The sequence below is a fragment of the Faecalimonas sp. LCP19S3_D12 genome (assembly GCF_052121495.1).
In the GTDB taxonomy this organism is placed as follows: Bacteria; Bacillota; Clostridia; order Lachnospirales; family Lachnospiraceae; genus Faecalimonas.
In genome coordinates this window covers 1-57671 of sequence record NZ_JBQKED010000018.1, presented here as the reverse complement: position 1 = coordinate 57671, position 57671 = coordinate 1, and the positions used below count along the sequence as shown (strand labels likewise).

52 protein-coding genes and 1 tRNA gene (1 of these 53 running past the window's edge) are annotated in these 57671 nt (G+C 38.9%); 44 read left to right on the top strand and 9 right to left on the bottom strand.

Going from position 1 to position 57671, the window contains the following annotated elements:
* The 17 genes from groL to ACTQXY_RS07270 form a co-directional block, all read left to right on the top strand.
* A protein-coding gene (gene groL / locus ACTQXY_RS07350) for a chaperonin GroEL (protein WP_412364227.1) crosses the window boundary here: on the top strand, positions 1 to 406 show its end. It extends 1217 nt beyond the left edge of the window; 406 of the gene's 1623 nt are visible here — the last part of the coding sequence; its start codon lies beyond the left edge, outside the window; it ends in the stop codon at positions 404 to 406.
* Positions 407 to 548: 142 nt separating this feature from the next.
* Complete coding sequence (locus tag ACTQXY_RS07345) at positions 549 to 1037, top strand: DUF6106 family protein (protein ID WP_441658954.1); 489 nt, start codon at positions 549 to 551, stop codon at positions 1035 to 1037.
* Between the two features lie 141 nt (positions 1038 to 1178).
* Positions 1179 to 2633 carry an IMP dehydrogenase gene (guaB, locus tag ACTQXY_RS07340; protein WP_004611383.1) on the top strand — a complete coding sequence of 485 codons (1455 nt, stop codon included), beginning with the start codon at positions 1179 to 1181 and terminating at the stop codon, positions 2631 to 2633.
* A 229-nt stretch (positions 2634 to 2862) separates the two neighbouring features.
* Positions 2863 to 9300 (top strand): glycoside hydrolase, encoded by a 6438-nt coding sequence (locus ACTQXY_RS07335; protein WP_441658953.1) that lies wholly within the window; start codon positions 2863 to 2865, stop codon positions 9298 to 9300.
* A 166-nt stretch (positions 9301 to 9466) separates the two neighbouring features.
* On the top strand, positions 9467 to 10765 hold the full coding sequence (locus ACTQXY_RS07330; protein ID WP_441658952.1) for an extracellular solute-binding protein: 1299 nt from the start codon (positions 9467 to 9469) through the stop codon (positions 10763 to 10765).
* Positions 10766 to 10825: 60 nt separating this feature from the next.
* Positions 10826 to 11716: a carbohydrate ABC transporter permease gene (locus tag ACTQXY_RS07325; RefSeq protein WP_004611377.1), complete on the top strand. Its 891-nt coding sequence runs from the start codon at positions 10826 to 10828 to the stop codon at positions 11714 to 11716.
* On the top strand, positions 11709 to 12548 hold the full coding sequence (locus ACTQXY_RS07320; protein ID WP_004611376.1) for a carbohydrate ABC transporter permease: 840 nt from the start codon (positions 11709 to 11711) through the stop codon (positions 12546 to 12548). The genes ACTQXY_RS07325 and ACTQXY_RS07320 overlap by 8 nt, the downstream gene beginning before the upstream one ends.
* 28 nt (positions 12549 to 12576) lie before the next feature.
* Complete coding sequence (locus tag ACTQXY_RS07315; RefSeq protein ID WP_441658951.1) at positions 12577 to 15594, top strand: beta-galactosidase, LacZ type; 3018 nt, start codon at positions 12577 to 12579, stop codon at positions 15592 to 15594.
* A gap of 77 nt (positions 15595 to 15671) precedes the next feature.
* Positions 15672 to 17201, top strand: coding sequence for a response regulator (locus tag ACTQXY_RS07310; RefSeq protein ID WP_441658950.1), 1530 nt, complete (start codon positions 15672 to 15674; stop codon positions 17199 to 17201).
* A 27-nt stretch (positions 17202 to 17228) separates the two neighbouring features.
* Entirely contained in the window at positions 17229 to 18965 is a 1737-nt protein-coding gene (locus tag ACTQXY_RS07305; protein WP_441658949.1) for a histidine kinase, read from the top strand.
* Positions 18949 to 21153 carry an alpha-galactosidase gene (locus ACTQXY_RS07300; protein WP_441658948.1) on the top strand — a complete coding sequence of 735 codons (2205 nt, stop codon included), beginning with the start codon at positions 18949 to 18951 and terminating at the stop codon, positions 21151 to 21153. Before ACTQXY_RS07305 ends, ACTQXY_RS07300 begins: the two co-directional genes overlap by 17 nt.
* Before the next feature lie 129 nt (positions 21154 to 21282).
* Entirely contained in the window at positions 21283 to 21927 is a 645-nt protein-coding gene (locus ACTQXY_RS07295) for a peptidoglycan recognition protein family protein (protein ID WP_044986654.1), read from the top strand.
* A 132-nt stretch (positions 21928 to 22059) separates the two neighbouring features.
* On the top strand, positions 22060 to 22956 hold the full coding sequence (locus tag ACTQXY_RS07290; protein WP_004611370.1) for a LysR family transcriptional regulator: 897 nt from the start codon (positions 22060 to 22062) through the stop codon (positions 22954 to 22956).
* Positions 22957 to 23002: 46 nt separating this feature from the next.
* On the top strand, positions 23003 to 23959 hold the full coding sequence (locus ACTQXY_RS07285; protein WP_441658947.1) for a PfkB family carbohydrate kinase: 957 nt from the start codon (positions 23003 to 23005) through the stop codon (positions 23957 to 23959).
* A gap of 21 nt (positions 23960 to 23980) precedes the next feature.
* Positions 23981 to 24490, top strand: a complete 510-nt coding sequence (locus ACTQXY_RS07280; RefSeq protein WP_022250610.1) for a YqeG family HAD IIIA-type phosphatase — start codon at positions 23981 to 23983, stop codon at positions 24488 to 24490.
* A gap of 192 nt (positions 24491 to 24682) precedes the next feature.
* A complete protein-coding gene (locus tag ACTQXY_RS07275; RefSeq protein WP_441658946.1) occupies positions 24683 to 26686 on the top strand; it encodes an oxidoreductase in 2004 nt (667 codons plus the stop codon).
* A gap of 135 nt (positions 26687 to 26821) precedes the next feature.
* Positions 26822 to 27181, top strand: coding sequence for a hypothetical protein (locus tag ACTQXY_RS07270; protein WP_441658945.1), 360 nt, complete (start codon positions 26822 to 26824; stop codon positions 27179 to 27181).
* Positions 27182 to 27205: 24 nt separating this feature from the next.
* Here ACTQXY_RS07270 and ACTQXY_RS07265 read toward each other — a convergent pair whose 3' ends face one another.
* The gene (locus ACTQXY_RS07265; RefSeq protein WP_441658944.1) at positions 27206 to 28090 is read right to left on the bottom strand and encodes a LysR substrate-binding domain-containing protein; all 885 of its coding nucleotides are present in this window, start codon (positions 28088 to 28090) and stop codon (positions 27206 to 27208) included.
* 183 nt (positions 28091 to 28273) lie between these two features.
* Here ACTQXY_RS07265 and ACTQXY_RS07260 point away from each other — a divergent pair, with 183 nt between their 5' ends.
* From ACTQXY_RS07260 to ACTQXY_RS07210, 11 genes are all read left to right on the top strand, one after another.
* Positions 28274 to 29149: a shikimate dehydrogenase gene (locus ACTQXY_RS07260; RefSeq protein ID WP_441658943.1), complete on the top strand. Its 876-nt coding sequence runs from the start codon at positions 28274 to 28276 to the stop codon at positions 29147 to 29149.
* Between the two features lie 29 nt (positions 29150 to 29178).
* Positions 29179 to 30366, top strand: coding sequence for an MFS transporter (locus ACTQXY_RS07255; protein ID WP_441658942.1), 1188 nt, complete (start codon positions 29179 to 29181; stop codon positions 30364 to 30366).
* A gap of 27 nt (positions 30367 to 30393) precedes the next feature.
* Positions 30394 to 31155: a type I 3-dehydroquinate dehydratase gene (aroD, locus tag ACTQXY_RS07250; RefSeq protein ID WP_441658941.1), complete on the top strand. Its 762-nt coding sequence runs from the start codon at positions 30394 to 30396 to the stop codon at positions 31153 to 31155.
* Between the two features lie 92 nt (positions 31156 to 31247).
* Complete coding sequence (locus ACTQXY_RS07245) at positions 31248 to 31760, top strand: TRAP transporter small permease (RefSeq protein ID WP_004611360.1); 513 nt, start codon at positions 31248 to 31250, stop codon at positions 31758 to 31760.
* Positions 31748 to 33037, top strand: a complete 1290-nt coding sequence (locus ACTQXY_RS07240; RefSeq protein ID WP_441658940.1) for a TRAP transporter large permease subunit — start codon at positions 31748 to 31750, stop codon at positions 33035 to 33037. Before ACTQXY_RS07245 ends, ACTQXY_RS07240 begins: the two co-directional genes overlap by 13 nt.
* 12 nt (positions 33038 to 33049) lie before the next feature.
* Positions 33050 to 34036: a TRAP transporter substrate-binding protein DctP gene (locus ACTQXY_RS07235; RefSeq protein ID WP_441658939.1), complete on the top strand. Its 987-nt coding sequence runs from the start codon at positions 33050 to 33052 to the stop codon at positions 34034 to 34036.
* A 144-nt stretch (positions 34037 to 34180) separates the two neighbouring features.
* Positions 34181 to 34738: an elongation factor P gene (gene efp / locus ACTQXY_RS07230; protein ID WP_004611355.1), complete on the top strand. Its 558-nt coding sequence runs from the start codon at positions 34181 to 34183 to the stop codon at positions 34736 to 34738.
* 243 nt (positions 34739 to 34981) lie between these two features.
* On the top strand, positions 34982 to 35863 hold the full coding sequence (locus ACTQXY_RS07225; RefSeq protein WP_441658938.1) for a DUF5688 family protein: 882 nt from the start codon (positions 34982 to 34984) through the stop codon (positions 35861 to 35863).
* Positions 35864 to 35949: 86 nt separating this feature from the next.
* Positions 35950 to 36021 (top strand) — tRNA-Arg (locus ACTQXY_RS07220).
* 42 nt (positions 36022 to 36063) lie between these two features.
* Positions 36064 to 36768 carry an AzlC family ABC transporter permease gene (locus ACTQXY_RS07215; protein ID WP_441658937.1) on the top strand — a complete coding sequence of 235 codons (705 nt, stop codon included), beginning with the start codon at positions 36064 to 36066 and terminating at the stop codon, positions 36766 to 36768.
* The gene (locus ACTQXY_RS07210) at positions 36759 to 37091 is read left to right on the top strand and encodes an AzlD domain-containing protein (protein WP_441658936.1); all 333 of its coding nucleotides are present in this window, start codon (positions 36759 to 36761) and stop codon (positions 37089 to 37091) included. Before ACTQXY_RS07215 ends, ACTQXY_RS07210 begins: the two co-directional genes overlap by 10 nt.
* A gap of 46 nt (positions 37092 to 37137) precedes the next feature.
* Here ACTQXY_RS07210 and ACTQXY_RS07205 read toward each other — a convergent pair whose 3' ends face one another.
* From ACTQXY_RS07205 to ACTQXY_RS07185, 5 genes are all read right to left on the bottom strand, one after another.
* Complete coding sequence (locus ACTQXY_RS07205) at positions 37138 to 37920, bottom strand: hypothetical protein (protein ID WP_441658935.1); 783 nt, start codon at positions 37918 to 37920, stop codon at positions 37138 to 37140.
* Positions 37914 to 38612, bottom strand: coding sequence for an ATP-binding cassette domain-containing protein (locus ACTQXY_RS07200; protein WP_441658934.1), 699 nt, complete (start codon positions 38610 to 38612; stop codon positions 37914 to 37916). Before ACTQXY_RS07200 ends, ACTQXY_RS07205 begins: the two co-directional genes overlap by 7 nt.
* Positions 38613 to 38981, bottom strand: a complete 369-nt coding sequence (locus ACTQXY_RS07195) for a GntR family transcriptional regulator (RefSeq protein ID WP_441658933.1) — start codon at positions 38979 to 38981, stop codon at positions 38613 to 38615.
* Positions 38982 to 39069: 88 nt separating this feature from the next.
* Positions 39070 to 39945 (bottom strand): deoxyribonuclease IV, encoded by an 876-nt coding sequence (locus ACTQXY_RS07190; RefSeq protein ID WP_441658932.1) that lies wholly within the window; start codon positions 39943 to 39945, stop codon positions 39070 to 39072.
* 42 nt (positions 39946 to 39987) lie between these two features.
* On the bottom strand, positions 39988 to 40623 hold the full coding sequence (locus ACTQXY_RS07185; RefSeq protein WP_441658931.1) for a flavin reductase: 636 nt from the start codon (positions 40621 to 40623) through the stop codon (positions 39988 to 39990).
* Between the two features lie 187 nt (positions 40624 to 40810).
* Between ACTQXY_RS07185 and argS the strand changes: the two genes are divergently transcribed.
* From argS to ACTQXY_RS07170, 3 genes are read left to right on the top strand one after another with little or no spacing between them, the layout of a single operon-like run.
* Positions 40811 to 42577, top strand: a complete 1767-nt coding sequence (argS, locus tag ACTQXY_RS07180) for an arginine--tRNA ligase (RefSeq protein WP_441658930.1) — start codon at positions 40811 to 40813, stop codon at positions 42575 to 42577.
* A gap of 3 nt (positions 42578 to 42580) precedes the next feature.
* Positions 42581 to 43765 carry an alanine--tRNA ligase-related protein gene (locus ACTQXY_RS07175; protein ID WP_441658929.1) on the top strand — a complete coding sequence of 395 codons (1185 nt, stop codon included), beginning with the start codon at positions 42581 to 42583 and terminating at the stop codon, positions 43763 to 43765.
* Positions 43726 to 44568 carry a CPBP family glutamic-type intramembrane protease gene (locus ACTQXY_RS07170; protein WP_441658928.1) on the top strand — a complete coding sequence of 281 codons (843 nt, stop codon included), beginning with the start codon at positions 43726 to 43728 and terminating at the stop codon, positions 44566 to 44568. The genes ACTQXY_RS07175 and ACTQXY_RS07170 overlap by 40 nt, the downstream gene beginning before the upstream one ends.
* Positions 44569 to 44639: 71 nt before the next feature.
* Here ACTQXY_RS07170 and ACTQXY_RS07165 read toward each other — a convergent pair whose 3' ends face one another.
* A complete protein-coding gene (locus ACTQXY_RS07165; protein WP_441658927.1) occupies positions 44640 to 45008 on the bottom strand; it encodes a VOC family protein in 369 nt (122 codons plus the stop codon).
* A gap of 185 nt (positions 45009 to 45193) precedes the next feature.
* Between ACTQXY_RS07165 and ACTQXY_RS07160 the strand changes: the two genes are divergently transcribed.
* From ACTQXY_RS07160 to ACTQXY_RS07130, 7 genes are all read left to right on the top strand, one after another.
* The gene (locus tag ACTQXY_RS07160; protein ID WP_441658926.1) at positions 45194 to 46234 is read left to right on the top strand and encodes an NlpC/P60 family protein; all 1041 of its coding nucleotides are present in this window, start codon (positions 45194 to 45196) and stop codon (positions 46232 to 46234) included.
* Between the two features lie 123 nt (positions 46235 to 46357).
* Entirely contained in the window at positions 46358 to 47536 is a 1179-nt protein-coding gene (locus ACTQXY_RS07155; RefSeq protein WP_441658925.1) for an NlpC/P60 family protein, read from the top strand.
* A gap of 157 nt (positions 47537 to 47693) precedes the next feature.
* Positions 47694 to 48440 carry a 30S ribosomal protein S2 gene (gene rpsB, locus ACTQXY_RS07150; RefSeq protein WP_022250631.1) on the top strand — a complete coding sequence of 249 codons (747 nt, stop codon included), beginning with the start codon at positions 47694 to 47696 and terminating at the stop codon, positions 48438 to 48440.
* Between the two features lie 84 nt (positions 48441 to 48524).
* A complete protein-coding gene (gene tsf, locus ACTQXY_RS07145; protein ID WP_441658924.1) occupies positions 48525 to 49445 on the top strand; it encodes a translation elongation factor Ts in 921 nt (306 codons plus the stop codon).
* 287 nt (positions 49446 to 49732) lie between these two features.
* Positions 49733 to 50209, top strand: a complete 477-nt coding sequence (locus ACTQXY_RS07140; RefSeq protein ID WP_441658923.1) for a hypothetical protein — start codon at positions 49733 to 49735, stop codon at positions 50207 to 50209.
* 528 nt (positions 50210 to 50737) lie between these two features.
* Positions 50738 to 51208 carry a GNAT family N-acetyltransferase gene (locus tag ACTQXY_RS07135; RefSeq protein WP_441658922.1) on the top strand — a complete coding sequence of 157 codons (471 nt, stop codon included), beginning with the start codon at positions 50738 to 50740 and terminating at the stop codon, positions 51206 to 51208.
* Between the two features lie 62 nt (positions 51209 to 51270).
* On the top strand, positions 51271 to 51645 hold the full coding sequence (locus tag ACTQXY_RS07130) for a DUF3795 domain-containing protein (protein ID WP_441658921.1): 375 nt from the start codon (positions 51271 to 51273) through the stop codon (positions 51643 to 51645).
* A gap of 149 nt (positions 51646 to 51794) precedes the next feature.
* Here the strand turns inward: ACTQXY_RS07130 and ACTQXY_RS07125 are convergent, their stop codons facing one another.
* Positions 51795 to 52478 (bottom strand): helix-turn-helix domain-containing protein, encoded by a 684-nt coding sequence (locus tag ACTQXY_RS07125; RefSeq protein ID WP_441658920.1) that lies wholly within the window; start codon positions 52476 to 52478, stop codon positions 51795 to 51797.
* Positions 52479 to 52724: 246 nt separating this feature from the next.
* Between ACTQXY_RS07125 and ACTQXY_RS07120 the strand changes: the two genes are divergently transcribed.
* The 6 genes from ACTQXY_RS07120 to ACTQXY_RS07095 all read left to right on the top strand — a co-directional run bounded on the left by ACTQXY_RS07120 (position 52725) and on the right by ACTQXY_RS07095 (position 56926).
* Positions 52725 to 53054, top strand: a complete 330-nt coding sequence (locus ACTQXY_RS07120; protein WP_441658919.1) for a hypothetical protein — start codon at positions 52725 to 52727, stop codon at positions 53052 to 53054.
* A gap of 92 nt (positions 53055 to 53146) precedes the next feature.
* Positions 53147 to 54220, top strand: coding sequence for a replication initiation factor domain-containing protein (locus ACTQXY_RS07115; protein WP_441658918.1), 1074 nt, complete (start codon positions 53147 to 53149; stop codon positions 54218 to 54220).
* A gap of 7 nt (positions 54221 to 54227) precedes the next feature.
* A complete protein-coding gene (locus ACTQXY_RS07110; protein ID WP_441658956.1) occupies positions 54228 to 54407 on the top strand; it encodes a helix-turn-helix domain-containing protein in 180 nt (59 codons plus the stop codon).
* 105 nt (positions 54408 to 54512) lie between these two features.
* Positions 54513 to 55751, top strand: coding sequence for a tyrosine-type recombinase/integrase (locus ACTQXY_RS07105; protein ID WP_441658917.1), 1239 nt, complete (start codon positions 54513 to 54515; stop codon positions 55749 to 55751).
* Between the two features lie 594 nt (positions 55752 to 56345).
* The gene (locus tag ACTQXY_RS07100; protein ID WP_441658916.1) at positions 56346 to 56588 is read left to right on the top strand and encodes a hypothetical protein; all 243 of its coding nucleotides are present in this window, start codon (positions 56346 to 56348) and stop codon (positions 56586 to 56588) included.
* A gap of 107 nt (positions 56589 to 56695) precedes the next feature.
* The gene (locus tag ACTQXY_RS07095; RefSeq protein ID WP_441658915.1) at positions 56696 to 56926 is read left to right on the top strand and encodes a PF20097 family protein; all 231 of its coding nucleotides are present in this window, start codon (positions 56696 to 56698) and stop codon (positions 56924 to 56926) included.
* A gap of 352 nt (positions 56927 to 57278) precedes the next feature.
* On the opposite strand, the gene ACTQXY_RS07090 is transcribed toward ACTQXY_RS07095, so the two are convergent.
* The coding region (locus tag ACTQXY_RS07090; RefSeq protein ID WP_441658914.1) for an integrase core domain-containing protein at positions 57279 to 57671 on the bottom strand (393 nt) is incomplete at its 5' end.

Sequence of the window (57671 nt, the reverse complement as noted above, 5' to 3'; positions counted from 1 at the left end):
AGAAGGTATTGTTGCAGGGGGCGGATCTGCTTATATCCATGCAGCAAAACAAGTTTCAAAACTTGCAGATGAACTGGAAGGTGATGAAAAAACAGGTGTGAAAATCATCCTGAAAGCTTTGGAAGCACCACTGTTCCACATTTCAGCAAACGCAGGTTTGGAAGGTTCTGTAATTATCAACAAAGTAAGAGAACAAGAACCTGGAATTGGATTTGATGCATATAACGAAGAGTATGTAGATATGGTGAAAGCAGGAATCCTTGATCCGGCGAAAGTGACAAGAAGTGCATTGCAGAATGCAACAAGTGTTGCGTCTACATTGTTGACAACAGAATCAGTGGTTGCAAATATCAAAGAAGATGCACCGGCTATGCCGGCAGGCGCACCAGGAATGGGTATGATGTAATCAACACTATAAAATCAGAAGGCGGAGCTGTGAGACAGTTCCGCCTTCTGATTTTATGATAATTTAATTATAAGAAAGCTTGTAGAGTATGTTGAAGTTGTGTTACAATAGCAATAATATGAATTTATAAGTGGAGGTTAGTATGAGTGATTATTATACAGAACAATTAGTAAAACAAAAAACAAAGGCATCATCTGTGATAGCAAAGATAGCATTGATAGCAGTTACAGTGCTGTCGTTTTTTCTTGTACTGCTGTTTCCGATGGCGATGATTCTTCCGGTTATAATGGTTGTTTTGGATATCGTCTTATTCAAGCGCTTTGATCTGGAATTTGAATATTTGTATGTCAACGGAGATCTTGATATTGACAAGATCATGGCAAAACAAAAAAGAAAACGAGTGTTTGAGACAAATGTAAGAGACATGGAAGTACTTGCGCCTACAGGCTCTATTGAACTGCAGCAGTATCAGAGAACAAAGACATATGATTTTAGTTCCGGAGTGGAAGGCGCGAGAACATATGAGATGGTGACAACCTCTCAGGGACAGACTGTGAAAATTATTTTTGAGCCAAATAAAACGATTTTGGAAGGTATGAAAATGCTTGCGCCAAGAAAAGTGTTTATTTAGTCTTGACAGAAACAAATCTTTTTTGTAATATAACACTACCTTATAAAAAACGTTTGTATAAGGGGATATTTATAAGTATTCCTTATTAGTGTATTATTATACAATAATCAGACCAAAAAGAGAAAGAGAGGATGAAAGATCATGGGAAAAATTATTGGAGAAGGTATTACATTTGATGATGTACTGTTAGTACCTGCATATTCAGAGGTAATTCCAAACCAAGTAGATTTATCAACTAATTTAACTAAAAAAATCAGATTAAACATTCCGATGATGAGCGCAGGCATGGATACTGTAACAGAACACCGTATGGCAATTGCGATGGCTCGTCAGGGAGGTATTGGTATTATCCATAAAAATATGTCGATTGAACAGCAGGCAGAAGAAGTCGACAAGGTAAAACGTTCAGAAAATGGTGTTATTACAGATCCATTTTCGCTATCACCAGAGCATACGCTGCAGGATGCAGATGATTTGATGGGGAAATTCCGTATTTCAGGTGTACCTATCACAGAAGGGAAAAAATTAGTTGGTATTATTACGAACCGTGATTTAAAGTTTGAAGAAGATTTTACAAAGAAAATCAAAGAATCAATGACTTCGGAAGGATTGATTACTGCACCGGAAGGCATCACTTTGGAAGAAGCAAAGAAAATCCTCGCAAAAGCAAGAAAAGAAAAATTACCGATCGTAGATAAAGATTTTAACTTAAAAGGTCTTATTACAATCAAAGATATTGAAAAGCAGATCAAATACCCATTGTCAGCAAAAGATGAACAAGGACGTCTGTTATGTGGTGCGGCAGTTGGAATTACAGCAAACTGCGTAGAACGTGTGGATGCGCTTGTAAAGGCTCATGTGGATGTTGTTGTTATGGACTCAGCACATGGACACTCTGCGAATGTAATCAGAACAGTGAAGATGGTAAAAGAAAAATATCCGGATCTTCAGGTGATTGCAGGTAATGTGGCAACAGGAGAGGCAGCAAGAGCTTTGATTGAAGCTGGAGTAGATGCGGTGAAGGTTGGTATCGGACCTGGATCCATCTGTACAACACGTGTTGTTGCAGGTATCGGTGTGCCACAGATTTCAGCAATCATGGACTGCTATGAGGCAGCAAAAGAAGCTGGAATTCCAATCATCGCAGATGGTGGTATCAAATATTCAGGTGATATGACAAAGGCGATAGCAGCAGGTGCCAATGTATGTATGATGGGAAGCATTTTTGCGGGATGTGATGAAAGCCCTGGAACATTCGAATTATTCCAAGGAAGAAAATATAAAGTGTACCGTGGTATGGGATCTATTGCAGCGATGGAGAACGGAAGTAAAGACCGCTATTTCCAGACAGATGCAAAGAAACTGGTTCCGGAAGGAGTAGAAGGTCGTGTCGCATACAAAGGAACAGTAGAAGATACTGTGTTCCAGCTTATGGGAGGTCTTCGCTCTGGTATGGGTTATTGTGGAACGCCTACGATTGAAGATTTGAAAGAAGAAGGAAGATTTGTAAAAATTTCTGCAGCTTCTTTGAAAGAAAGTCATCCACATGATATTCATATTACAAAAGAAGCACCAAACTATAGTGTAGATGAATAAAAGAATTATGTAAAAAATAGATTGCGTATTAGCGCAATCTATTTTTTATGTGTGCCGAGCATAGAAATTTGCTTCATTTTACAAAAAAAGTACAAAATCCTAAAAAAAGTTCATACCTGAAAAGAAGAAATAAAAAAGATGATAATATACCTCAAAAAAATCCTAATAGCAAATTTTGATTTTGTGATACGTTTATCGTATCAGAATAAAATTAGGAGGAAAAGAGGATATGAAAAGAAAAAAAAGGTATCAATTGATAGCCGGAGCAACAGTACTTTCAATGTGTGTATCACTTGTAAATCCAGTTGTCTATGCAGAAGAGTCTAAGCAGGACGCAAAGGTGAGCGCAGGGGATATCAAATTGAATCCAGAGGTTCATTATCAGACTTTAAAAGGGTGGGGAACTTCTCTTTGCTGGTGGGGCAACATTATCGGTTCATGGGGAGATGCTGATTACAATAATAATGGCACTCCTGACAGAGAGGAGATTGCGGAGTTAGCATTTTCACCGGAATATCTCAATCTGAATATTGTAAGATACAATGTAGGAGGCGGAGATAAAGAAGATACAAGTATCAAACGATGTGAAGGAATTGTTCCAGGATGGACAGAAGACATGACTGGTAAGAAAGATGGAACAGGAACATTTGATGCAGAGACATTTTATAATAAAAATACGGAAGAGATGAGCGATGCGGGACAAATTTGGATGATGGAACAGGCAAATGAGTACCGTAAAGATGAAAAGGATATCATCAATGAAGTATTTTCTAATTCTCCACCGTATTATATGACAAAGTCAGGTACATCTACCGGTGGGTGGAATGCAGAAAACAATCTGAAAGAGGAATGCTATGATGATTTTGCGACATATATGGCAAGAGCAACAAAGTGGATTGACAATAATCTAGAAGAAAAATATGGAACTGGCGTAACATATGTAGAACCAATGAATGAGCCGGATACAAGCTATTGGGCAGCCGGAAGTACGAAACAGGAAGGATGTACATTTGCACCGGGAAAAGCACAATCTGAGATGTTCCGGCAGATGCAGACTGCACTAGATGAAGAGGGACTAGATAATGTGCAGATTACAGGAACAGACGAAACAGCACTCTGGAATGCAAACAACTCTTTCTATAAGTTGGAAGACGACGTGAAAGAGAATATGACAACAATTGGCGCTCATACATATGGTGGAAATGACAGTGAGAGAAAGACTCTTTTACACACAGCAAAATCGTATGATAAAGATTTGTGGATGTCAGAGGTTACCAAAGGAGGAGGAGCTCATTGGGAAGGATCTCATGACAGCATGGATGCAGTAAATGCAAAATCGCAAAGTGAAGGCATTATGGCAGACTTAAAATATATGCAGCCGACAGCGTGGATTGCATGGCTTGTGGCGGACAGCGAATATGAATGTTTGCAGACAAATTCTAACTGGGGATTGCTGCATGCTGTATTTGAAAAAGACGGACAGCCGGTTCCGGATTATCACACAAACCTTGTAGATGAAAACGGAAATCGAAAAGACGGCGTTCCGGGCGAAGGATACTGGGCAGTGACTAAACAGTTCTATACAATGATGCAGTATAGTAAATATTTAAAAGCCGGATATACGATGATTGATATTGCAGATGGAAATATGTGTGCTGCAGTTTCGCCAGATGGAGACGAGATTGTCATTGTAGCTCAGAATTTTGGAAATGACAGAACAACAACAGTAGATTTATCCGATTTAAATGGACCGGCAACAGCAGAAGTTTATCAAACATCTGATGCAAAAAGCTGTGAAAAAGTTGAGACACAAGATGTAACAGACGGCGTATTAGATATCACACTTCCAAAAAATTCTGTGACAACTTATGTGATTCAGGCAGAAGACGGAAGTGCACTGTGCAGTATGGAAAACTATGCAAATATCGTGGGGGCAGATGTTGTAAAACCGGAAGAAGACTGGACATCTGATAGAAACAAGTTTACATATGAAGGTTCATGGGGAGAATCAGCAGATGAATTTGGCGGTGGAAAATATACAACAAGCGCAGGAACATCTGTCACATTTACTTTCGAAGGAGAGCAGGCTGCAATTTATGGAACAAAGGGTTCTGAAGCAGGAAAAGTATTAGTTTCTGTAGATGGCGGTGAGGCGAAAGAAGTAGATCTTTCCGGGAACGGAAAAGATGGAGATGCACTCATTTATTACACAGGAAAATTGGAAAATGCAAAGCACACAGTTATGATTTCAAAGGCAGAAGGACATGAAGAAAAGCTGCTGGAAATCAATCATGCAAAAGTGATTCACGGAGAATTTATCGAACAGGCAGAAGGTGTGGAATCATCGGGAACTGTATTTACAGTAAGCGGTGTGAAACCGATTCTTCCGGATAAGGTAAAGGTGGTATCCAATCAAGGAAATATAACAGAAAAAGCAGTTGTATGGGATGTGGAAGGACAGGACTTTACATCTGACGTGAAACTTACAGGTTCTGTGGAAGGAACAGATAAAAAAGGAACAGTAGATGTGAAAATTGTTCCAGAGCATATGGCATACTATATCGACTGTAACAGTCCGAAATCTCCGGCATACGCATCAGTAGATGCATATGCAGATTTGTTAAATGAAGTTCCGGATCAGGCATATGAAAAAGATGCTTGGGGCTATGTGGAAACTTATGGTGCACACGATACGGACGAATCAAATTTAAAAGACGCTTATGAGACAGGATGGTGGGCAAAAGAAGGACAGTCCATTCAGTATACAATTCCATTAGAAAAAGGTAGTTACAAAGTAGAATTTGGATTTAAAGAATGGTGGAAAGATTATAACTCAAGCCGTCCAATGAAAGTTTCTATGGTACAGGGAGAAACAAAAACAGAACTAGGTACAACAAATACATGGAATGGTGGTAACTGGTGGAATGATGCCGAATACGAAATTACTTGTGAAACGGCAGGAGACGTCACATTTGAAATTGCAAAAAATGGTGATTTGGATCCGGTACTTTCTTTTATTAAAATTCAGAAAGTATTAGATACGGAAGCTTTGAAAGGTGTTTTGGCACAAGCGGCACAGATAGACAGAAGTCAGTATTCTGTGGAAAAATTAAAAGTATTAGACCAGACAGTAGAGGAAGGACACCCACTTCTCTATAAAGCAGAGGCAACACAGAAACTGATTGAAGAAGCGACAGATAAAATTCAGACAGCTCTGGACGCACTTGAGGCTGATACTGGAATTGAACTTACTCAGCAAGAAATCGAGGCGAATGATTATGTACTTTATACTGTAAATTGCGGTACTCCTGATGTATCGGTTCTTCCAAATCCGGAAAGTGAGAGAATGGGACTTTTACAGTCTTCTTTTGATCAGCCATACGGTGAAGATAAAGAAAAGGAGACAACATGGGGCTTGAATCCTGAGAATGAATTTTCAAAGGCAGAGAAGTATCAGGCAAATGCAACAGATATCGGAGACAGCTTTATCTATATGTCAGAAAATGTGACATTTGATAAAGATAAGAGTACCCTCGGATATTCTTTCGAAGTACCTGATACAATGGAAGGAATGGAAGAAGACACTTATGAAGTTACAGTTGCATTTAAACTTCCGAATTGGGATAAACGTGTTGTCAATGTGATGCTTGAAGGATCTACAGTGGCAACTGATATTTCATTAGAGCAAAATAGTTGGGTAAGCAGAACATTTACAACAAAAGTAACAGATGGTGAATTGAATGTGCTTGTAAAAGCGCCGAGAAGAACATCGACAAAACAAGATCCGATTCTCAACTATATCAAGGTGCGTGCCGTGAAAGACACAGAACCGGTTATTCCGAATTATACATCATTTACAGGTATTGCCGGTGAGACAATGTACGATACAAACGGAAATCAAATTCAGGCACACGGAGGCCAGATTCAGAAACTTACGGTTGACGGTGTAACAAAATGGTATTGGATCGGAGAAGACAAGACGAATGATTATCGTCCATGCGGCGGAATCCATATGTACAGCTCTGAAGACTTATACAATTGGAAAGACGAAGGTGTTGTCTTAAAGACGATGGAATCCATGGAGCAATTTGAGTCAGATCCGTATTTTAAAGAACTATATGGAAATGAAACACAGGAACAAAAAGAAGAAGTATTCGTTGATCTTGATAAAAACAATTGTGTTATGGAACGTCCGAAGATGCTCTACAATGAGAAAACGGATAAATATGTAATTTGGTTCCATGCAGACGGAAGATATCCGGGAAGTGACGCTGATTATGGAAAAGCTAAAGCAGGTGTTGCAATCGGAGACAGCCCGACAGGACCGTTTAAACTGTTAGGAAGCTACAAATTAGATTACGACAAGAGTGAAAATCCAAATTACGGATATGACGGATGGGAAGGAAGAGGATCTGTCCGTGACATGAATCTCTTCAAAGATGATGATGGTCAGGCATATGTTATCTATTCATCAGAAGGAAATGAAACAACATATATATCTAAACTGAATGAAGAGTATACAGCACTTGCGGTATCTCCGGAGGAATCAGTGGAAGGTGTGGACTATACAAGGAACTTTGCAGGTTGGTCGAGAGAAGCGCCGGCGATGTTCAAATATCGTGACAAATATTATATTATTAATTCTGGCTGTACAGGATGGAGCCCGAATCCAGCGCAGTATTTTGTAGGAGACAGCCCGATGGGACCTTTTGAAGCCATGGGAGATCCTTGTACAGACTGGGGAAGCGGAACAACTTATGATACACAAAGTACTTGTGTTATTCCGGTAGATCCTGAAAATGGAAAATATATTTACATGGGTGACCGCTGGAATGCAGGAGACTTAAGTGAATCTAGATATGTATGGCTTCCGATTGAATTCCAGCCAGACAATAAGATAGCTCTTCGAAGATATGAAAATTGGACATTGGAAGAGTTAGAGGGCAAAGGACTCTTCGAAGTAAAAACAGAACTTCCAAAAACAGTATCCTCCATCGCAGAAATCGGAGAATTACTTCCATCTGAAGTGACAATCTCTTATGGAGCAGAGGATGAAAAAACACCGGTGACATGGAATGTCGGAGCATATGACGAGGACAAACTCGGAACTGTGACGGTGACGGGAACATTGACAGAGAAAGACAGAACATTTACACACGAGATTCATGTGGTAGATGAGAAGATAAAATATTTCTTTGACAGTGCGGCAGAAGAGTCAGTCTACTATGATTACGCAAAAGAAGTGCTTGGCAACAAGTTGCAAAATAACAAGCCGGATCAAAAATATACATCTGAAAACCATGCAGGTTATACAGGTATTACAAAGCAGGAAAACGGCGAGAACTTTGACTTAGGTATCCATGAAGGAAGAAACTATATTGAGACAGGATGGTGGGCAGCGGCTAACAAAAATATCGAATATGCATTTGATGTAAAACCGGGAGAATATACGGTGTCAGCCGGATTCCAGGAATGGTGGAATACGACACGTCAAATGAAGATGACAATTTCTATGGGAGACACAGTGCTTGAAGAACAGGCATTTACGTTGCAGAATGATAGTTCTGATTTGCAGATCAACCAGAAGTTTATAGTTGAGACAGAAGGCACTGTGAAAGTAACAGTTAGCAAGAAGGGAAATTCGGATCCGGTATTGAGTTGGATTGCACTGTTAGGTGAAGAGGCCGAGCCGGAACCATCAGTAGACAAAACAAATCTGGAATCACTCATCGCATATGCGGAGAGCCAAAAAGAGAGCGAGGCATATGAAGATGTTGTGGATGTTGTGAAGACACTGTTTGAGAAAACACTCGCAGATGCAAAAGCAGTGATGGCAGATGAAAAAGCAGAACAGGCGGCAGTGGATATGGCTTACGAGGCGCTTCTTGTAAATGTGCATCTGTTAGGATTTACAGGAAATACAGATGACTTAGGGTTAGCCTTAGAACTAGCAAAAACAACCAATACCGAAGGGAAAACACCGGAATCTGTACAGGTATTAAAAGATGCAATTGCTAAGGCAGAAGAACTCATTGAAGATGGAAACGTACTTCAGGAAGAGATTGACGCGGCAACAGAAGCCTTGTTGAAAGCAATAGGCGGACTGGAAGATATTGTTTTGGCTGATAAGACAAAATTAAAAGATTTACTGGAAGATTCACAGAAATATGTGGACAAAATCGATCAGTATACGAAAGTGACTGCGGATGCGTTTGCGGCGGCAAGAGACTCGGCGCAGGCAGTATACGATGATCCACAAGCAGCACAGGAGCAGGTGAATACAGCATATGATGTACTTCTTCAGGCGATTTTTGGTCTTAGAGAGATTCCGGATAAGAGCAAACTAGAAGAGTTGCTCAAGGAAGCTCAAGGAATTGATCTTGCCAAGTACACAGAAGAGACAGCAGCAACTTTCCGCACAGCATTAGCAAAAGCTGAGACTGTATTTGAAAACAAAAATGTATCTGATACAGATGTAAAAGAGGCAGAAAAGATGCTTCGTGCAGCATTTGATGGACTACAGAAAAAGAAAGTCGTAGAAAATCCAAATCCGAACGAGAAATCAGAGTCAGCAAGAACAGGGGATAGAATGCCGATAGCTGGATGGTTAGTTGCTATGGTGGCAGCAACAATTCTTTTTGTCAAAAGAAAAAGATCTAAAAACTAAAAATATTACAGAAAAAAGTGCAAGAATCGAAAAATAATTCTATTCAGTCTTTTGAAGAATAAAAAAAGTGAAAATACGAATGAAAATAATCCTATTAGTAAAATGTTCATATGTGATAAAGTCTTATTATCAAATCAGTTCAGGATATATGAAGGAGGAAGAAATTATGAAACTAAAAAAAGTAGTGGCTATAGCATTGGCAGGAGTAATGACTTTTAGCCTTGCAGCATGCGGAAGCTCAAATGAAGGAAAAAAAGAGAGCAAAAAAGATGATAAGAAATTGACAATATGGGCATGGGATGAAGCTTTTAATATTAAAGCGGCAAACGAGGCAAAAGAGATTTATACAAAAGATCATTCGGATGTAGAAGTAGAAGTTGTAACAATGGCTCAAGATGATATAGTAGCAAAATTGAATACAAGCTTGTCGTCAGGTTCGTATGAGGGTCTTCCGGATATTGTGTTGATCGAAGATTACAGAATTCAGGGATATTTAACAGCATATCAGGATGAATTCGCAGACTTAAGTGATATTGCAAGTCCAGATGATTTCGCTTCTTATAAAACTGGTGTGAATCAGGTAGATGGAAAAATGTATGGTATTCCATTTGATAGTGGTGTAGCAGCTGTATTCTATCGCACAGACTTAATTGAAGAAGCGGGATATACAGCAGAAGATATGCAGAATCTCACATGGGATAAATATATTGAAATCGGAAAAGCGGTGAAAGAAAAAACAGGAAAACATATGTTGACATTGGATCCAAGTGATATTGGACAGATCCGCATGATGCTTCAGAGTGCTGGCTCATGGTATACAGATGAAGACGGTAATGTTGATATCAAAGATAACGAAGCTTTGAAAGAGGCATTTGCAATCTATAAAGAAATAGTAGATTCAGGAATTTCAAAACAGGTAGCTGATTGGGATCAGTTCGTTGGTGCATTCAACAATGGAGAGGTTGCAACAGTTCCTACAGGATGCTGGATTTCACCATCTATTTTAAAGGCAGAAGACCAAGGTGGAAAATGGGGAGTGGCAGAATTTCCAAAAATGACAAACGTTGCAGAATCCGTAAATGCATCTTCTATCGGTGGTGGTGGATGGTATGTCCTGAAAAATGTAGGACATGAAGATCTTGCAAAAGACTTTTTGAAAGAGACATTCGCTTCTAATACAGAATTGATGAACCAGTTAGCGGTAGATATTAATCTTGTAAGTACACTAAAAGCAGCTCAAACAGTAGAAAACTATAGCAAAGGCGTAGAATTCTACGGAGGACAGGAAGTATTTGCTGATTTTGCAGAATGGCAGAATGAAGTTCCAACAGTTAACTACGGACAAAATACATATGCAATTGAAGACATGATGACAGAGGCATTACAACAGATTCTTGCAGGTACAGATGTAGATAAAGTATTATCTGATTATCAGAAACAAGTAGAGGCGGCAGTTGCGAAATAGGAACAGTCACGGGGCGAGAACGAGAAAGATCTCGTCCCTCATTTTTTGAGGAGGCAAATCATGAGAAGAAAAACAAATGGTTTGAACCCAAAGTTGAATCGTATAGGATGGTTATTTATCATTCCGAGCTTAGTTTTGATTGTGACATTTGTATTTTATCCTATGATACAGGCATTTATCACATCATTTCAGACAGGTGTCGGCAACAATTTAACTTTTGATGGGTTGACAAATTATAAGAGATTATTGACAGATACAACATTTAAAAAAGCATTGATAAATACAGTATTGTTCTTGGTTATCCAAGTGCCGATTATGATTTTATTGGCATTGGTCATTTCGTCCATGCTGAATGATAAGAAACTGAAATTCAGAGGAGTATTTCGTACAGCAATCTTTTTACCATGTGTGACATCATTAGTAGCATATTCTATTATTTTTAAAAGTTTATTTGCAACGGATGGTTTCATTAACTCTTTACTGATGAATCTGCATGTGATTTCAGAACCGATTTCATGGATTACACATCCGATTTGGGCGAAGATATTGATCATTATTGCGATTACATGGCGCTGGACAGGTTATAATATGGTGTTTTATCTGTCAGGATTACAGAGCATTGACGATTCGATTTATGAGGCAGCAAATATTGACGGTGCAAATGCATTCCAAAAATTCAGATATATGACATTGCCGTTGCTGAAACCAATTATTCTTTTTACGACAATAAATTCTACAATTGGTACGCTTCAGCTGTTCGATGAAACGATGAATATTACCCAGGGAGGACCGGCAAATGCGACAATCACGATTTCGCAGTATATTTACAATCTCTTGTTTAAATATTCACCAGATTTTGGATATGCAGCAGCAGTTTCCTATGTTGTCGTGGTATTGATAGTTGTCTTATCATTTATTCAGAAGAAGGTAGGTGAAGGAAAAGATGCGTAAAAAAGTGTTAAATGTATTTCGATATGTTTTTTTGTCGATTGTATCGTTTATTTCGGTGTTCCCGTTCTTTTGGATGATTGTGGCGGCAACAAACAAGTCGGTAGAAGTTACAAAAGGAACAATGATTCCGGGAACATATTTTTTCGAGAATCTGAAAACATTGTTGGCGTCAGATCTTCAGTATGTAAATGCATTTAAAAACTCAATTATAATTGCGATAGTTACAACAGCGCTTGCGATGGTTGTGTCATCAGCGGCGGGATATGCATTTGTTGTGTACAAAACAAAAGCTAGAGAAAGGGTATTCAATTTTATCTTTCTGTCTATGATGGTTCCGTTTGCAGCATTGATGGTTCCTCTGTTCCGGTTGTTCAGTAAATTCTCTAACATGGGACCGCTGAAAGTAATTGCGTTGAATACACCAATGGCTGTTATTATTATCGCAATTGCCACAGCCTTTTTGATTTTCTTTTTCAAACAAAATGCACAGACATTTCCAAAGGAACTGATTGAAGCAGCAAGAATAGATGGCTTGTCAGAAGTGAAAATTTTTATTAAAATCTTTATGCCAACGATGAAATCAACATATGCGGCAGCGATTGTTGTAACATTTATGACAAGCTGGAACAATTATTTATGGCCGTTGATTGCATTGCAGTCACCAGAAAAGAGAACTCTGCCACTTGTACTTTCGGCAATGGGGTCCTCTTATACACCGGATTATGGTATGATGATGACTGCGGTTGTCATTGCAACACTTCCGACAGCGTTGATTTTCTTTGTGATGCAGAAGCAGTTTGTTGCAGGTATGACAGGTTCGGTAAAAGGATAAATATAGAAGAAATAAAGGAGAAAGAGATATGTTGGTGAGTGAACCAAGACTTACATGGTTGGAAGACCCAGAAGTGTTTGCTGTAAATAGAAAAGAAGCACATTCAGATCATGTTTATTATGAAAATACAGAAGAGATGGTGTTAGGGGCTGACATGCCTCTTCGCCAGTCTTTGAATGGAACATGGTATTTTAGCTATGCGAAAAATCCGACTGTGAGAGTGAAAGATTTTTATAAGAAAGACTTTGATTGCAGAATGTTTGATTCGATTGAAGTACCGGGACATATTCAGACGCAAGGATATGACCGATGCCAATATATCAACACGATGTATCCATGGGATGGAACAGAGTATCTGCGTCCGCCGATGGTATCGAAAGAATATAACCCGGTGGGAAGTTATGTAAAATACTTTGTACTTGAAAAAAATTTACAGGATAAACCGGTATTTGTTTCCTTCCAAGGTGTAGAGACAGCTTTTTATGTATGGCTGAACGGAGTGTTTATTGGATACAGTGAGGACAGTTTTACACCTGCGGAGTTTGAGCTTACCCCGTATCTTCAGGACGGTGAAAATAAACTGGCCGTTGAAGTTTACAAACGGAGCAGCGCAAGCTGGCTGGAGGATCAGGATTTTTGGAGATTTTCCGGAATTTTCCGCGATGTGTATTTGTATGCAGTTCCAAAAACACATATTGAAGATTTATCTGTAAAAAGCACACTGGACAATTCTTACAAAAACGGGAAATTATATCTCAAATTAAAAATTTCGGGACATACAGATTGTGCAGTAAAAGCAGTGCTTCTAAATGCAGAAGAAAAGATTGTTTTTGAAAAAAATATAAAGGGAAACTCTATATGTGAAATTAGCGGAGAAGTTGAAAATGTACATGCATGGAGTGCAGAAGACCCATATTTGTATCAATTATATCTGTATGTGGAAAATCAGAAAGGAAATCTGATCGAAGCAGTTCCGGAATTGGTTGGATTCCGAACATTTGAGATGATTGACAAAGTAATGCATATCAATGGAAAACGAATTGTATTTAAAGGTGTGAACCGGCATGAATTTAATGTGCGAAGAGGTCGTTCTATTAAGAAAGAAGATATGCTTTGGGATATTGAGTTTATGAAACAGCACAATATCAATGCAGTTCGTACTTCGCATTATCCAAATGAGAGTCTTTGGTATCGTCTGTGCGACATTTACGGAATTTATCTCATCGATGAGACAAACTTGGAATCCCACGGTTCATGGCAGAAGATGGGTGAGTGTGAACCTTCTTGGAATGTTCCCGGAAGCAGACCGGAGTGGAAAGAGGCAGTTTTGGATCGGGCGAAATCGATGTTTGAAAGAGATAAAAATCATCCATCTGTTTTAATTTGGTCTTGTGGAAATGAATCTTATGCGGGTACTTGCATTGAGGCGATGTCAGACTATTTCCATGAAAAAGATGACACAAGATTAGTTCATTATGAGGGTGTATTCTGGAATCGTGAATTTGATCATATTAGCGATATGGAAAGTCGTATGTATGCAAAGCCTGCGGAGATAGAAGCGTTTCTAAGTAATGATCCGAAAAAACCATATATCAGTTGTGAATATATGCATGCAATGGGAAATTCTTGCGGTGGCATGAAATTATATACGGATTTAGAGTCAAAATATGAATTGTATCAAGGCGGATTTATTTGGGACTATATCGATCAGTCGATGCTTCGCAAGAATGAGCAAGGTGAGGAAGTATTTGCTTATGGTGGAGATTATGATGACAGAGCAACAGACTATGAATTCTGTACAAATGGAATCGTATATGCAGATCGAAAAATCTCTCCGAAAGCACAGGAAGTAAAGCAGCTCTATGCGAATGTGAAATTGACTCCGGACGAAAATGGAGTGCTTATAAAAAATGAGAATTTATTTATTTCCACAGAAGCTTATACACTTGTCTATCGTATGATGCTAGATGGTTATCCTATCTTTGAAAGTATGCGAAACGTAATTGTACAGGCGCAAGAAGAACAGTATGTGAAATTGGATTATCCAAATATAGAAGAGCCTGGAGAGTACACTTATGAAGTGACAATGGAATTGACGGAGGACACGATTTGGGCAGATGCAGGACATGAGATCTGTTTCGGACAATTTATCAAGAAGATTACGGAAGAGGAAGAACAAACGACAAAAAAGATGCAGGTGATTTATGGCGATGTCAATATTGGAGTGAAGGGTGAAGGCTTTCTGGCAATGTTCTCAAAAAGTGAGGGGGGTCTTGCATCACTTCAGTATGATGGAACAGAGTATATTACACGGGCGCCGAAGACGAGTTATTGGAGAGCATGTACCAACAATGACCGTGGGGCAAAACAGGGATTTGACTGCAGTATGTGGCTGACTGCCGGTTTGTATCAAAAAGTCATTGATGTGAAAGTGGAGGAATTGGAAGAACAGGTTCGGATTACGTTTGAGTATGAACTGCCGACGATTCCAAAAGCATACAGTACAATTTCCTATGTGATGTCAGGTGACGGTGTTGTGCATGTACACTTGTTGTACAAAGGGACAGAAGGTCTTCCTGAAATACCGGCATTCGGAATGGATTTCAAACTCAAAGAGAGATATCATAATTTTGAATATTATGGATATGGTCCGGAGGAAAATTATGTCGACCGAATGGAAGGTGCAAGACTTGGCATTTTTGAGGGTACAGCAGAAGAAAATTTGTCGAATTATCTGATTCCTCAGGAGTGTGGAAATCGTGTAGGAACAAGATGGCTGAAAGTGACAGATGAGTATGGCAGGGGTCTTCAATTTACATGTGAAGAGATTCCATTTGAGAGCAGCGTCCTTCCATATAGCGCGTACGAACTTGAGAATGCATTACATCAGGAAGAATTACCGAAAATACATTATACATGGGTTCGAATTCTTGCAAAACAGATGGGTGTTGGAGGAGATGACAGCTGGGGTGCACCGGTGCACGAACAGTATCGGATACCATCGGATAAAAATTTGGAAATTGCTTTCCATGTCAGTAAATTGTGATATAATAAGATATAGTTGGGTAAAAGGGCGAAGGGTCAAAGATTCTTCGTCCTTAGACTATAGATTGAGGTGTAAGGATGGCAGAATATTGTAAAGTGGTAATTATTGATGATGAATTTATTATGCGTCAGGGAATGAAGCACATGCTGGATTGGGAAAAGGAAGGATTCCAAATTGTCGGTGAAGCTTCCAACGGGCAGGAAGGCTTGGAAGTGATTGAAAAGACAAAACCGAATATTGTACTCACAGATATCGTGATGCCTGTGCTTGATGGAATTGAATTTTCAGAAATTTTAAATAAACGTTTTCCGGAAATGCAGCTTGTGATATTGAGTAGTTACGATAAATTTGAATATGTGAAGGCTACATTTCTAAATGGGGTAGTGGATTATATTTTAAAACCGACATTAAATCCGGAAATTTTGCTTTCAACTTTGAAAAAAGTGGCTGGAAAAATTCCGGGAATGGAACTTGAGCGAAAAGAAATTGATTCCGTTCAAAGCCAGATGGAACGGTTTTTATGTGGTTATCAAGAAAAGTTAGATGAAGCATTGTTTGTGGAGTATTTTCCGCATACACTGTATCGACTTTTGGGGATCAATTTGAAAAAAGTGTGTGGAAATCAAAAAGATAAGATAGCATCTGTGCAGGAAAGTATTTTCGATTTTTTTCAGAGTAAGAAAGAGTATGTGCATTGCCATGTTTTTTTAGAGGAAGAGGTATTCTGTTGTATCTTTAACTTTCGTGTCAAAGATGAAAAGCTTGTATTGGCGGATATTGAAAGCTGTGTCGATAAGATGGCGAAAATGTATGGAAATGTATTTTTTGTGGTGGGAAAAAGTTTTGCCGGTATGAAGAACATAAAGGACTGTTATCAGAAAGAAATCAAAGATATGGTAAACAGGCAGTTTTATTTTAAGGAAAAATCACTGCTTGTATTAGAGATGCCACAAGTTTTGGAAAAAGAACAACGGTTTCCCTTTGCGGATTATTCAGAACTGTTACTTCATAGTCGATTTGCAGATGCAATTGCGATGCTCAAAAAATATGTGTTTTATTTGAAAGAGCGACAGGTAGAGGAGTACCGCTTGAAAAATTTGACCAAGAATTTATTATACAATTATCTGATGGAAATCGAGCGGTATGAAGTGGAAAGCGAGCAATTGCGGCAACAATATTTTAACTGGATTGACAATACACACTATATCGAAGAATTTGTGCAGGTGTTTCAAGATATTATAGAAAAATTGGAAGCGTTGCGAGTTTATCAGCTAGAGGCAGAAGATGTTAAAATTTCGAAAATAAAAAAGTATATTAAAGAGCATTATCAGGAGCAACTGGAACTTTCGGAAATTGCAGAAAATTTTAACTTTAATTATCATTATCTGTCTTCGTATTTCAACAAACATACAAAAGAAGGATTCAGCGGATATTTGAATAAAATCAGAATTGAGAAGGCGTGTGAATTGTTGCGAAAGGGAGATATGAGTATATCACAAATCAGTGCTGCAATCGGATATTCGGACCATAGTTATTTTTGCCGAGTATTCAAAAAAATGATTGGAAATACACCGAGCTCTTATAAAAGACAGATGAAAAAGGAGTAACACATGAAGAGGAAAATTCACATAAATATGTTATTTGTAAAAATTTTATGCACCGTGATTGTGGGAATCACTTGTCTTTCGGTGGCTCTTAGTACATTGAATTTATTTATTTCCAAAAAGGTATTTGTAAATAATTTTTCAGAATCACAGCGAAAAATTTTCAAGCAGATTGACAAAGAATTTTATAAGTTTTTTTCGGATGTGATTGAGATTACCTCGAAAGCAAATATGAGCTGGGCGGTTCGGGAATATCTAACGACACAGAATCAGACAGATGAAGAAGAGATGAAAACGATATATTATATGCAGAAACATATGAAAGAGACAAAAGTAGATGAGCACAGTGAGCTTGGTGTAATGCTGATGGGAATGAACGGGAAAAATTATATTTTGAATAATGCCAGAAAAGATATCTCAGCGGAGGCAATTTTGCAAAGTGAAGTGGCGAAAAAGGCGATGAGCAATCCAGGAAAGCTGATTTGTGAGTATGAAGAAAAAGGATACACCGACGATCAAAAAAATGTGCCGGTTTTGGTGATGGCAAAGAGTCTGAATTACAGTGAGAAGGATGTTTGCGATGGAATTATATTTATATCGATCAAAGAATCTGAGTTTCAAAAAATGTACGATTATTTTACATCGGATACAAGTGATATTATTATCTTGAATCAGGATGAAAAGGTGATCTCTTCAAATGAGCGAGAATATTTAAACGGTGAAGGCAAAAAGGAATTGGAGATGATTTTGGATCAAGTCGACGGTGAAGGGAAGAGTCTGGGAAAGATGTATTTGACGCAGAAACTTCAAGGTACAAACTTTCGGATGGTCGGCGTTATAGATCCGGATTTTGCATTCATACAGCAGTATCATCTGAAAAGCAATATACTTCTCACGCTTGGCATTACGGTTTTGATAGGACTGTTTGTATTTATTTTTATTAAACAACAGACGAGACCATTATCAAAACTGGCAGATAAGATGAGGCTTGTGCAGGAAGGAAATATGCAGGAATATGTAGATGTGGAAGGAACAGAAGAAATTCAAGAACTTTCGAAAGCTTATAATACGATGCTGGAGCGAATCAATCAATATATAGAAGAACGCATGAAAATTCAGGAAGAAAAACGAAACGCGGAAATTCACGCATTGCAGATGCAGATTAATCCACATTATATGTATAATACATTGGCAAGTATAAAGTGGTTGACATGGCAGGGGGATGTGAAAAAATCGACCGCAGTCATCGATGCCTTTATTTCCTTGCTTCGCAATACGATAAGTAATACGGATGAATTTGTGACAGTAGAACAAGAAGTGGCAAACTTGAAAAATTATGTTTTGATTAATCAGACGAGATATGGAGATGCAGTCGGAGTCGAATTTTATGTAGTGGACAAATGTAAAGAATATCTCGTTCCAAAGTTGATTTTGCAGCCTTTCGTAGAGAATGCATTTTTTCATGCATTTCCAGAAGGAATGGAGGGGGAAATTTCCGTTTTTATAAAAGAAGAAAAGAAATATCTGAGATTTGACATTGAGGATAACGGTGTAGGAATGGATGCAGAGCAGTTATATACTTTGAATAATAAAAAAGATAAAAAAAGTGAACATTTTACAGGGATTGGAATTAACAATGTAGATGATCGTATTAAATTGATTTATGGTATGGATTACGGAATCAATATTGTTAGTGAAAAAGATAAAGGGACAACAATTACAATTTTGTTGCCGAGAAAGGAAAAAGAACATGGCAATTCAATTTGATAAAGAAAAAAATATATTTACATTAGAGAGTAAAAATACTGCATATCAAATTATGATAGGAGATTATGGAGTATTACAACATCTATACTATGGAAAGCGGGTCGGTAAGTGTGATATGTCTTATTTAGTGCGGATGTACGATAGAGGATTTTCTGGACAAATACCAGATGCGGGTAATCGCCGGGAATTTTCGATGGATACACTGCTTCAGGAGTATTCCACATATGGAACAGGTGACTATCGGACAGAGTCATTGCGTATCATAGATGGGAATGGAGGATATGGTGCTGACCTTCGTTATGAATCGCATAAGATTTACAAGGGAAAATATAGTATTTGCGGGCTTCCTGCAATGTATGCGAAAGAAGAGGAAGCGGATACATTAGAAATTAAGCTTAAAGATTTCACAACAAATGTTGCGGTCATATTGTATTATGGCGTGTTTCATGAGTTAGACATCATTACAAGAGCTGTCACTGTAATCAATGAGGGAACAGAGACTATTATATTGGAAAAGGTGGCATCAGCATGTTTGGAGTTTTACCACAAAGAGTTTGATATGGTACACTTTCATGGAAAACATGCGATGGAGCGGGAACTGGAACGTCTTCCAATAAGGCATGGAATGCAGTCCATTGGAAGTGTGCGTGGGACATCCAGCCATCAGCACAATCCGTTTGTGATTTTATGCAGTAAAAATGCAACAGAAACGACAGGGGATTGTTATGCGATGTCGTTTGTGTATAGCGGCAATTTCCTTGCTGAGGTAGAAGTGGATCAAATTGAACAGACACGTATGGTTATGGGAATTCATCCTACGCAGTTTTCTTATCAATTAAAACAGGGAGAGGTGTTCGATGCTCCGGAAGTGGTAATGAGTTATAGTGGAGAAGGGTTTTCAAAACTTTCTAATACATTTCACAAGGCATATAGGAATCATCTATGCAGAGGAAAATATAAACTTTCGAGACGCCCGATTTTAATCAATAACTGGGAGGCTACCTATTTCCAATTTGATGAAGAAAAGCTATTTCAAATTGCAAAGGAGGCAAAAGAACTTGGCGTAGAAATGTTCGTTATGGATGATGGATGGTTTGGAAAGAGGGAAGATGACACCTCTGGACTGGGAGACTGGTTTGTGAATGAAAAGAAGATAAAAGGCGGGCTTGGAAAGCTGGTAGAACGTATTAATCAGATGGGTATGAAGTTCGGAATTTGGTTCGAGCCGGAAGCTGTTTCGGAGGATAGTGAGCTATATCGGGCACATCCGGACTGGTGTCTTGCCATTTTAAACCGAAAACCAAACAGAAGCCGTTATGAATTGATCTTGGATATGGCGAGAGCGGATGTGAGAGAATATCTGTTTCAAGCTATGTGTGAGGTGTTAGATTCTGCAAATATAGAGTATGTGAAGTGGGATATGAACCGGAATCTGAGTGATGTGTGGTCTGCATATTTTCCGAAAGACAGACAGGGAGAAATTTACCACCGCTATGTACTCGGATTGTATGAATTGTTGGAAAAGCTGATTCAGCGATATCCGGATATTCTGTTTGAAGGGTGTTCCGGAGGAGGCGGGAGATTTGACGCCGGGATGCTCTATTATACACCTCAGATATGGTGTAGTGATAACACAGATGCAATTGAGCGGTTATCTATACAATACGGGACTTCTTTCGCTTATCCGATTAGCACAGTCGGATCTCATGTGTCGGTTTGTCCAAATCATCAGACAGGAAGAAACACACCGATGTATACAAGAGCAGTTGTCGCAATGGCTGGAAGTTTTGGGTATGAATTAGATGTGAACCAGTTGTGCGAAAAAGACAAAGAAGAGATTCGATATCAAATAGAAGCTTATAAAAAATACCAAAGCCTGATTCATGACGGAATATACGACCGTTTGTCAAATCCTTATGAAAACCATACGTATACAGCATGGCAATTTACAAGTGAAGATAAATCAGAGGTGCTTGTAAATTATGTGCTGACGAAAAAGCATGCGAATGAAAAAGTGTATTATTTGTATTTGCGAAATTTGGAGGAGGAAGCATTCTATCAAGACAAAGAAAATGGGAAAATTTATACCGGAGCCGCATTGATGTATGGTGGATTGCCAATGCCGAGAAATATTCAAGAGTATGAGGCCGTGCAGCTTTACTTTGAACGTTTGGAAAAAAGTAATTAAGAAAAAACTAAGCAAATTTTGAAATAATCCGTAGAAAAATATGTTAGAATCATATATCATATTTTGATATACGGGGGTTGTAGTATGACAGCAAATCACAGAAGAAAAAAAGGGAGAAGTAAGAACAGAATGAAACGGCGAATCCAACTCTATACACGAGTTGGCGCGGCCTGTCTGATTTTGCTTACGGTTGTGCTTGGGGGAATGAAAGTGTTTCATATTGGACCATTGGGTAATGGATATATGGAAATTACAGGTGCAGATATAGATGCTGCTAAGCCGGATATCGATGTGCAACTTTTAACGGTAAATGAATATTCCAGACCGGGGACAAAGACAGAGCGAATCAATGGAATTGTAATTCATTATACGGCGAATCCCGGATCGACTGCTATGCAGAATCGAAATTATTTTGAAGGCTTAAAAGACAGTCACATAACGAAGGCAAGCAGCCATTTTATTGTAGGATTAGATGGAGAGATTGTGCAGTGTATTCCGACGTGGGAGGAAGCATACGCATCCAATGACAGGAATCCTGACACGGTTTCTATTGAGACATGTCATCCGAATGAAGATGGAAAATATACACAGGCAACCTACAAATCTATGGTACAGCTGACAGCATGGTTATGTAAAAAATTTGATTTGACCGAAAAAGATGTAATTCGTCATTATGATATTACCGGCAAGATTTGTCCGAAATATTTTGTAGAAGATGAAGCGGCATGGGAAAAGTTTCGGGAAGATGTAAAAATTGTATTGGCTAAAATGTAAAAGAGTCTAACTCGGACTCTTTTTATCATGTGCGGTTAACTTACTTATTAGCAAAGATAATAGTTTTTATCTATAGATTATAGAGAGAAATTGTGATATACTTAACAAAACTTATTTGAAGGAGAGAGGCATATGAATTTAAATCAATTGCATTATTTTGTAACACTAGCCTATATGGAACATTATACGAAAGCGGCGAAGCAACTATCTATCACGCAACCAAGCCTCAGTCATGCAATTGGTATGTTGGAACAGGAACTGGGGACTTATTTATTTGAAAAACAAGGACGGAACGTAGTTCTTACAAAATATGGAAAAGTATTTTTGAAATATGCCGAGGAGTCTTTGCGGGTGTTGGATACCGGAATTAAAAAGACGAGATCGATGACAAGTGAGACAAGCGGTGAGATTGATATCGGATACATCTATACACAGGGGAGTGAATTTATACCGGAGCTGGTTAAAAATTTTTTGGACGAGAACAAAGAAAAAGATATCCAATTTCACTTTAATAATGGAGTGACAGAGGAGATTGTGAAAGGTATCAAATCAGAACGTTTTGACCTTGGATTCTGTTCTTATATGAAAAATGAGCCGGATATTGAATTTATCCCGGTTACAAAAGAAGAACTTGCAGCAATTGTGCCATATGGACACCCATTAGCAGATCGGGAGAGTGTAAAGTTTGAAGAGATTGCCAGTTATCCTCAGATTTTTTTCAATAAAACGAGTGGACTTCGTGCGGTGATCGACGGGCTTTTCAAAGACGCAGATATTACTCCGGATATCAAGTACACGGTGGACGAAGACAGCGCACTTGCCGGACTTGTGGCAAAGGGATTTGGTGTCGGGATTGTACCGAATATTCCGATTTTGAAGAGCCTGCAGGTGAAGATTATCCCGATTGAAAAGCTGGCGTATCGAAGATATATTTATATGGCGATCATGCGGAACAAATATTTATCGCCGATTGTAAAGCAATTTCTGCAATATGTTCAAAAAAACTATAAAATAGAAATTGAACAATAGAAGTGTGTCGGCTATAATAGATGGAGAAAATAAGGGAGGTTTTACAATGCAGAAAGAATTTGATGTAATCGCATTGGGAGAATTATTGATTGATTTTACGATGCACGGGGAGAGTGAACAGGGAAACAATCTTTTTGAGGCGTGTCCGGGTGGGGCGCCTTGTAATGTGCTCGCAATGCTGAACAAGTTGGGAAAGAAGACGGCTTTTTTGGGGAAAGTAGGACAAGACCAGTTTGGAACACTGTTGAAAGCTACGCTGGATGATGTTGGAATCGACACCTCCGCTTTATATATGGATCAAGAGGTGAATACCACATTGGCATTTGTGCATACATTTCCGGATGGGGACAGGGAGTTTTCGTTTTACCGGAATCCGGGAGCTGATATGATGCTGACTGCTGATGAAGTAGATGAAGAATTTGTAAAAAAGGCAAAGATATTCCATTTTGGAACATTGTCTATGACTCATGACGGAGTGAGAGAAGCCACAAAAAAAGCATTGAAAATTGCAAAAGACAATGGGCTGGTCATTACATTTGACCCGAATCTTCGACCACCTCTTTGGAGCTCATTAGAGCTTGCAAAAGAGCAGATGGAGTATGGATTCGCATATTGTGATGTTTTGAAGATTTCAGATAATGAGATTCAGTTTATCTCAGGAAAACAGGATTACGATGAGGGAATCCGGTATCTGCAGGAGAAATATCAGATCCCGCTCATTCTTCTGACTATGGGGAAAGATGGAAGTCGTGCTTACTACAAAGATATGAGAGTGGAAGTTGCCGGACGTGTTGTGAAGGCAATCGAGACGACAGGTGCAGGAGATACTTTCTGTGGAAGCTCGATCAACTATGTATTAGAACATGGACTTGAGAATCTGACAGAGGAAAATTTAAAAGAGATGCTTTCGTTTGCAAATGCGGCAGCAGCATTGATTACGACTAAAAAAGGCGCGATTCGCTCAATGCCGGAAAAAGAAGATGTGTTGGCATTTATGGAATAAAAAGAGAAATGGATGAAGATTATGTTTGAACGTTTTTTTCCGGATGACTATGTCGCATCGACCTATGTTATTCCGTTTGAAAAATTATATGAAGAAGGCTATCGGGGACTGATTTTCGATATTGATAACACATTGGTTCCGCATGGTGCACCGGCTGATGAGAGGGCAAAAGCGCTGTTTGCGAGACTGAAGGCGATTGGATTTTCCAGTTGTCTGATTTCCAATAATCAGGAACCCCGCGTAAAGATGTTCAATGAAGAGATTCAGACGAACTATATTTTTAATGCTCACAAACCATCTACAAAAAATTACAAAAAAGGGATGGAAATTATGGGCACAACACCAGAGAATACAATTTTTATCGGGGACCAGCTGTTTACTGATGTCTATGGCGCAAAACGGGCGGGAATCCGAAATATACTTGTGAAGCCGATTCACCCCAAAGAAGAGATTCAGATTGTTCTGAAACGATACTTGGAAAAAATTGTATTACATTTTTATCGAAAAGAGAAAGAGAAACGGAAAAAGTAACTGTTCTTTGAGCAGTTACTTTTTGAATCTATAGAGAAAATTTATCAAAAATGATAAAAATACCAATTTGTTTTATGAATAGAGAGTGCTTATAATGATAGTTAAGAAAAGACAGAAGCCAGAGCCCAAGGCAATGTCAACAACCTCGTTTCACATGGATCTGAAACAATCATTTAGAAAGAGTTAGAAAAAATGCAAAGCAAATATACACATATTTTTGAACCGCTTACAATTAAGCACATGACACTGAAAAACAGAATTGTTATGACACCAATGGGAACGAACTATGGAGAACAGAATGGAGAAATGAGTTTTCTTCATATTAACTATTATGAACAGAGAGCGAAAGGCGGAACAGGTCTTTTGATCGTAGAAAATGCAAGTGTAGATTCACCGGAAGGATCTAATGGAACAACACAGATTCGTATCGACCACGACAGCTATATTCCAAGATTATTCAAATTGAGCGAGACAGTACACAAACATGGTGCCTGTATTGCAATCCAGATCAATCATGCCGGAGCTTCTGCGCAGTCTGCAAGAACAAATATGCAGCCGGTTTCTGCGTCGAATATTCCGTCAAAAGCAGGTGGAGAGATTCCAAGACCGCTTGAAAAAGAAGAGATTTTACGCATTGTGAAAAAATACGGAGAAGCTGCAAAGAGAGCACAGATCGCAGGATTTGATGCAGTGGAGATTCATGCCGGACACTCTTACTTACTCAGCCAGTTCTTGTCACCGATAACAAATAAGAGAACGGATGAATTTGGAGGTTCCCCAGAGAATAGAGCACGTTTTGCAAAAATGGTTATTGAAGAAGTACGTGCACAGGTAGGTCCATTCTTCCCGATTTTTGTAAGAATCAGTGCGGATGAATTTTTAGAAGGTGGAAACACATTGGAAAATACTTTGGATTATCTTCAGTATTTTGAAAAAGAGGTAGACGTATTTGACGTTTCCTGTGGCTTGAATGGTTCTATCCAATATCAGATTGATGCTAACTATCTGGAAGACGGATGGCGTTCTTATATGGCGAAAGCAGTCAAAGAAAGATATGGAAAAATTTGTATCACAATGGGAAACATCAGAGACCCACAAGTTGCAGAAGATATTTTGGAAAGAGGAGATGCAGATCTCATCGGTATGGGACGTGGTCTGATTGCGGATCCGGAATGGGTAAACAAAGTAAGCTTTGGCGATGAAAAAGAAATCCGCAAATGTATCTCATGTAACATCGGATGTGCAGGAAACCGTATCGGAGTAAACCGCCCGATCCGTTGTACGATTAATCCGGCTGTGAATGAAGGAGAAGGATACAAAAAACTTCGCGTGAAGAAACCTTGCAATGTTGTTGTGATCGGTGGAGGTACTGCAGGTCTGGAAGCAGCATGTACAGCAGCGGAAGTTGGATGTACAACATTCTTGATCGAGAAAAAGGCAAATCTCGGAGGACTTGCAGCGGAGATTTCTAAGATTCCGGATAAAAAGAGACTGTCAGATTTCCCGAATTACCTGATTCACCGTGCAAGCAAGCTGAAAAACTTATTTGTCTTTAAAAATACAGAAGCAACAATTGAGTTGGTTGAAAGCCTGAATCCGAACATTATTGTCAATGCGACAGGATCGAATCCACTTCTTCCGCCGATCAAAGGATTACACGAAAACATTGACAAAGAAGGCGGAAAAGTATCTTCTATCACAAATATGATCAACCACATTACAGAGTATCCGGAAGACTTGACTGGAAAGAAAGTTGTAGTCATCGGTGGAGGAGCAGTTGGTCTTGATGTAGTGGAATTCTTCGCACCAAGACATGCGGATGTGAGTATCGTAGAAATGATGCCGGTTATCGGAAATGGAATTGACCCTGTTTCTAAAGTTGGAACATTTACGATGATGGATCAGTATGGAGTACAACAGCTTCCAAACACAGCTTTGCTAGAAGTGAAGAGCGATGCATTCCTTGTGAAAATGCCGGATGGAGAAGAGAAAGATCTTGCATTTGATTACGGATTTGTATGTCTTGGTATGAGAGCAAATGCTCCAATCTTAGATGCGTTGTATAATACATTTGGACACAGCGGAGATGTAGAGATTATGAACATCGGTGACAGTGTCCGTGCAAGAAGAATTATTGAGGGTACAACGGAAGGGCGTAATATCCTTGAAGTTTTGGAAAAAAGAGATTATTTATAGAATTTAACAATATAGGCTAGTAAATTGCAAGAAATATTGGACATAATTTAAAGAACAGATTAAAATAGATGTATGAGGTAGAAGTGAAATAGTATACCTTGTACATCTTTTTTTGTTTGGAAAGGGGCGTGAAAAATGAGAAAAAAATCTGTTGTATTAGGTGCCTGTATTTTTGCTGCGTTTTCATTAACAGGATGTAAAGATACGGAAACGCCGAAAGGGAATCCGACATTTAACGCAACTGTTTTGGAAATAGGTGAAAATACGATTTTAGTCGAACCTTTTGAAAATGAAGAGATATCAACAGGTGAAATTTCGGTTACAACGGATGTTGTATCAAAGATTGAAGTGCCCGAACTTGAAGAGGGAACAGAGGTATGTATCGTATATAATGGAGAAATTTTGGAGACTTATCCGGCCCGGATTAAAACCGTTTTTGCAATTTACCTGTTGGATAAAAATGGGGAAGCAATTATAGAAAAGGACAGTGATTAAAGGAAGAGCGCAAGTTAAAGAATATTAAGTCAGACCGGAATCTTTTTTGATAAATTTGACAAACCGGTTTGTGGCGGGAATCATATATTTGTCTTTCATGTGCGCCATGTAGACTGTGTGGATTAACGTTTCGCCGGAGATTGGAATTTTGGCAATCTTTGCATCGCGTATCGTGTCAACATCTGCAACTAGTGCAATCCCAAAATCTTCTGCCACAAGTGCTGCGATAGAATATTCGTCTGGGCAGTCGATGACAATATCCGGCTGGATCTGGTGCTTACGATATAATTTGTGAGTGTAAAGTCCAAGACCTGAATCACGGTCATATCCGATCACCGGATAATCCTGCAGTACTTGAAAAGGTACTTCTTTTTCATTTGCGAGCGGATGGTTTAACGAGGTGATGAGTAACATCTCCTGATGCAGGATTGGAGTAAACTGTACGGAAGGCTGATCTTCCACATATGCGCCAAAAACAACGTCATACATGTCGCTTTTCAGCCCACGGATCAGGTCGATTGTATGTGCCTGACTGAAACTGAATGTCACTTGTTTATTTTCCGGAAGATTCAAAAAAGTACGCACCGTGTGCGGAATATAGTGGTTAGCGAGAGGGGATACATAGGCGATGTCGATGTGTCCCCCTTCTTGTGTCAGATGGTACATTTTCTGTTCCGCAGTGCGAACCTCTTCTAAAATGCGGTCAACGTGTTCTAAAAACATCTTACCGTATTTGGTAAGTGTGATGTTTCGTCCGTTTTTTTCAAAAAGAGGAATACCGAGTTCATTTTCTAGCGTATCCATAGAACGGCTGAGACTTGGCTGGGAAATATTCAGTTCATTGGCGGCTAAGCGGAAATGTTCCAGCTGGGCAATTTTTTGAAAATATGTCAATTGATTTAATGTCATAGCATGTACTCCTTTCTCTGCCTTACAGTATATCACAATTGATAGAAAAAAACTATCAAAAAATAACAAAAGATGTATTGGAAGTATTGATTGAAATCGTATATAATCACAGTAAAGAGGTTGTTTAAAATTTAACAAATGGGCAAAAGAAAAAACAATTCAAATTCAAAGGAGAGAAAAATCATGGCAGAAAGAATTACAGGTCACACAGAACTAATCGGTTTAATGGCTTACCCAATCAGACATTCAAGTTCACCGGCAATGCAGAATGAAGCATTTGCAAAATTAGGATATGACTATGCATACCTTGCATTTGAGGTGGACAACGATACATTAGAAGATGCGATCAAAGGACTTCGTGCATTAAAAATGAGAGGTTCTAACGTATCTATGCCAAACAAAACAGTGGTACATAAATACTTAGACGAGTTGTCACCGGCAGCGAAAATGTGCGGTGCAGTCAATACAATCGTAAATGACAATGGACACCTGACAGGTCACATTACAGATGGTATCGGCTATATGGCAGCATTAAAAGACAACAACATTGATGTTATTGGCAAAAAAATGACAATTGTCGGAGCAGGTGGAGCTGCAACAGCAATTGAAATTCAGGCAGCGCTTGACGGTGTGGCAGAGATGTCTATCTTTAACATCAAAGATAAATTCTGGGCAAATGCAGAAGAGACAGTAAAGAAAATCAATGAAAATACAAACTGTAAAGCGACATTATATGATTTTGCAGATCTTGACAAATTAAAAGAAGAGATTGCAGACAGCTATTTATTTGCAAACGGAACAGGCATGGGTATGAAACCATTAGAAGGTCAGACATACATTCCGGACAAATCGTTCTTAAGACCAGACTTAATCGTAACAGATGTTGTATATGCTCCAAGAGAAACAGCGCTGTTGAAGATGGCAAAAGAAGTCGGATGTAAGACAATGAACGGTCTAGGAATGATGTTATTCCAGGGTTCAGCCGCATTTGAATTGTGGACAGGAGAACCAATGCCGATCGAATATATGAAAGAAATCTTAGATATCAAATACGACTAAAAGAAAAAAGGAGTGCAGAGGAAAAGACGATGAATAAGAAATATTTACCAAGTGCATTGATTTTGTACTTAAACTATTTTATCCATGGTATTGGATGTTCTATATTGAGTCAGCAGGTTGTAAAAGAGATGCTGGCGGATCAGTGGGGAATGAACGATGCGATGAAAGTAACTGCAATCGCAGCCGCATTGGGATTGGGACGTTTGATCTCACTTCCGTTTGCAGGACCATTATCGGATAAGCTTGGAAGAAGAATTTCGGTATTGATTGGTGTGGCATCTTATGTTATTTTCTTCGTAGGGATTGCTTTTTCACCAAACGTACAGGTTGCATATATTGCAGCAGTTCTCGGAGGTATCGCAAACTCCTTCTTAGATACAGCTACATATCCGGCAGTTGCAGAGATTATGTACAAGTATACAGGTATTGCGACAATGGGAATTAAGTTATTTATTTCCGTAGCACAGCTTTTAATGCCATTCTTCTTAGGACTTGTGGCAGGAACATCTATGTCATACCTGACACTTCCACTTGTAGCAGGTGTTATAATCGCAGTGCTCGGTGTGCTGGCAATTTTTGCACCGCTTCCGGCAGAGTCTGAGAGCGGAAAATCAGAGTCATTTATCAGTAACCTAAAAAATGCAAATTTCTCATTGGAAAGTGTAGCCTTGATTTTAATCGGTTTCACAAGTACAGCTACATTCCAATTATGGTTAAACTGTGCGCAGACATTCGGAAAAGAAATCGCAGGAATCTCGTCTGAATCGGTATCTGTAATGCAGACATACTACTCAGCAGGAACTTTGGTTGCGTTGTTTGTGACAAGTATTTTGATCACAAAATTCAAACAAGTACGTTTTCTTGTTATCTATCCGGCAATTGCGACAATCATGTTGGTGTTAGTATATTTGATCAAGACACCTGCAATCTGCTACATCGGTGCATTTGTAATCGGTTATGCAGCAGCAGGAGGAGTTCTTCAGATGGCAACAGCTACTGTAAATGAACTGTTCCCGAAGATCAAAGGAACAATCACAAGCCTTGTTATGATTGCATCAAGCTTATGTAATTATACAATTTTAAGTGCGGCTGCCAATATGTCAGCAACAGGCGTTCTTGTAATGAACATTGTCATTACTGTAATCGGTGTGCTTCTTGCACTGTTGGTAAATGCAAGATATGGAAAATTAGTAGAAAAAGTAAATACAGCAAAATAAATTTTAAAAATCTGTAGGAGGAAGTTTATGAATCCGGTAATCGTAAGAAATGTAAAGATCGGAGAAGGAGTACCAAAAATCTGTGTGCCGATCGTAGGAGTGACAAAGGAAGAAATTATCAATGAGGCAAAAACATTTGAAAATATTCCGGTAGATGTAGTAGAATGGCGTGTAGACTGGTTTGAACATGTTTTTGAATTTGAAAAAGTAGAAGAGGTTTTAAAAGAGCTGAGAGAAGCTTTGGGAGAGACACCATTGTTATTCACATTCCGTACTTCAAAAGAAGGTGGAGAGAAAGCAATCGAGGCAAAAGAATATGCAGAATTAAATAAGAAAGCTGCCGCGACAGGATATGTGGATTTAGTAGATGTGGAAGCATTTACAGGAGATGAGGTTGTAAAAGAGATCATCGAAGCGGCACACGAAGTGAATGTAAAAGTAGTTGCGTCTAACCATGATTTCGACAAGACACCTGAAAAAGATGAGATTGTCTCAAGACTTCGCAAAATGCAGGACTTAGGAGCAGACATTCCGAAGATTGCGGTAATGCCGAACAGCAAAAAAGATGTTCTTGTACTGTTATCTGCGACAGAAGAGATGGCATCTGAGTATGCGGACAGACCGATCATCACAATGTCAATGGCAGGAACAGGCGTGATCAGCAGACTTTGTGGAGAAGTATTTGGTTCTGCTTTGACATTCGGAGCAGCAAAAAAAGCATCTGCACCAGGACAGATGGAAGTAAATAATTTGGAAACTGTATTGCAATTGTTACACAAAAGCCTATAATAATAAGTGCAAACAGGCTTGACAGCGAGACTGCCAAGCCTGTTTTTAAATCCGTGTTGTGTTAAGAAATAAACGAATGAGAGGAGCAGGCTATGAAAAGAGTATTCACATGGTTAAATAACAGTCTGGAAGAATTCCTAATGGGAGCAGGTCTTATCATGATGACTGCCATTATGGGAATTCAGGTGGTTTTTCGATATGCATTTGGCATGTCTTTGTCATGGTCGGAAGAGATCACAAGATATATTTTTATTTGGGAAGGATTTTTGAGCATCAGCTATTGTACGAAAAAATGTATTTCTATAAAAGTGGAGCAGTTTGTGGCAATGTTTCCGAAACGAGGAAAGGCGTTGTTTAAGCTGGTGAATCATACGATTGAACTAGTATTTTTCTGCTATATGATACCGTATGCCTTTTTGTATCTGCGCTCTGCGATTGAGAGCGGACAGGTCAGTCCGGCGTGTGGAATTCCGATGTATTACATTCAGGCAGCGCCGTTTGTATGTTTTATTCTGGCAGCATTTAGAATTGTGCAGAGATGGTGGATCGAACTTCAGGTTGTAAGGGCGAAAGAAAAAGGAGGGGAAGAATCATGCCAATCGTAGTTGTATTTTTAATATTTGTAGTTTGCCTGGTGATTGCGATTCCGGTATCGATATCACTTGGGATTGTATCGGTATTGCCGGGAGCATTTGACCCTTCTTTTACGGCGAGCGCCCAGTTTGTCATTCGTTCTATGTTTGGTGGAATCGACAGTTTTCCACTTCTTGCAGTGCCGATGTTTGTGCTCTCCGGAATCGTTATGGCAAAGGGTGGAATCTCGAAAAAGCTGTTTGATGTTTTCGCGTATTTTCTTGGAAAAAGAACTGCGGGAATGCCGTGTGCAGTGATTATTACATGTTTGTTTTATGGTGCAATATCAGGTTCGGGTCCGGCTACTGTAGCGGCGGTTGGAAGTATGACAATACCGATTCTGATGGAACTTGGATATGACAAGAAATTTGTGACAGCAGTGGTTGCTGTGGCGGGAGGACTCGGTGTGATCATACCGCCAAGTATTCCGTTTATCATGTATGGAATGGCGGCGGGAGAATCCGTGAGTGATCTGTTTATCGCTGGAATTATTCCGGGACTTTTGATTGGCGGCCTGCTGATGATCTATGCAATCTATTACTGTAAGAAATATGGAGAAGACAAAGAAAAGATTGCAGAAGAGATTGGGAAATTACATGCGAAAGGCTTTTTCAAAGTGTTAAAAGAGAGCTTTTTTGCCCTGCTTAGTCCGGTTATTATTTTAGGGTGCATTTATTCGGGAATTGCGTCACCGACAGAGGCTGCGGTTATCTCGGTTTTCTATGCGTTAATTATCAGTCTTTTTATCTATCGCACGATTCAGGTGAAGGATATTTGGGGAATCATTGTAGAATCCACAAGAACTTATGCGTCGCTGTTATTTATACTTGCAGCGTCAATTGCATTTTCGCGGGTGCTTACACTGATGCAGGTGCCACAGGCAGTCAGCGAGTGGATTTTGACACACTTTAGTAATCCGATTGTCATTTTAATTGTGATTAATATCTTTTTACTGATTGTGGGAATGGTGATGGATACGACACCGGCGATCTTGATCTTAAGCCCGATTTTATTACCGATTGTAACAGAAATCGGAATGAATCCGATTCATTTTGGTGTGATGATGGTTGTAAACCTTGCAATTGGTTTTGTGACGCCTCCAATCGGAGTCAATTTGTTCGTGGCGAGTTCACTTACGGAGATACCGATTATGGAAATTGCAAAAAAAGCATTTCCGATGATTGTGTTCTTTTTGATCGCGTTACTGCTGATTACATTTGTACCAGGTATCAGTCTTGTGCTATTGTAGGAGGGAAATCTGATGAAGAAAAAAATATATATGGCGACAGCGGTGCTGGCTGCTGTGCTCTTGTCCGGGTGCGCCAAGGAGAGCGATGTGCAAAGATACGCTTGGCCGCTTGCGACATCCAGTCCGGAAGATACGGTGACACAGTTGTTCTCGGAAAAATTTGCAGAAGAGGTGGATCGGCTAAGTGACGGAAAGATGAAGATTCAAGTATATCCAAACAGTACGCTTGGCGGAGACCGTGAATTGTTAGAAAGCTGTAAAGACGGAGATATTCCGTTTGTCGTACAAAATACAGCGCCGCAGGTTACGTTTATGAAAGATGCCGCGGTGTTTGACATTCCATGTGTGTTTGACTCTATTGAAGAAGTCCGCAACAAAGTGGATGATGCGAAGTTCTATGGTCTGATGGAAGATGTTTACAAAGATGCGGGCTACAAGCTGTTGGGGTATGCGGATCAGGGGTTCCGTGTCATGTCCACGAACAAAAATGTTACTTCCCTGTCGGATTTTAAGGGACAAAAGATCAGAACAATGGAGAATCCGTATCATATGGCTTTCTGGAAGTCGCTCAAAGCGAATCCGACACCTATGACTTTCAGTGAGGTGTACATCGGGCTTCAGCAGGGAACGATCGATGCACAGGAAAACCCATATGAGGTTATTGTTTCCAGTCGATTATATGAACAGCAGGATTATGTAGTTGAGACAAATCATCTGCCGCATTTGATTTCTTTGATTGTCAGTGATGAATTTTTTGAAGGGCTTTCAAAGAAAGAGCAAAACGTGATCACAGAGGCTTCTGAGATTGCAAAAAAATACGCAAGAGAGCAGTCGGACACCCGTATTGCGGAAAAAATTAAGGTGATTGAGGAAAGTGGAACGAAGATTGTTCCTATGAGTGACGAACTAAGACAAGAGGTGCGGGATGCCTCAAAAGGAGTGACAGAAGAGATTCGTCACAGTGTGTCAAAAGATATTGTAGATGCGTATGTGGAATAATAATTGAGTGGATAGAAAAAAAAGGTTGAAAAATCGTACAAACTATTATAGAATGGATAGAAGTGAAGAAGAATATTTATGCTTAAAGGAGCATGTCCCGCAAGATGTAGTGATACATGTGGGAATAATTAAGGAGGATAACAGATGATTTCAGCAGGAGATTTTAAAAATGGTGTAACCCTTGAAATTGACGGGAATATTTATCAGATTTTAGAATTCCAACATGTAAAACCAGGTAAAGGTGCAGCGTTCGTTAGAACGAAATTAAAAAATATTATCAGTGGTGGAGCTGTAGAAAAAACATTCAGACCTACAGAAAAATTCCCGAAAGCTCATATTGAAAGAAAAGATATGCAGTACTTATATTCTGATGGAGAATTGTATCACTTCATGGATGTTGAGACATATGATCAGATCGCATTGAATGAAGATGCAATTGGTGATTCGCTCAAATTTGTAAAAGAGAATGAGATGGTGAAGATTTGTTCTCACAATGGCAATGTATTTGCTGTAGAGCCACCATTGTTTGTAGAACTTGCGATCACGGAGACAGAGCCAGGATTTAAAGGAGATACAGCACAGGGTGCGACAAAACCAGCTACTGTGGAGACAGGAGCAGTTGTATACGTACCGTTGTTTGTAGAACAAGGCGATGTTCTGAAGATTGATACACGTACAGGAGAGTACTTATCAAGAGTATAATGGAGCCTGTTCAGATATCTGATAACGGAGAGGATGAGTTTATTTATAGGATAGCTCATCCTTTTTTTGTTACAGAGGAAATGTTACCGTATGGATAAAAATTTCAAAAAATCATTGTATTTTTCGGAAGCTTCGGTTATAATCAAAAAACCATAATATATTTCAAATCTATTTTCTTTGACAGATTCATGTCAATTTTTCAAGCAGGACAAAAAGAAAGCGGCTCACAGGAAAGGAGTTTATATGAATTATCAACAATTTGTGAGTGCAGTAGAGGTAAAAGTTAAGCAGAAGGTGAAAGAAGGGATATCGGTATGTATTCAGACGACAATGAAGAATAATGGAAAAAATAGAGTCGGAATCATGGTCAGCGAAAAAGGGATCAATGTATCACCGACGATTTATCTGGAAGAATATTTTCAGCAATATCAGAAACATCAGTCACTTGATCGGATTGTAAAAAGCATTTTAAAATTGTATCAGGAAGTGCGCATAGAACATGCGTGGGAGACTTCAGTGTTGCAGAGTTTTTCAAAAATGCAGCAAAAAATTGTGTACAAGTTGATTCATGCAGAGGAGAATGCAGAACTTCTCGAACAGATCCCACATATGTGCGTGTTGGATTTAGCAATTGTATTCTATGTGCTGTTGGATGTCAGTAAGTCAGGGACAGCGACCATATTGATTACAGATGATATTTTGAAAGTGTGGGGAGTGGAAAAAGAAAGAATCTACAACATTGCACATCAGAATACGAAAAGGCTTCTGCCACCGGAATTTCAAACAATGCGTTCCGTGGTGGCTGAATTGCTTGGCGAAGAGACAAATGACCAAGAGGGAGAAGATTTTATGTATGTGCTTACCAATGAAATACGAAGTTTTGGTGCTGCGTGCATTTTGTATGATAAAGTGCTTGAGGATATTGGAAATCAGCTGGGAGAAAATTATTATGTACTCCCAAGCAGTGTGCATGAAGTGATTATCGTGCCGGAGAGTAAGAGCCCGAACCGCATCGATCTGGAGGATATGATTGAAGAGATCAACGATACGCAGGTGGAAGAGGAGGAAATCCTCTCTTACAGAGCATATTATTTCAGCAGAAAAGAAAACCGACTAATTTTGTGATTTTGTAAATCCCGACAGAATTTCTTTACTTTTGGAGAAAAGTGTGATATTATTTAAAAGTCGTTTACGGTGTAAACGACTCTTATACACCTATAGCTCAGGGGATAGAGCACCGCCCTCCGGAGGCGGGTGCGGCGGTTCGAATCCGCCTAGGTGTGTATATTTGAGAATGATATAAAGTGTAGGATAGAGGAAGAGAAATGTCACAATATAGGCAAGCATTTAAGAAAGCATTTCCTTATACGATTCCGGTGTTGACGGGATATTTGTTTATAGGAATTGCGTTTGGTGTGATGTATGCAGAAAAGGGATATTCTTTCGTATGGGCGATATTAATGAGTCTGCTTGTATATGCAGGTTCTGGACAATACCTGGCAGTGAATTTTTTCGTGCCGGGTATTTCCTTTTTACAAGTCATTTTTTTGACATTTATGGTGAATGTCAGACATGTGTTTTATGGAATTTCTCTTTTGGAAAAATTTAATAAAATGGGCAAATCAAGATGGTATATGATTTTCAGCTTGACGGATGAGACATACTCATTGCTTTGTACGACAAAAGTGCCTCAGGGAGTAGCGGAAGAAAAGTTTCTTTTGGCGATCGCACTTTTGAATCAATGTTATTGGGTGATTGGTTCTGCAATCGGTGGTTTGGTGGGAAGTCTTCTTCCAATCAATTCAGAGGGAATTGATTTTGCAATGACGGCATTGTTTGTTGTGATCTTTATTGAACAATGGATGGAGAAAAACAACCGGATACCGGCGGTGATCGGTGTTGTGGGAGCGTTTGTTTGTCTGCAGATTTTTGGTGCGGACAGTTTTGTATTGCCGTCGATGCTTTTGATTGTTCTTATATTGTTTGTCGGGAAAAAGAGATTGGATAAGGGGGAAGAAAGATGCCGGTAAGTGTGGGAATTTCGATTTTGATTATTTTGGCGGTTGCACTGACTACATTTGCAACGAGAGTTACTCCTTTTTTGGTCTTTCCAAAAGGAAAAGAGATTCCAGAGACGATACAGTATCTTGGAAAAGTATTGACACCGGCAGTGATCGGGATGCTTGTTGTATATTGTTTAAAAAGTACACCGGTGCGGGAGGCACCGCATGGGATTCCGGAGTTGATTGCTGTGGCCACGGTTGCGGTGCTGCATGTGTGGAAACGAAACAATCTGCTCAGTATCGGGGCTGGAACGGTGCTGTATATGTTTTTGATTCAGGTTGTATTTTAATAAAAATAGGGACGAGGGTTTAAAAAAGAACCCTCGTCCTTGCTTTTTAGTTGAGATTTGTTTTTTTCTTTAGTAAGTAGTATGTACCACCGAAGAACAGGAATGTTTCCAGGATACATATGATGGCGCTTGACTTATAAGAACTTAAGAATGCTGTTGTGGCAAGCGAATCAGAGGAAGCGCCAAAAAATGGATCATATCCAACTGCAAACATGATGATCAGCATCAACACAGAAAAGACTGTTGAAATTGCAAAGTAAGCAATGATCGCTCCGAGCACTCTGTGCGAAGAAAGGAGCTGCCCGATAGATACTGAAAAATAGTAAAGTGCCACATTCCCAAAACATCCGATCACAGAGATTCCGACAGTTGACCAGAAAAACAGGCTTGGCGACATCTCCAATGCTTTTTCTAGCTCATTAAGCACCTCGGCAGAGTTTTGATAAACCTGTGGTATGATAACCACAATTGCAAGTCCTGCGATGACGATTGCGAGATCTAAAATACTCCAGACGCATGCTGCAAATGCTTTGGAAAACAGAAGCTGTCCTCTTGTCGCCGGAAGCGTCAGTGTCAGATATCCTTCGTCGGTATACAGGCTTTTATAATAGCGTACTACAATTAAAATAGATGTCGCACATGGTACAACGATCCAGATGGAGATCAGGAATACAAATGAGACAATCAATATCACATTTGGCAAATCCATCGTGGCCATCGCCTGAAACATAAATCGTCCAATCAGACAGGCAACCAGCAAAAGAATATGAATCGGAAGCAAAAATCGGGAGAGTGCCCGAAATTCGTGTTTAATTAATTTACCTAACATCTGAATACCTCCCTGAATAATGTGTCTACGGATTTTCCGTGCTCAATTCGGATGTCATCCACACTTGCATTGAGTGCGATGTGCCCGTTTTGAAGAAAAAGAACACGGTCTAAAATGTTTTCAATATCTGTGATCAAATGTGTAGAGATCAATATTGTAGCATTTTCATTATAGTTTGTAAGAATGGTGTTCAGTATATAATCACGTGCTGCCGGATCAACACCGCCGATTGGTTCGTCCAATACGTACAAATCTGCATTGCGGCTCATGACTAAAATCAATTGTACCTTTTCTTTTGTCCCTTTGGAAAAGGTGCGGAGTCTTGCATTTGGATCAATCTGCAAATGTGCAAGCATCTCATAGGCACGTTTCTCGTCAAAATTCTCATAAAAGTCTTTGAAATAAGAGACAATCTCTTTTACTTTCATCCAGTCACTTAAGTATGTCCGTTCCGGAAGGTAAGAGACAATATTTCGTGTGGTGACAGATGGTTCTGTCCCGTCGATCAATATGCGTCCATCTGTCGGAACGAGCAGACCGTTGATGAGTTTGATCAATGTTGTCTTTCCGCTTCCGTTTGGTCCTAAAAGACCGATAATCTGTCCTCTGTCCAGAGATAGATTTAAGTTCGATAATGCAGTAAAGCTTCCGTAATTTTTGGTAAGCCCTCTGCACTCCAAAATAGGATTCATCTATTTTTCCCCCTTTATTCTCTCTTCCATAAGTTGTAAAGCTTCTTCTTCTTGAAAACCGAGTTGTTTCATTTTTTCAAAAAATTCTAAGATATGTTCATTGGCAAGATGCTGTTTTAGTTCTTTTATCATAGTTGCGTCCTCCGTAATAAAACGTCCACTCGTTCTCTGTGAGTATACCAAACCAACACGTTCTAGTTCTGATAAAGCTTTTTGCATCGTGTTTGGATTTACAGCAGCTTCTATTGCGAGATCGCGTACAGAAGGAAGCTTGTCGCCAGCGTGGTATTTGCCCGATACAATATCCATTTGTATGCGTTCCATAAGCTGCAGATAAATAGGTCGGTCATTGCTTAGTTCCCATGGCATTTAAGAATCACCTCACTTTGTATTAAATATATAATACAATATTACAATTAGAAGAAGAGAAAGTCAAGAGGAAGGTAAAATAATCATGTTAAAGAATAGAAGAGAAGGTCTTAGTTCTTAACATTTCAATTTCGTGTTTATAAGGTGCGAAAGATTTTTTTGGATTTTCTGTGAATGGAATATAAGGGGTTTCCAAAATCTTTGGCACTGCTTCGAAGTCTTTGTGATGCACGATATAGGAGAGTGCATCAAAGCCGATTTCACCGAGACCTATGTTGGCATGGCGATCCTTGGAAGCGCCGCATATATTTTTGCTGTCGTTAATGTGAAAGACAGCAATCTGTTCTTTGCCTATGAGCTTGTCAAAGTGGTCGATGACTCCGTCAAAATCGTGAATGATATCATAGCCACTGTCATGTGTATGGCAGGTATCAAAGCAGACACGCAGCTTTTCGTTGTGGACAACACCATCGTAGATGCGTGCAAGTTCCTCAAAAGACCGTCCGATCTCGGTTCCCTTTCCTGCCATTGTCTCCAAGGCAATATTACAGTTCGTGTCCTTGGTCAGGACTGTGTTTAATCCTTTTACGATTTGTGCGATTCCAGCGTCTACTCCAGCACCTACATGTGCGCCCGGATGGAGAATCAAAGTGTGACTTTTACAACTTTCTGTTCGTTCCAATTCTAGCTGTAAAAACTCTACAGCTAGCTCAAAGGTTTCCGGTTTGATCGTATTTCCAAGATTGATGATATACGGTGCATGCACAACGATTTCATCAATTCCGTGAGCGGACATATAATCCCATGCCGCGTCAATGTTTAATTCGCTGATATCTTTTCGGCGCGTATTTTGTGGTGCACCGGTATAAAACATAAAGGTGTTGGCGTTGTATGATATGGCCTCTTTTGCTGAGCCAAGCAGCATCTCTTTACCACTCATACCTACATGAGAGCCTATTTTCATAATTGTTTCTCGCTTTCTATTAGTCTGTTTGTATCACCAAGATTACTGTTTTGTAAATTTTTCTTTGGGTTGTTTGCATATTGGACATTTATACTCATTGGAAAGTTCTTCAAAAGGAGTAGAACCGTCATAGATATAACCGCAGATACTGCAGACCCATTTTTCTTTTGTATTTGTTTCTTCAGGAAGATAGGTTGGTGAATTTTTTGGGGTTTTTCCTTTGACTATTTTGTGATAGTAAGCGTAGGTCATTGCAGAATCAGGTTTTAAGAGATCAGCATCAATGACTTCACCTAAAAATATTGTATGTGTCGAAGTTTCCATTTTATTGATAACTTTACAGACGATATATCCACATGCATCAGCTATAACAGAGAATTCTCCTTTTTGCAGAGCGTCAACTCCATTAAATTTGTCAATTTCCCTTCCTGATTGAAAGCCAAAACGTCCAATCAATCCGGGATCGGATGCTTCGGAAAGAATAGAAATTGCAAATGTTCCCGATGTTTCGATACAGCTGTTTGTAAAGTTATCATGATTTATGCTCACGGCAATTGTAGCAGGTGAGGAAGTAATCTGCATGACGCTGTTGGCGACACATCCTGTTGATCTGCTTCCATCTAAACTAGAAATAATATAGACTCCGTAAGATAAGTTGTGAAAAGTATTTGTATTCATAATGATACCTCCATAAATAATATTAGTAATTATTATTAATTTAACACAATCAATTAGAAAAAGCAAGGAAGACGAGAAATCTTTTGAAAATATATGGTTGTTGCAACGAAAGCCTTGTGCTAAAATAACAAAGTATAAGAAAAAATATGAATGAACGAAGTAGAGCAGATGCAAAGCAGGAGGAACTATGAAAAAAATAGCAGATATTTTAACATTTGAATTAGAAGCTGCCTTTGAGAAAGCAGGATATGATAAACAATATGCAAAGGTTACATTGTCAAACAGACCGGATTTGTGTGAATATCAGTGTAATGGTGCAATGGCGGCGGCAAAAGCTTATAAGAAAGCACCGATCATGATTGCCAATGATGTCGTTGAAGTATTAAAAGAAAGTGCTTGCATTGAGCAGGTGGAGGCTGTCAATCCGGGATTTATCAATATTATTCTGGACGGTGAGTTTGTCGCTTCTTATTTAGGAAAAATGTCAGAGCAGGAGAAGCTTGGTGTGGAAGAACCAAAAAAGCAGAAGACGATCATTGTGGATTACGGCGGAGCGAATGTTGCAAAGCCGCTTCACGTAGGGCATCTTCGCTCGGCGGTAATTGGGGAAAGTGTAAAACGAATCGGGAAATATGTCGGACATAAGATGATTGGAGATGTACATCTTGGAGATTGGGGATACCAGATGGGACTTGTCATCACAGAGCTGAAAAAGAGAAAACCGGAGCTTCCATATTTTGACGATCGATTTGAAGGAGAATATCCAGAAGAATCACCGTTTACGATTACCGAGTTGGAAGAGATTTATCCGACAGCGAGCGCATACGCAAAAGAACATGAAGATTATAAAGAAGAAGCATTGCAGGCGACATTCTTATTGCAGAATGGGCATAGAGGATACACTGCAATCTGGAAACACATTATGAATGTTTCTGTTGCGGATTTAAAAAAGAATTACGGTGCATTGAACGTGGAATTTGATCTTTGGAAAGGCGAGGCAGATGCGCAGCCATATATTCCGGAGATGGTAGAATATATGAAAAAAGAAGGTTATGCACATATTGATCAGGGAGCGCTTGTCGTAGATGTCAAAGAAGAGACCGATACAAAAGAGATCCCGCCGTGTATGATCTTAAAATCTGACGGAGCGGCATTGTATGATACGACAGATCTTGCCACACTGATCGAACGTGAGAAATTGTATCATCCCGATGAGGTGATCTACCTTGCAGATAAGCGTCAGGAACTGCATTTTGTGCAGGTATTCCGTTGCGCGAAGAAGACAAAGATCATCAATGAGAATACGGAATTGAAGTTCATTGGATTTGGTACAATGAACGGAAAAGACGGAAAACCATTTAAGACAAGAGACGGCGGAGTGATGCGTCTGGAGAGTCTGATCAATGACATCAATGAGGAGATGTATAAAAAAATTGCAGAGAACCGTACGATGTCCGAAGAAGAGGCGAGAAAGACAGCACAGATGGTTGCGCTTTCTGCCATGAAATACGGAGATTTGTCAAATCAGGCTGCAAAGGATTACGTGTTTGATGTGGAAAGATTTATCTCGTTCGAGGGAAATACAGGACCGTACAATTTATATACGATTGTGCGTATCAAATCAATTCTTGGAAAATATGCAGAAGGTGGAAAAGATGCAGCCAAGTGCAAGGTGAAAAAACCGCAGACACAGAGTGAAAAAGCATTGATGCTGGAGGTTGCAAAATTTAATAATGTCATTGAGACAGCATTTGAAGAACTTGCGCCACATAAAATCTGTGCATATATTTATGATCTTTCGAATGCATTCAATCGTTTCTATCATGAGACGAAGATTCTTTCAGAAGAGAATGAAGACCGAAAAGCAGGATTTATCGCATTGTTGCTGATTACAAAACGGGCATTGGAGGCATGTATTGACATGCTTGGTTTTGAGGCTCCGGAAAGGATGTAGGATATGACAGAAAAGTTATTTTATGAAGATAGTCATATGGTAACCTTTTCCGCAACGGTTGTCTCGTGCGAACAATCAGGGGAAGTATATGAGGTGGTTCTTGACAGAACTGCCTTTTTTCCTGAGGGAGGGGGACAATACGCAGATACCGGGAGGTTGGATGATGCAAAAGTGACAGATGTGCAGGAAAAAGCCGGAATCATTTACCATAAGACGAATCAATCTTTGGAAATAGGAAAAACAGTACAGGGGACGATTGATTGGGAAGAACGGTTTTCTAAGATGCAGCAGCATTCCGGAGAACATATTGTATCAGGGATTGTACATGCGGTATATGGCTATGACAATGTCGGGTTCCACATGGGAAAAGATGCCATTACAATGGATTTCAACGGCAGCATTTCTAAAGAAGAATTAAAAGTGATCGAGCGAAAAGCCAATGAAGCAGTGGTGAAGAATCTGGATATCAAGGTGTTGTATCCCGCTAAAGAGGAATTAGAGGCAATTGCCTACAGGAGTAAGATTGAGATTGAAGGACAGGTGCGCATTGTGGAGATACCAGGATATGATGTGTGCGCCTGCTGTGCACCGCATGTCAAAAAGACTGGGGAGATTGGATTGATTAAGCTTTTGAATGTGCAGAATTATAAAGGCGGCGTGCGAATTTCCATGCTCTGTGGATTCCGGGCGCTTCAGGATTATGAGCAGAAAGCAGAGAGTGTGAAAAATATTTCTGTCTTGCTGTCAGCACCGGAGGAGGAAGTCTTTTCAGAAGTCACCAGATTAAAGCAAGAGATTTCATCTGGAAAAGCGAAGGTTTCACAGCTTCAGCAAAAGCTTCTTGTCTATAAGATGGAGCAGATTCCACAATCCCAAAAAGTAGTCGTTTGGTTTGAGGAAGAGCTTGAGGGAAATGCGCCGAGAGAATTGACAAACCTTATCATAGAAAACGGTGCTTTGATTGGAGCTGTATTTGCGGGAGATGAAAAAGATGGCTATCGCTATGTGATTGGAAGTAAAAGTTGTGATACACGAATATTTTCAAAACGATTAAATGAAAAATTCGGCGGAAGAGGCGGTGGAAAACCAGAGATGGTACAAGGTTCTTTGGAGGGAAGAGAAGAAGAAATTCGAAAGGAAGTGGAACTGTGCAGCAAAGAAGTCCTGGACAGCGGATTTGGAGACTGATCGGTCCGATTATTGTAAAAATGGCGGTTGCATTTGTGGTGGAGGCAGTTGTGATTCTTCTGTATGCGATATTTGTGCATCCGGAGACATTTCAAGCGGTGTCCAGCCAGGAAGAGCTGATGCAAAAGACAGTGGAGCTGACAGATGGTGTTTTGAAATACGCAACACAGATTAGCGCATTGGCTGCGCTTTGTACGATACCGATTCTTGCGTGGATGTTTCAAAAAGACCGCAAGTTGGAAAAAGAAAATGGAGTTACACCGCAAAAAAAAGCGGCTTTTGAAAAATATATTTTGATTGTCGGAATCAGTATACCGGTTGCGCTAGGGGTTAACAATTTGTTGCTTTTGAGTAATCTCTCAGAAGTGAGTGAGGGCTATAAACAAGCGTCGGAGATGCTGTACACCCCGTCTTTACCGGTACAGATCATATGTCTTGGCATTGTTATTCCGATTATGGAAGAGTTGATTTTTAGAGGATTGCTTTTCAAACGCCTGAGAGAAGTTATGCCGATGGTTACGGCAGTGATTTACTCTGCGCTGTTTTTCGGATTGTATCATGGAAATTTGGTACAGATTATTTACGGAACAATATGCGGTCTTCTTTTGGCGTATGTCTATGAAAAATTCGGCTCGTTAAAGGCGCCGGTTTTGATGCATATGACTATGAATATATTAGCTTGTGTAGTGACTGAACTGAACGGATTTGCGTGGATGCTGGAGCAACCGATGCGAATAGGGATTATCACTGTACTCTGTGCACTGGTGGCATCAGGCATGTTTGTTTTGATAAAAGATATGTAAAATAGAAAAATAATAATTGGGAGTGCTTGTTCATAGCAAACATGCGCTCCCGATTATTATAGCGTTTGCCGTTATTCGGCTGGAATGATCTCGATCCAATATCCATCTGGGTCAGAAATAAAGTAGATTCCCATATCCGGATTCTCAAAACAGACGCATTCCATCTCTTTGTGGTATTTGAATGCAGCATCAAAATCATCTGTCTCAAATGCCAGATGAAATTCATTGTCTCCAAGATTATAAGGACGATCCCAGTCACGAAGCCATGTCAGTTCAAGCTTCTGAGTAGAAGTCTTGTCGCTCAGGAACGCGAGAATAAAGCTTCCGTCCTCCGCCTCTCTTTTACGAACAACTTCAAGACCAAGTGCTTTCTTGTAAAATTCCAGTGATTTCTCCAAATCTAATACATTTAAGTTGTTGTGATTGAATGTAAAATTCATAATTGACCTCCTGATATGTGTTTTTTTGTTTAAATATAGCATATCATATATTACGAAGAAAAGGCAAAAGGAAAATGAATATTACAAAATTATTAAAAAATATTGCAAAAATGTATGAAGTGTTATATAATCGGGGTAATGAGGATTGTAAAGAAAATACTAAAAAATTCAGGATAGGTGGAATAATGAACAAATTTGGAAAGACTTTATTGACCTCTCTACTAGTAAGTTCTCTCACAGTGGGTTCTGTTGTTGCGGCACCTTCAGTCGATGATTTAAAACAGAATAAGAAAGCGGCGGAAAAGAAAGTAGAGACATTGCAAGATGAGATGGCAAGTCTGATGGCAGAGATCAATACGTTAGAGGAAGAGCTCGTTCAGACAGGAAAAGAGATCATAAAAGCAACAGATGATCTGCAGAAGGCAGAGGAAAAAGAAAAGACGCAATACGAAGAGATGAAAGCTCGTATCAAGATAATGTATGAGAATGGAACAGGTTCTATGCTCACAAAAGTATTTGAATCAGGAAGTATTGCTGAGATGCTGAAAAAAGCGGAATATGTTCAGGCAGTTCATGATAAAGACAGAAAGTGTCTGGAAGACTATGTTGAGACGAAAGAAAAGATTGCTGACTTAAAAGAATCTTTGGAAGAAGATCAGAAAGAACAGCAGAAAAAGCAAAAAGAATTTGAAAGTCAAAAAGAGACTTTGAATGCGACGATTGAAGAAGCAAAAGCAGAAGTTGATGATTTTGATGCACAGATTCAGGAAGCTGCACAGAAAGCAGAACAAGACAGACAGCGAGCGTTGGCAGCAAGCTCTGATAATCGTGGGAATTCCGGAACAACCTCCAATGGAGGAGGCAGTGATTACGTACCGCCTAGCAACTCTGGCGGTGGACAAGCAATTGTAAATGCAGCATATAGTTTTATCGGAGTTCCGTATGTGTGGGGCGGTGAAAGCTACAGCGGAGTGGATTGTTCAGGACTAGTGCTGATGGCGCACAAGGCAATTGGAGTAAGCTTACCACATAGCTCAGGATCTCAAGGAAGTGGTGGAAAAGCAGTTGCCAATATGGCTGCCGCATTACCTGGAGATGTTGTGTGCTATTCTGGACATGTAGGGATTTACATAGGCGGAGGACAGATGATTCATGCACCGGACTTTGGTCAGACAGTAAAAGTTTCGAGTGTATACGGATCACCTTGGTTCAGAAGATACTGGTAGGAGGAGTGAAAGGGTTATGACTATGTCATAGCCTTTTTTGTTTGGAGAAAATGATTGAAAAGGGGAGGTATTTATAGTATATTAAACTATATAGTGGGAGAAAAAATAGAGAAAGGGACTAAGATGAAAAAATTTACAAAAATACTTGTATCAGCGATTACAGCAAGCAGCTTGACTGTATCACCGGTTTTTGCAGAACCGAACAGTGTGGACAATCTTGAGACACAGAAAAAGGAAGCACAACAAGAAGTAGACACGCTTCAAGCAGATCTGACAAAGATATTGACAAAGATCAATGACATAGATGCTCAGATGACGACAAAGGGGGAGGAGATCATTCAGGCGAAGTCAGATTTAGAGACTGCACAGGAAAAAGAAAAGAAGCAGTATGCAGAGATGAAACATCGAATTAAAGTCATGTATGAGAATGGAACAGGTGCTATGTTGACAAAAATTTTCCAATCGGGCAGTATTGCGGAGATGTTAAAACAGGCAGAATATGTACAGGCAGTTCATGACAGAGATAGAGAATATTTGGAAAAATATATAGAGACAAAAAATGAAGTAGCTTCCTTAAAAAGTGGTTTGGAAAAAGACATGGATAAATTAAAAGAATTGAAGGCGGAATCTTCCACCCAGAAAGAAAATTTATCCAAGACATTGGAAGCAAAAAAGACGGAAGTGGCAGATTTAGATGAGCAGCTTCAGATAGCGGCACAGAAAGCCGCGGAGGAGGCAGCGAAGAAAGCGGAAGAAGAAGCAAAAAAACAGCAGCAACAGGTGGCGTCAAATAAACCGTCTGGGAATAGCCAGTCTGGAGGAACATCCAGTGGAAGTTCAGGCGGCGGAAATAGTCAGCCGCAAGAAAAACCAAGCCAGCCGGACTCTGGAACTTCAGGCGGCGGAAGCAGCAACAATGACAGTAATAACAATACAGGAAACGGTGATGTAAGTGTTGGACAGGCAATTGTGGCAGCCGCAAGAAGTTATATCGGAACACCGTATGTATATGGTGGAACAAGTTATAATGGCATCGACTGTTCCGGACTTACCATGAGAGCCCATCAGGCAGTTGGAATTTCGATTCCGCGTACGTCTGCAGCGCAGGCAGGAAGTGGGAAAAACGTTGGAAGTCTCGCGAATGCATTGCCGGGGGATGTTATCTGCTATCCGGGACATGTTGCGATATACATAGGAAATGAGCGAGTTATCCACGCTCCGACTGAGGGACAGACAGTAAAAGAGGCGAGTGTTTATATGGGATCAAGTCAGCCGATTACGGCAATCAGAAGATATTGGTAAAAAAGACTTGCCATGCATGATTTAGATATGGTATACTACTAGCGTTGCAAAAAACACATATATGGTTATCCTTGCAGGTGCCAAATTCTTTTGCTCAAAAGAACGGTTGCAAGGCGGGAAGTATATGGAAGTAAAAAACCAAATGGAGGAAAAACACATGAGCGTTATTTCAATGAAACAATTATTAGAAGCAGGTGTTCACTTTGGACATCAGACAAGAAGATGGAACCCGAAAATGGCTGAGTACATCTACACAGAAAGAAACGGAATCTACATTATCGATTTACAGAAATCTGTAGGTAAAGTAGACGAAGCTTACAAAGCAATTTCTGATATCGCAGCTGAAGGTGGTACAATTCTTTTCGTTGGTACAAAGAAACAGGCACAGGATGCAATCAAAACAGAAGCAGAGCGTTGCGGAATGTTCTACGTAAACGAGAGATGGTTAGGTGGAATGTTGACTAACTTCAAAACAATCCAGAGCAGAATCGCCCGCTTAAAAGATATCGAAAGAATGGCTGAAGACGGAACATTCGACGTATTACCTAAGAAAGAAGTTATCGAAATCAAAAAAGAATGGGAAAAACTTGAAAAGAACTTAGGTGGAATCAAAGACATGAAGAAAGCTCCAGATGCAATCTTCGTGGTTGACCCGAAAAAAGAAAGAATCTGTGTACAGGAAGCTCACACATTAGGAATTCCGTTGATTGGTATCGCTGATACAAACTGCGATCCAGAAGAATTAGATTACGTGATTCCAGGTAATGATGATGCAATCAGAGCTGTTAAATTAATTGTTGCTAAGATGGCAGATGCTGTAATCGAAGCAAACCAAGGTGTAACAGGTGCTGAAGAAGTATACGAAGAAGTTGCAGAAGAAGTAGAAGCAGCTGAAGAAGCGTAAGATTTCGAACATGAATGCTTCAGCCTTAAGAACAGGTTGAAGCATTTTTTAAAAAGAACACACAATTTTATGGAGGAATGAATCATGGCAGTTACAGCAAAAATGGTAAAAGAATTAAGAGAAATGACAGGCGCAGGAATGATGGACTGTAAAAAAGCTCTTAATGAAACAGATGGAAATATGGATGCAGCAATCGAATACTTAAGAAAAAATGGTCAGGCAAAAGCTGACAAAAAAGCTGGAAGAATCGCTGCAGAAGGTATTGTAAAAGCAGTTGTAAAAGACGATAAAGTAGCAGCAATCGTTGAAGTAAACTCAGAGACAGACTTCGTTGCTAAAAATGCTGATTTCCAAAGCTACGTAGAAGAAGTTGCTAATCAGGCATTAAACACAGAGACAACAGATATCGAAGCTTTCTTGAGCGAAGCATGGGCAGCAGACAACTCTAAGACAGTAAAAGATGTTTTAACAGAAAAGATTTCTGTAATCGGAGAAAACTTAAACATCAGAAGATTTGAAAAAGTTACAACAGATGGTTGTGTAGTATCTTACATCCACGGTGGCGGAAGAATCGGTGTATTAGTAGAAGCTGATACAGATGTTGTAAATGATGAAATCAAATCATGCTTAAGAAACGTAGCTATGCAGGTTGCAGCTATGTATCCAAAGTATGTATCTCGTGATGAAGTAGATGCTTCTTACATCGAACACGAAAAAGAAATCTTATTAGCTCAGGCTAAGACAGAAAATCCAGAAAAACCAGAAAACATCATTGAAAAAATGATCATCGGACGTTTGAACAAAGAGATGAAAGAAATCTGCTTATTAGATCAGGTTTACGTTCAGGACAGTGATTTAACAGTTGCTAAATATGTAGAAAAAGTAGCTAAAGAAAACGGTGCTAACGTAACAGTTAAGAGATTCGTTCGTTTCGAAACAGGTGAAGGATTAGAAAAGAAAGAAGAAAACTTTGCTGAAGAAGTAGCAAAACAGGTGGGAAACTAATTTATCAATCGCAAGACTGATAAAGAGCGAATGAAATAGTGTATTTAAGCGATTTCTCGCTATTTTGATAAGTAATAAACTACTGTAAAATCTCACAAAATATCGTGCTATTTTGGGTACAGATTGGGTAGGGTATTGGGTAAAGAAATTTACCCAACCTCTTAACGAGGAATTTGCTTGTTGTTTAAAATAGAAAGGGAACGCTGTGAATGATTGAGGGCATATTGTGTAAGTGATATGCTCTCATTTTTTAGAATATTAAAAAGTTAACTTTGGAGAAGAATAGATTGGGAGTGACATTAATAGTGAAAAGGATAATAGCAGAAATAATATTTTGGATAGTAAATATCGTATTGATTATAATGGCTTTTATGACGGATAGATCTTTGGCATCATTTATTACTACGATTATTTGTAGTACACTAATGAATCCTTTGTTATTAAATCGTATACAAAGAAAATTTGATGGCAATAAATTTGATTTTTGGTATTTACTAAAATTGATATTACCATTTTTCACGATTATGTTTGTCTTGTACATTTGTGCTGTGTTTTCCTTAAAAAATAATGCGATACTCAGAGGAATGGAAGATATTAAAGCGTTCATGAGTATTACAATGTATTTATTATTTATAGTGGTGTTATTTTTTTATCGCAAAAATGATAAAAGTAAAAAATATATTGTGTTTGGTGTGTTTTATATTCTTTGCGTTACTTTAAACTTTTGTTCTGAATCAATGGTGAATATGATAGTATTTTTTTGAATAGAGTTTCAACACAAAATATATGCTTAGAGTCGTATGAGATGTTATATTTCAATGTATTAACACCAATTAAAGAGGCAATACTTACATATATTATTTTTGATGTAGTGTTTGAAAAAAAAGAGAAGAAAATATTTTCGGTGGATGTAATAGATAAACAATCATTAAAAAAGGAAAATTATGAAATTATTGTGCAGAAATAATTGAGAAGAAATTCTCACAACAGAATAAAGTGCTTGGAAATATTGAAAAGTTGGCTTGAAATCAAGGTTTACGGACATTTTTCTTCAAAGAAAAGGTATCATAGAATACCGCAAAATATCGTAACAGATTTTTAAAATGGAGTAAATTTGGAGTAAAAGTTGAAAGAAAATGGAGTAAATATTTCAAGAAAACATTAGAGGAATGACGCAGATAGTAGAGATATTGTCTGCGTTATTTTTTTGTGATTATAATGGTGTAAATAATTACAAAGTATGATATTATAAAAAATAAACAAATATGAATTTGTGAGGTGAAAAAATGTGTATGTATGAAATACGAAAAGTACATAGTAATGAAGTAACGGAAGCCCTTGCTTTGGCATTAGAAGTGTTTTTACAGTTTGAAGTACCAGATTATAAACCAGAGGGGATTGACACATTCAAGCGAGATATAGTTGAAAATGTTGAATTTATTTCAAAATGTCAACAAGGTGTCTGCCCAATATATGCAGCATTTGATAAAGGGAAAATGATTGGAATTATAGGTATGCGTTCAAACAGAACACATATTAACTTGGTGTTCACCAAGAAAGAATATCATCGTCGAGGTGTAGCTACTTCAATTTTTCGGTATCTTTTAGCAGATATTCGGAAAGATAACCCAGCACTGCAAGAGATTACCTTAAATTCGTCACCATATGGTAAGCCATTTTATCTTCATATAGGATTTAAGCCGCAATCTGATGAGCAGGAAATAGATGGAATAAGGTTTACCCCTATGAAGTACACAATATGATAAATTCCGATTTGTTTAGTTGAGAATAAAATAGAAAATTAGAAGTTGCAGGGGGTGTCCAAATGAGAAGAGAATTAGGAATTGCCAGATGTGGTCTTGCATGTTGCTTATGCACAGAAAATGCTGATTGTAATGGATGTGACTCGAACGGTTGCCCAGATAATGATTTTTGCGAGAATAAAAAATGTTCGATTGCAAAGGAGCTAACGCATTGTTATAAGTGCGAAGAAACTTGCAAGAAAGGATTATTGAGCAAGATTAAACCATACACTTTTAACTTATTTGCTAAAAAGTATGGAGAAGAAAAGCTCTTGGACTGTTTAGAGAGAAATGAGAAAAATGGAGTTGTGTATCATCGAGATGGCATAAACGGAGATTATGATGATTTTGATGATGTAGATCAGTTAATGAATTTTATCTTGACAGGAGTACGATAACTCTCAGTTTGCCTATACCTAGTGCTGTCAAGGAACAAGGCGAAGCCGATACGCCGTAGGGCAGTCCTTGACGGAACGGACGTAGTCAACCGCACCATGATACAGCAGAGGACTTGAAAGGTCAGAAACCTTGCAAGTCCTCTTGTCTGTTAGTGGGCGTTCTGTTTTAGGTAGAGGGATTCTTTTGTCAGTTCTTTCTCAAATGCCTTTACGTGACTGCCTTGCGTTCCGTTGTCTGTGTGAAAGCAATCATCATTCTGTGAGTAAGAAAGCATGGTAACTTTCGGCTCATAGGTCTTTGTATCAATTCCGTAATAGTAAATCGTGGCGGTTGAAAGTTCTACGTTGATACTGTCAAAATCTCTTGTAAAAACGCTGTGTCTGTCTGCGTGGAAAAAATCAGACGGACAATCATAAAATTCAGAACTATCTTCTCTTAAAAATAATGGTAGTATGTGTACTTCATTTCCACTTCGGTTGACAAGAACATAAAAGCGTGGAATGAGGGCAGAATACTGCGTCATCATTGCGATATACATATCGTCTGAATCATCAAGAAGATATTCAGAGCAGGAGTTGTTGTAAAAGACATATTGCAAGGCAGTATCATTTCTTTGTGTATTTTCCATAGGCACATTTTCTCCGTAAAGCCAGCGCAAATCTACATCTAAGGAGTCGGCAATTAGTTCTAGTTTATCGGCTTTGGGATTGTACTGCCCCGAAAGATAGGAACTGAATGCTCCTTTGCTGATACCTGTATCTTTGACAATATCTATCTGTTTCTTGTTTTTGGCTTTCATGGCAAATTTAATGTGTTCTGCGATTGTATTCATCTTCAAATTCCTTTCTTATCATATCTTCGTATAACCTGTTATATCGTATCGTCTAAATCCACTATACCATAAGTTCAGAAAAAAGAAAACAAAAAGTTTATAAAAAACTGAACTTTCTATTGCAAAACAGAAAATTCTGTGCTATGATACAATTAAGTTCAGAAATAACTGAATAAATATGACGTCATAACAACATGAAAATAAGAATGACTGTCCTAACGGTTCAACGGGGAGAAAGGAAGATGTATGCAGATTACATTGACAAAAGAACAGGTAAAAGAAGTCTTTGGAGAACTTCGGTTCATGGGTGCGGATAACTGTTACCGCTATGACAAAGACACTAAGAAGAAAACAGAGGAAGTGGAAGCCTTAAAACTTCATCTTGGAAGTATGAAACTTGGAAACAGCGTGGACATTCGCTTGGAAGTAACGGAACTTCCAAAGATTGAGCCTTATGCGGTGGTGGAACTGGACGGAGCGGTTTATGCCCCTTATGTACAGAGAGGAAACTTCCCTGTGTTGGTGGAGAAGATTACCTGTAAAGGGATTCGTGCGGTTGCCAATAAACAGATGTAGGAGTGGTCTTGCCCTCGTTCTGCTCCGCCCAAACGGACAGGTTGAGGGCAAGGCAGTAGCCGAAGCTACTGCAAGAAAAGGAGTGTGACTGATTGGAAGAAAGAAACGAAACATTTCTTTCAGAACTCCCCTACACTAACAGGGGAGTAATACGACAGAAAGAAGAATTAAGTGCCTTGATAGACTGGTGTCAGATAACCATTAAGGAAGCTCCGTTAGAAGCAGTCATAGAAGATGTGCTGAGAATACCATTGGAACTTATGACGGTAACAGGTTATGAAAAGGGGATTGCAGGACATGAGGTTGTGGCAATCTTCGATAATATCAAGGTGTTAAAGCCGACAGGAAATGCACAGTATCAAGGCTTTCAGATTTTAATGAGTGGGAAAGGCTGTCGCAATTATGAGAATTTCTTACAACTAAATGAGGAAACATGGTTTGATTTCTTGAACAGAGTTTGTCAGTATCACATCAATTTTCCTCGGATTGATTTGGCGATAGATGACAGAAAACCGTATTTGAGTATTCCCGATTTAATTGTAAGGACAAAAGAGGGATTGCTTTCTTCAAAGCTACGGGATGTAGATTTTCATGACTCGGGAGAATTGAAAGAGGAAGTGTTTCAGAGTAAGGGTGGCAGTCTTTATCTCGGCAGTTCAGCCAGTAATTTGAGATTGGTATTTTATGAAAAGGGATATGAGCAGAATAAAAAGTACGGAACAGAATTAGACGAAAATTGGAATAGATATGAATTGAGATTTCGGCAGGAAATGGCAGTTAGTGTAGTACAGGAATTATTGAGATACAGAGATGTGGCAGGACTGGCAATGGAAGTGTTGAACAGCAAAATACGATTTTTAGAAAAGCCGACAGACAGCATGACAACACGAAAAAGGCTTTATCCAACCTATCAAGCGTGGGCAGAACTGATGAAAGACATAGGCAAGGTTAAACTTACCATGCAACCACAGAAGAAAAGTTTACAAAAGGTGTGGGAGTGGTTAGAAAAGTATGTTGCACCGTCTTTGAAACTGTTTGCAGAGGTCGGGAAGATAGAGCAGAGAGATTATATCGGTAATCTCATAGAAAATGGAGAAATGAATATCACACAGAAGCAGTTGTATGATGATTACATAAAAGCAAGAAGATTAGAGGAAAGGGGATAATCATCATATAGAAAAAGCATTATTAAATTTAAAAGAGGTAAGTGAGTATCTTGGACTTGGAAAAACAAAGACAAGAGAACTTTTGAAAAGTAGAAACTGTCCGTTTTCCATGAAGATTGGGTATCGGTGGTATGCGAACAGACGATTATTAGATACATGGTTAGAGCAACAGACAAAAAGTTATTGAAGTTCTGATTGAAAAGGAGGCGAACTTATAGTAGTATATGGTTAAAATCACAGAAGTTCCCTTTTTATTTATCAAGATATTTGATTGATAGAAAGGGTAGAGATTATGGGTAAAGATTTAAAAGGAAAAGAATTAGGAACAGGTTTACGTCAAAGAAAGGACGGTAGATACGAAGCAAGAGCAAAGATAAACGGAATAGACATTAACTTGTATGACGTTGATTTGAAGAAATTAAAAGTATTGTTTGAAAAGGCAAAAGAAGAAGCAAGAAACAATATTGATATAAAACGTCAGAAAGTAACGCTGAACGAATGGTTTGAAGAATGGTTTACAAATTATAAAATTCCTAATATCAAGGAAACAAGCGTGTTCCCTATGCGTAGCAAATATTATAATACATTTGGAAAAGCAATAGGAAATATGAAAGTGACAGATATACGGAACTTGGATATTCAGCGTGTTATTAACGACATGAATAAGCAGGGGAGAGCGTCTTCCAGTATGCGAGATGCTTTAGGCAGAGTTCGGGAGTGTTTGGAGTCTGCAAAAAATAATCGTATTATAGACATCAATCCATGTTTTGAAATCAATGTACCTTGGGAAAATAAAACAGCAGAAAGACGTTTCTTATCAATGGCAGAGCAAACAAGGTTTTTGCAGGAAGTAGAGCATAACTGGTATAAAGAGATGTTTTACATTATGTTTCTGACAGGTATGCGGATTGGGGAAATCGGTGGTCTGAAATGGGAAGATATAGACTGGAATAAGAAATGTATCAATATTCAAAGGTCATTATCTTGTCAATATGAAAACGGAGTAAAGACCATGCGACTAACAAAGCCTAAAACACATAATTCATACAGAAGTATTCCGTTTATGGCAGAAACAGAAGAAATTTTGTTATCTCAAAAAGAAAAACAGAACAGGCAGAAAAAAGCCTATGGAAATCGTTGGCGTTCAAGCGGAGAATTTGATAATTTGGTGTTTACTACTTCTTTAGGAAGTCCAGTTATTCGGAATGTAGCAGAAAAAGAAATTAAGAAAGTAGTAAAAGCAATCAATTTTCAAGAAGCAATAGAAGCGGTAAAGGAAAACAGAGAGCCGATAGAGTTTAAAGACTTTTATCCTCATGCAATCCGACATACATTTTGTAGCAGGTGCTTTGAAAAAGGAATGGACGCTAAAGTGGTTCAAATGCTTATGGGACATCAGCATTACAGTACAACGATTGACATATACACTCATGTGACAGAAACAAAATTTGAAGAAGAAATAGCAAAGTTTGGTAGTGTGAGTGAAAAACAGAAAGTTCAGAAAAATAAAAACTCTACCCAGTGTGCATAAGAGAGTACCCAATATAGCTAAATAAGAGGAAATTGCTTTCAATGGGAATGGAAAGTTTTTACCCAAAGGGAAATTGGGTAAAAAGGAAAAGCAGAATTAAGGAAAGCGTAGAAAGCCTTATAAAATGGGTATTTAAGAAAACAGTAAATAAAAGTTGGCAAAACAGATGGGAAGCTAATCTGAAATTGAATAAAGTCTGGAAATGTGCTTAAAGTCAAGCAATTATGCATGATTGAAGCAGTTCTGAACCTTTCGTAAATTATTAAGATCTATCATAAAATATCGGGTAGATTTTCGTAAAAGTTTCGTCGGAAAATTCGTCAAGAGATTTGACGAAACAGAGTTTGCGAAATTTGCGTAGTTTTTAATTTATCGGAAAGGAACAGATGATATTGAGTGTTGAGGGTATATTACGAAAGTAATATATCCTCTTTTTTGAAAATAACTGGTGTTAGATGTTAAAGAATATGGTAATATAAAAGAAATATACAAATTAGAATTGACCGAGCTGAAAGCGAGGGATGCTTCTTGTCCGTAGGGCGAGAAGAGGGAAAGAGAACGATAAAAATCGGAATTTGGAAGGGAGGACTATGTATGCGTATTTGGAAAGCGATATTTACTGTTTTAACGATTATCTTTGCTTCTCTTGGACTGATGAACATAGTGACTTATGATATAACAATGCCAATCATGTTTGTTTTTATGGGATTAACTCTCCTAACAAATGCGAAGGATTGTTATGATAAAGGGGCAAAGAAAGATGCTATGATATTTGCAAGTGTAGCAATTTTTGTCTATGCAGTTACAGCATATAATTTGATAAGTAGATTTATGTGAATTAGAATTGACCTAGCAGAGCGAGGGATACTTCTTGAACTTACGTTCAAGAAGGTAGAAAGTTAGAGAAATTTAAAAATTGAAAATTGTGTAGGAGGAAGTAGTATATGAAATGTTTAGATTGTGGAATGGAAATGGAACAAGGAACTGTCGAAGGTGTTGGACAGGGTGGTGGACATTGGTATGAATTTACTTCTGATGAAGAAAAGAAAAAAGCTGGACTAAAAGGATTTTTTACTCGAAAAACTATTAGTGTAAAAACCTCTGTTCTTGAAAGCCCTGCATGGTACTGTCCTAAATGTAAGAAGATTTTAATGTGGATGGACAGCAAAGAATAATATAACTTCCAGTTTATAGCAGACAGTTTTTGATGATGAGACTGTCTGCTTTTCTCTTTTTAATCATAATTGATAGTAGTGGTATAAAAAGGCTTGTATCCATTGTGAAAAGACCATTTAGAGTGATAAAGATTGATTGTGAGTGCGGTTGGAGTTCCCCTGATTTGGTTATGTTCTGTTTCGATTTTCTGTACCACTTCATCAGTATTCCAGTATTGATATACAATAACCTGCAATTCTGTATCATGATTAGTCCCATTACTGAATGACATACTGTTGAACACAAGATAATCGGGTAAACTTGGTCCTATGTCAAGATTTAGTACAAGTTAAAATGAGGTTTTTCCTCATCTTAACCTGCTAGCTGCAATTCGCTCTGTTGAAGCCTACGATACAGCTCCTCATAATCATTTGGTGACATATAATCACAGTGACTATGGATCCGTTTGGTATTGTAAAATGCTTCTAAATATTCGAATACCAAACGATATGCATGATCGTAATCTCTGATGTTAAATCGATTCAGCCATTCTCTTTTGATCAGAGAATGGAATGACTCGATACATGCATTATCCCATGGATATGCTTTTTTAGAATAACTACACTGCATGGTTGCAGTTACACGTTTGTATTCTTTTGAGACATACTGACTCCCACGGTCTGAATGCAGAATTAAAGGCTCATCAATATCGCGTCTTGCTTTTGCTTTATTTATTGTTTCAATCACGCAGGATACTTCCAATGT

Coding starts and splice junctions, on each gene's coding strand:
- ACTQXY_RS07295 (WP_044986654.1), top strand. CDS start 21,283: ATGAAACGGCGAATCCAACTCTATACACGAGTTGGCGCGGCCTGTCTG.
- ACTQXY_RS07315 (WP_441658951.1), top strand. CDS start 12,577: ATGTTGGTGAGTGAACCAAGACTTACATGGTTGGAAGACCCAGAAGTG.
- ACTQXY_RS07320 (WP_004611376.1), top strand. CDS start 11,709: ATGCGTAAAAAAGTGTTAAATGTATTTCGATATGTTTTTTTGTCGATT.
- ACTQXY_RS07160 (WP_441658926.1), top strand. CDS start 45,194: ATGAACAAATTTGGAAAGACTTTATTGACCTCTCTACTAGTAAGTTCT.
- ACTQXY_RS07305 (WP_441658949.1), top strand. CDS start 17,229: ATGTTATTTGTAAAAATTTTATGCACCGTGATTGTGGGAATCACTTGT.
- ACTQXY_RS07185 (WP_441658931.1), bottom strand. CDS start 40,623: ATGAATACAAATACTTTTCACAACTTATCTTACGGAGTCTATATTATT.
- ACTQXY_RS07280 (WP_022250610.1), top strand. CDS start 23,981: ATGTTTGAACGTTTTTTTCCGGATGACTATGTCGCATCGACCTATGTT.
- tsf (WP_441658924.1), top strand. CDS start 48,525: ATGGCAGTTACAGCAAAAATGGTAAAAGAATTAAGAGAAATGACAGGC.
- ACTQXY_RS07310 (WP_441658950.1), top strand. CDS start 15,672: ATGGCAGAATATTGTAAAGTGGTAATTATTGATGATGAATTTATTATG.
- ACTQXY_RS07175 (WP_441658929.1), top strand. CDS start 42,581: ATGACAGAAAAGTTATTTTATGAAGATAGTCATATGGTAACCTTTTCC.
- ACTQXY_RS07235 (WP_441658939.1), top strand. CDS start 33,050: ATGAAGAAAAAAATATATATGGCGACAGCGGTGCTGGCTGCTGTGCTC.
- rpsB (WP_022250631.1), top strand. CDS start 47,694: ATGAGCGTTATTTCAATGAAACAATTATTAGAAGCAGGTGTTCACTTT.
- ACTQXY_RS07245 (WP_004611360.1), top strand. CDS start 31,248: ATGAAAAGAGTATTCACATGGTTAAATAACAGTCTGGAAGAATTCCTA.
- ACTQXY_RS07240 (WP_441658940.1), top strand. CDS start 31,748: ATGCCAATCGTAGTTGTATTTTTAATATTTGTAGTTTGCCTGGTGATT.
- ACTQXY_RS07200 (WP_441658934.1), bottom strand. CDS start 38,612: ATGAATCCTATTTTGGAGTGCAGAGGGCTTACCAAAAATTACGGAAGC.
- ACTQXY_RS07270 (WP_441658945.1), top strand. CDS start 26,822: ATGAGAAAAAAATCTGTTGTATTAGGTGCCTGTATTTTTGCTGCGTTT.
- ACTQXY_RS07155 (WP_441658925.1), top strand. CDS start 46,358: ATGAAAAAATTTACAAAAATACTTGTATCAGCGATTACAGCAAGCAGC.
- ACTQXY_RS07205 (WP_441658935.1), bottom strand. CDS start 37,920: ATGTTAGGTAAATTAATTAAACACGAATTTCGGGCACTCTCCCGATTT.
- aroD (WP_441658941.1), top strand. CDS start 30,394: ATGAATCCGGTAATCGTAAGAAATGTAAAGATCGGAGAAGGAGTACCA.
- ACTQXY_RS07210 (WP_441658936.1), top strand. CDS start 36,759: ATGCCGGTAAGTGTGGGAATTTCGATTTTGATTATTTTGGCGGTTGCA.
- ACTQXY_RS07335 (WP_441658953.1), top strand. CDS start 2,863: ATGAAAAGAAAAAAAAGGTATCAATTGATAGCCGGAGCAACAGTACTT.
- ACTQXY_RS07290 (WP_004611370.1), top strand. CDS start 22,060: ATGAATTTAAATCAATTGCATTATTTTGTAACACTAGCCTATATGGAA.
- ACTQXY_RS07105 (WP_441658917.1), top strand. CDS start 54,513: ATGGGTAAAGATTTAAAAGGAAAAGAATTAGGAACAGGTTTACGTCAA.
- ACTQXY_RS07300 (WP_441658948.1), top strand. CDS start 18,949: ATGGCAATTCAATTTGATAAAGAAAAAAATATATTTACATTAGAGAGT.
- ACTQXY_RS07265 (WP_441658944.1), bottom strand. CDS start 28,090: ATGACATTAAATCAATTGACATATTTTCAAAAAATTGCCCAGCTGGAA.
- ACTQXY_RS07275 (WP_441658946.1), top strand. CDS start 24,683: ATGCAAAGCAAATATACACATATTTTTGAACCGCTTACAATTAAGCAC.
- ACTQXY_RS07255 (WP_441658942.1), top strand. CDS start 29,179: ATGAATAAGAAATATTTACCAAGTGCATTGATTTTGTACTTAAACTAT.
- ACTQXY_RS07330 (WP_441658952.1), top strand. CDS start 9,467: ATGAAACTAAAAAAAGTAGTGGCTATAGCATTGGCAGGAGTAATGACT.
- ACTQXY_RS07135 (WP_441658922.1), top strand. CDS start 50,738: ATGTATGAAATACGAAAAGTACATAGTAATGAAGTAACGGAAGCCCTT.
- ACTQXY_RS07100 (WP_441658916.1), top strand. CDS start 56,346: ATGCGTATTTGGAAAGCGATATTTACTGTTTTAACGATTATCTTTGCT.
- ACTQXY_RS07190 (WP_441658932.1), bottom strand. CDS start 39,945: ATGAAAATAGGCTCTCATGTAGGTATGAGTGGTAAAGAGATGCTGCTT.
- guaB (WP_004611383.1), top strand. CDS start 1,179: ATGGGAAAAATTATTGGAGAAGGTATTACATTTGATGATGTACTGTTA.
- ACTQXY_RS07285 (WP_441658947.1), top strand. CDS start 23,003: ATGCAGAAAGAATTTGATGTAATCGCATTGGGAGAATTATTGATTGAT.
- ACTQXY_RS07195 (WP_441658933.1), bottom strand. CDS start 38,981: ATGCCATGGGAACTAAGCAATGACCGACCTATTTATCTGCAGCTTATG.
- ACTQXY_RS07130 (WP_441658921.1), top strand. CDS start 51,271: ATGAGAAGAGAATTAGGAATTGCCAGATGTGGTCTTGCATGTTGCTTA.
- efp (WP_004611355.1), top strand. CDS start 34,181: ATGATTTCAGCAGGAGATTTTAAAAATGGTGTAACCCTTGAAATTGAC.
- ACTQXY_RS07165 (WP_441658927.1), bottom strand. CDS start 45,008: ATGAATTTTACATTCAATCACAACAACTTAAATGTATTAGATTTGGAG.
- ACTQXY_RS07260 (WP_441658943.1), top strand. CDS start 28,274: ATGGCAGAAAGAATTACAGGTCACACAGAACTAATCGGTTTAATGGCT.
- ACTQXY_RS07345 (WP_441658954.1), top strand. CDS start 549: ATGAGTGATTATTATACAGAACAATTAGTAAAACAAAAAACAAAGGCA.
- ACTQXY_RS07225 (WP_441658938.1), top strand. CDS start 34,982: ATGAATTATCAACAATTTGTGAGTGCAGTAGAGGTAAAAGTTAAGCAG.
- ACTQXY_RS07120 (WP_441658919.1), top strand. CDS start 52,725: ATGCAGATTACATTGACAAAAGAACAGGTAAAAGAAGTCTTTGGAGAA.
- argS (WP_441658930.1), top strand. CDS start 40,811: ATGAAAAAAATAGCAGATATTTTAACATTTGAATTAGAAGCTGCCTTT.
- ACTQXY_RS07095 (WP_441658915.1), top strand. CDS start 56,696: ATGAAATGTTTAGATTGTGGAATGGAAATGGAACAAGGAACTGTCGAA.
- ACTQXY_RS07325 (WP_004611377.1), top strand. CDS start 10,826: ATGAGAAGAAAAACAAATGGTTTGAACCCAAAGTTGAATCGTATAGGA.
- ACTQXY_RS07215 (WP_441658937.1), top strand. CDS start 36,064: ATGTCACAATATAGGCAAGCATTTAAGAAAGCATTTCCTTATACGATT.
- ACTQXY_RS07125 (WP_441658920.1), bottom strand. CDS start 52,478: ATGAATACAATCGCAGAACACATTAAATTTGCCATGAAAGCCAAAAAC.